Origin of the sequence: Streptomyces sp. NPDC048002, from assembly GCF_040653275.1 — a bacterium.
GTDB lineage: Bacteria > Actinomycetota > Actinomycetes > Streptomycetales > Streptomycetaceae > Streptomyces.
The window spans coordinates 1-50,455 of record NZ_JBEZNL010000053.1; the positions used below are offsets into that span (position 1 = coordinate 1).

45 protein-coding genes and 2 pseudogenes are annotated in these 50,455 nt (G+C 71.8%); 18 read left to right on the top strand and 29 right to left on the bottom strand.

What is annotated here, in order from left to right:
• The 12 genes and pseudogenes from AB0E07_RS36475 to uvrC all read right to left on the bottom strand — a co-directional run.
• A pseudogene (locus AB0E07_RS36475) lies at positions 1-305 on the bottom strand (glucose-6-phosphate isomerase); the annotation flags it as partial.
• A gap of 52 nt (positions 306-357) precedes the next feature.
• On the bottom strand, positions 358-1,626 hold the full coding sequence (locus AB0E07_RS36480; RefSeq protein WP_362261719.1) for an MFS transporter: 1,269 nt from the start codon (positions 1,624-1,626) through the stop codon (positions 358-360).
• Between the two features lie 131 nt (positions 1,627-1,757).
• Positions 1,758-2,045, bottom strand: coding sequence for an RNA polymerase-binding protein RbpA (locus AB0E07_RS36485; protein WP_019885342.1), 288 nt, complete (start codon positions 2,043-2,045; stop codon positions 1,758-1,760).
• A gap of 246 nt (positions 2,046-2,291) precedes the next feature.
• Entirely contained in the window at positions 2,292-2,522 is a 231-nt protein-coding gene (gene secG / locus AB0E07_RS36490; RefSeq protein ID WP_105869397.1) for a preprotein translocase subunit SecG, read from the bottom strand.
• Positions 2,523-2,623: 101 nt separating this feature from the next.
• A complete protein-coding gene (gene tpiA, locus AB0E07_RS36495) occupies positions 2,624-3,400 on the bottom strand; it encodes a triose-phosphate isomerase (RefSeq protein WP_362261722.1) in 777 nt (258 codons plus the stop codon).
• Between the two features lie 6 nt (positions 3,401-3,406).
• Complete coding sequence (locus AB0E07_RS36500) at positions 3,407-4,618, bottom strand: phosphoglycerate kinase (protein WP_362261725.1); 1,212 nt, start codon at positions 4,616-4,618, stop codon at positions 3,407-3,409.
• Between the two features lie 131 nt (positions 4,619-4,749).
• On the bottom strand, positions 4,750-5,757 hold the full coding sequence (gene gap, locus AB0E07_RS36505; protein ID WP_362261728.1) for a type I glyceraldehyde-3-phosphate dehydrogenase: 1,008 nt from the start codon (positions 5,755-5,757) through the stop codon (positions 4,750-4,752).
• A 195-nt stretch (positions 5,758-5,952) separates the two neighbouring features.
• Positions 5,953-8,910 (bottom strand): M14 family zinc carboxypeptidase, encoded by a 2,958-nt coding sequence (locus tag AB0E07_RS36510; protein WP_362261730.1) that lies wholly within the window; start codon positions 8,908-8,910, stop codon positions 5,953-5,955.
• Between the two features lie 146 nt (positions 8,911-9,056).
• A complete protein-coding gene (gene whiA, locus AB0E07_RS36515) occupies positions 9,057-10,046 on the bottom strand; it encodes a DNA-binding protein WhiA (RefSeq protein WP_362261733.1) in 990 nt (329 codons plus the stop codon).
• Positions 10,037-11,104: a uridine diphosphate-N-acetylglucosamine-binding protein YvcK gene (yvcK, locus tag AB0E07_RS36520; RefSeq protein WP_362261736.1), complete on the bottom strand. Its 1,068-nt coding sequence runs from the start codon at positions 11,102-11,104 to the stop codon at positions 10,037-10,039. Before yvcK ends, whiA begins: the two co-directional genes overlap by 10 nt.
• On the bottom strand, positions 11,101-12,141 hold the full coding sequence (gene rapZ / locus AB0E07_RS36525; protein WP_362261739.1) for an RNase adapter RapZ: 1,041 nt from the start codon (positions 12,139-12,141) through the stop codon (positions 11,101-11,103). The genes yvcK and rapZ overlap by 4 nt, the downstream gene beginning before the upstream one ends.
• Complete coding sequence (gene uvrC, locus AB0E07_RS36530; protein WP_362261741.1) at positions 12,138-14,348, bottom strand: excinuclease ABC subunit UvrC; 2,211 nt, start codon at positions 14,346-14,348, stop codon at positions 12,138-12,140. The genes rapZ and uvrC overlap by 4 nt, the downstream gene beginning before the upstream one ends.
• A 197-nt stretch (positions 14,349-14,545) precedes the next feature.
• Here uvrC and AB0E07_RS36535 point away from each other — a divergent pair, with 197 nt between their 5' ends.
• The gene (locus AB0E07_RS36535; protein WP_362261744.1) at positions 14,546-15,538 is read left to right on the top strand and encodes a hypothetical protein; all 993 of its coding nucleotides are present in this window, start codon (positions 14,546-14,548) and stop codon (positions 15,536-15,538) included.
• An 80-nt stretch (positions 15,539-15,618) separates the two neighbouring features.
• Here AB0E07_RS36535 and AB0E07_RS36540 read toward each other — a convergent pair whose 3' ends face one another.
• Positions 15,619-16,047: a Rieske 2Fe-2S domain-containing protein gene (locus AB0E07_RS36540; protein ID WP_362261747.1), complete on the bottom strand. Its 429-nt coding sequence runs from the start codon at positions 16,045-16,047 to the stop codon at positions 15,619-15,621.
• A gap of 197 nt (positions 16,048-16,244) precedes the next feature.
• Between AB0E07_RS36540 and AB0E07_RS36545 the strand changes: the two genes are divergently transcribed.
• Both AB0E07_RS36545 and AB0E07_RS36550 read left to right on the top strand, forming a co-directional pair.
• Entirely contained in the window at positions 16,245-17,288 is a 1,044-nt protein-coding gene (locus AB0E07_RS36545; protein WP_362261749.1) for a LacI family DNA-binding transcriptional regulator, read from the top strand.
• Complete coding sequence (locus AB0E07_RS36550; RefSeq protein ID WP_362261752.1) at positions 17,285-18,208, top strand: carbohydrate kinase; 924 nt, start codon at positions 17,285-17,287, stop codon at positions 18,206-18,208. The genes AB0E07_RS36545 and AB0E07_RS36550 overlap by 4 nt, the downstream gene beginning before the upstream one ends.
• Positions 18,209-18,336: 128 nt before the next feature.
• Here AB0E07_RS36550 and uvrA read toward each other — a convergent pair whose 3' ends face one another.
• On the bottom strand, positions 18,337-21,462 hold the full coding sequence (uvrA, locus tag AB0E07_RS36555) for an excinuclease ABC subunit UvrA (RefSeq protein ID WP_362261754.1): 3,126 nt from the start codon (positions 21,460-21,462) through the stop codon (positions 18,337-18,339).
• Between the two features lie 223 nt (positions 21,463-21,685).
• On the opposite strand from uvrA, the gene AB0E07_RS36560 reads away from it, so the two are divergent.
• Together AB0E07_RS36560 and AB0E07_RS36565 are read left to right on the top strand one after the other, a co-directional pair.
• The gene (locus tag AB0E07_RS36560) at positions 21,686-22,372 is read left to right on the top strand and encodes a maleylpyruvate isomerase family mycothiol-dependent enzyme (RefSeq protein ID WP_362261757.1); all 687 of its coding nucleotides are present in this window, start codon (positions 21,686-21,688) and stop codon (positions 22,370-22,372) included.
• A 9-nt stretch (positions 22,373-22,381) separates the two neighbouring features.
• A complete protein-coding gene (locus AB0E07_RS36565; RefSeq protein ID WP_362261759.1) occupies positions 22,382-23,038 on the top strand; it encodes an MBL fold metallo-hydrolase in 657 nt (218 codons plus the stop codon).
• A gap of 80 nt (positions 23,039-23,118) precedes the next feature.
• Here AB0E07_RS36565 and aroQ read toward each other — a convergent pair whose 3' ends face one another.
• Positions 23,119-23,592: a type II 3-dehydroquinate dehydratase gene (gene aroQ / locus AB0E07_RS36570; RefSeq protein ID WP_362261762.1), complete on the bottom strand. Its 474-nt coding sequence runs from the start codon at positions 23,590-23,592 to the stop codon at positions 23,119-23,121.
• 104 nt (positions 23,593-23,696) lie between these two features.
• On the opposite strand from aroQ, the gene AB0E07_RS36575 reads away from it, so the two are divergent.
• The gene (locus AB0E07_RS36575; protein ID WP_362261765.1) at positions 23,697-24,743 is read left to right on the top strand and encodes a S66 peptidase family protein; all 1,047 of its coding nucleotides are present in this window, start codon (positions 23,697-23,699) and stop codon (positions 24,741-24,743) included.
• A gap of 99 nt (positions 24,744-24,842) precedes the next feature.
• Positions 24,843-26,114 carry an MFS transporter gene (locus AB0E07_RS36580; protein WP_362261833.1) on the top strand — a complete coding sequence of 424 codons (1,272 nt, stop codon included), beginning with the start codon at positions 24,843-24,845 and terminating at the stop codon, positions 26,112-26,114.
• Here the strand turns inward: AB0E07_RS36580 and AB0E07_RS36585 are convergent.
• From AB0E07_RS36585 to AB0E07_RS36610, 6 genes are all read right to left on the bottom strand, one after another.
• Positions 26,104-27,204 (bottom strand): ionic transporter y4hA, encoded by a 1,101-nt coding sequence (locus tag AB0E07_RS36585; protein ID WP_362261768.1) that lies wholly within the window; start codon positions 27,202-27,204, stop codon positions 26,104-26,106. The two genes, AB0E07_RS36580 and AB0E07_RS36585, sit on opposite strands and share 11 nt — an antisense overlap.
• A gap of 127 nt (positions 27,205-27,331) precedes the next feature.
• Entirely contained in the window at positions 27,332-28,333 is a 1,002-nt protein-coding gene (locus AB0E07_RS36590) for a TerC/Alx family metal homeostasis membrane protein (protein ID WP_362261771.1), read from the bottom strand.
• Between the two features lie 254 nt (positions 28,334-28,587).
• Complete coding sequence (locus AB0E07_RS36595) at positions 28,588-30,600, bottom strand: TerD family protein (RefSeq protein ID WP_362261773.1); 2,013 nt, start codon at positions 30,598-30,600, stop codon at positions 28,588-28,590.
• Between the two features lie 61 nt (positions 30,601-30,661).
• Entirely contained in the window at positions 30,662-31,240 is a 579-nt protein-coding gene (locus tag AB0E07_RS36600; RefSeq protein ID WP_362261776.1) for a TerD family protein, read from the bottom strand.
• Positions 31,241-31,392: 152 nt separating this feature from the next.
• The gene (gene uvrB / locus AB0E07_RS36605) at positions 31,393-33,549 is read right to left on the bottom strand and encodes an excinuclease ABC subunit UvrB (protein ID WP_362261779.1); all 2,157 of its coding nucleotides are present in this window, start codon (positions 33,547-33,549) and stop codon (positions 31,393-31,395) included.
• Positions 33,550-33,588: 39 nt separating this feature from the next.
• On the bottom strand, positions 33,589-34,449 hold the full coding sequence (locus AB0E07_RS36610; protein WP_362261781.1) for an MHYT domain-containing protein: 861 nt from the start codon (positions 34,447-34,449) through the stop codon (positions 33,589-33,591).
• Between the two features lie 278 nt (positions 34,450-34,727).
• Between AB0E07_RS36610 and AB0E07_RS36615 the strand changes: the two genes are divergently transcribed.
• Together AB0E07_RS36615 and AB0E07_RS36620 are read left to right on the top strand one after the other, a co-directional pair.
• Positions 34,728-35,600 carry a glycerophosphodiester phosphodiesterase family protein gene (locus AB0E07_RS36615; RefSeq protein WP_362261784.1) on the top strand — a complete coding sequence of 291 codons (873 nt, stop codon included), beginning with the start codon at positions 34,728-34,730 and terminating at the stop codon, positions 35,598-35,600.
• A 92-nt stretch (positions 35,601-35,692) separates the two neighbouring features.
• The gene (locus AB0E07_RS36620) at positions 35,693-36,247 is read left to right on the top strand and encodes a methylated-DNA--[protein]-cysteine S-methyltransferase (RefSeq protein WP_362261786.1); all 555 of its coding nucleotides are present in this window, start codon (positions 35,693-35,695) and stop codon (positions 36,245-36,247) included.
• 28 nt (positions 36,248-36,275) lie between these two features.
• Here the strand turns inward: AB0E07_RS36620 and AB0E07_RS36625 are convergent, their stop codons facing one another.
• Positions 36,276-36,707, bottom strand: coding sequence for a VOC family protein (locus AB0E07_RS36625; protein WP_362261789.1), 432 nt, complete (start codon positions 36,705-36,707; stop codon positions 36,276-36,278).
• A 100-nt stretch (positions 36,708-36,807) separates the two neighbouring features.
• Here AB0E07_RS36625 and AB0E07_RS36630 point away from each other — a divergent pair, with 100 nt between their 5' ends.
• Both AB0E07_RS36630 and AB0E07_RS36635 read left to right on the top strand, forming a co-directional pair.
• The gene (locus AB0E07_RS36630; RefSeq protein WP_362261792.1) at positions 36,808-37,716 is read left to right on the top strand and encodes a pseudouridine-5'-phosphate glycosidase; all 909 of its coding nucleotides are present in this window, start codon (positions 36,808-36,810) and stop codon (positions 37,714-37,716) included.
• Positions 37,713-38,663: a sugar kinase gene (locus AB0E07_RS36635; RefSeq protein WP_362261794.1), complete on the top strand. Its 951-nt coding sequence runs from the start codon at positions 37,713-37,715 to the stop codon at positions 38,661-38,663. Before AB0E07_RS36630 ends, AB0E07_RS36635 begins: the two co-directional genes overlap by 4 nt.
• A gap of 240 nt (positions 38,664-38,903) precedes the next feature.
• Here AB0E07_RS36635 and AB0E07_RS36640 read toward each other — a convergent pair whose 3' ends face one another.
• Entirely contained in the window at positions 38,904-39,698 is a 795-nt protein-coding gene (locus AB0E07_RS36640) for a methyltransferase domain-containing protein (RefSeq protein WP_362261797.1), read from the bottom strand.
• A 211-nt stretch (positions 39,699-39,909) separates the two neighbouring features.
• Between AB0E07_RS36640 and AB0E07_RS36645 the strand changes: the two genes are divergently transcribed.
• Entirely contained in the window at positions 39,910-41,040 is a 1,131-nt protein-coding gene (locus tag AB0E07_RS36645) for a magnesium and cobalt transport protein CorA (protein WP_362261800.1), read from the top strand.
• A gap of 91 nt (positions 41,041-41,131) precedes the next feature.
• Here AB0E07_RS36645 and AB0E07_RS36650 read toward each other — a convergent pair whose 3' ends face one another.
• From AB0E07_RS36650 to AB0E07_RS36660, 3 genes are all read right to left on the bottom strand, one after another.
• Complete coding sequence (locus AB0E07_RS36650) at positions 41,132-41,560, bottom strand: CBS domain-containing protein (RefSeq protein ID WP_362261804.1); 429 nt, start codon at positions 41,558-41,560, stop codon at positions 41,132-41,134.
• A 122-nt stretch (positions 41,561-41,682) separates the two neighbouring features.
• Entirely contained in the window at positions 41,683-42,099 is a 417-nt protein-coding gene (locus AB0E07_RS36655; RefSeq protein WP_362261806.1) for a PPOX class F420-dependent oxidoreductase, read from the bottom strand.
• A 70-nt stretch (positions 42,100-42,169) separates the two neighbouring features.
• Positions 42,170-42,811 carry a uridine kinase gene (locus tag AB0E07_RS36660; protein ID WP_362261809.1) on the bottom strand — a complete coding sequence of 214 codons (642 nt, stop codon included), beginning with the start codon at positions 42,809-42,811 and terminating at the stop codon, positions 42,170-42,172.
• Positions 42,812-42,871: 60 nt separating this feature from the next.
• Here AB0E07_RS36660 and AB0E07_RS36665 point away from each other — a divergent pair.
• From AB0E07_RS36665 to AB0E07_RS36675, 3 genes and pseudogenes are all read left to right on the top strand, one after another.
• A pseudogene (locus tag AB0E07_RS36665) lies at positions 42,872-43,543 on the top strand (DUF2293 domain-containing protein); the annotation flags it as partial.
• A 258-nt stretch (positions 43,544-43,801) separates the two neighbouring features.
• Positions 43,802-44,281: an anthrone oxygenase family protein gene (locus AB0E07_RS36670; protein ID WP_362261812.1), complete on the top strand. Its 480-nt coding sequence runs from the start codon at positions 43,802-43,804 to the stop codon at positions 44,279-44,281.
• 92 nt (positions 44,282-44,373) lie between these two features.
• The gene (locus AB0E07_RS36675; protein ID WP_362261814.1) at positions 44,374-45,861 is read left to right on the top strand and encodes a glutamate synthase subunit beta; all 1,488 of its coding nucleotides are present in this window, start codon (positions 44,374-44,376) and stop codon (positions 45,859-45,861) included.
• 6 nt (positions 45,862-45,867) lie between these two features.
• Here the strand turns inward: AB0E07_RS36675 and AB0E07_RS36680 are convergent, their stop codons facing one another.
• Entirely contained in the window at positions 45,868-46,356 is a 489-nt protein-coding gene (locus AB0E07_RS36680; protein ID WP_362261817.1) for a carboxymuconolactone decarboxylase family protein, read from the bottom strand.
• A gap of 47 nt (positions 46,357-46,403) precedes the next feature.
• Here AB0E07_RS36680 and AB0E07_RS36685 point away from each other — a divergent pair, with 47 nt between their 5' ends.
• Complete coding sequence (locus AB0E07_RS36685) at positions 46,404-47,819, top strand: PLP-dependent aminotransferase family protein (RefSeq protein WP_362261820.1); 1,416 nt, start codon at positions 46,404-46,406, stop codon at positions 47,817-47,819.
• Positions 47,820-47,973: 154 nt separating this feature from the next.
• Here the strand turns inward: AB0E07_RS36685 and AB0E07_RS36690 are convergent, their stop codons facing one another.
• A complete protein-coding gene (locus AB0E07_RS36690; protein ID WP_362261823.1) occupies positions 47,974-48,228 on the bottom strand; it encodes a DUF397 domain-containing protein in 255 nt (84 codons plus the stop codon).
• The gene (locus AB0E07_RS36695) at positions 48,229-49,089 is read right to left on the bottom strand and encodes a helix-turn-helix transcriptional regulator (RefSeq protein ID WP_362261826.1); all 861 of its coding nucleotides are present in this window, start codon (positions 49,087-49,089) and stop codon (positions 48,229-48,231) included.
• Between the two features lie 201 nt (positions 49,090-49,290).
• Here AB0E07_RS36695 and AB0E07_RS36700 point away from each other — a divergent pair, with 201 nt between their 5' ends.
• Positions 49,291-49,887: an ATP-binding protein gene (locus AB0E07_RS36700; protein ID WP_362261828.1), complete on the top strand. Its 597-nt coding sequence runs from the start codon at positions 49,291-49,293 to the stop codon at positions 49,885-49,887.
• A complete protein-coding gene (locus tag AB0E07_RS36705; protein WP_362261830.1) occupies positions 49,884-50,312 on the top strand; it encodes a hypothetical protein in 429 nt (142 codons plus the stop codon). Before AB0E07_RS36700 ends, AB0E07_RS36705 begins: the two co-directional genes overlap by 4 nt.
• The last annotated feature ends 143 nt before the right edge of the window (positions 50,313-50,455 follow it).

Sequence of the window (50,455 nt, forward strand, 5' to 3'; positions counted from 1 at the left end):
GCGGTGTGCAGCACCGCCCGGTCCTCGGTGAGGTTGATCCGCTCACCCCGGAACATCGCGTCCCGCAGCCCGAACACATCGGTGGCGACGGCCAGCTCGCGCAGCAGCCGCAGCGTCTCGTCGGTGACGAGGTGCTTGGAGTAGTCGACGTACAGGTCGCCGACCCTGAGCGCGTAGCCGGTGCCGCGGCCGGGGTCGGCGGCGAACAGCTCGCGCAGCGACGCCTCGCCGAGCTCCTCGCGATGCTTGGCCAGTGCGGTCCATTCGGGCGTCTGGTTGAGCCGGGTACGGCCGTCTTGGTTCATCTCGGACTTCAGCCTTCTTTCGTACCTGTCCCCGCTGTTCCAACCTAGTTGATCAGCGGGTGACGTGAGCTGTCGTGCGGTCGTCGTGCGGGGCAACAACAAGTACGTCCAGCTTGAGCACAGGTATCAGCGAGATGACCGACAGGACGAAGAACGCGGCGGCGACGAGGGCCGGACTGTTCAGCCCCCAGGCCGTGGCGGCGGCTCCGCCGAGCAGTGCGCCCAGCGGTGCCCCGGCGACGCAGAGCGTGCGGAACGCCGAGCTGACCCGGCCGAGCAGATCGGCGGGGCTGCGCTGCTGCATCAGGGTCGTGGCGTTGACGTTCCAGACCATGCCCATGCACCCGAAGACCGCCAGGGCCGCGACCGCCGCGTCCAGTCGGTTCACCGAGCCCAGTACGACCAGCGCGCAGGTCTGCGCGATCCCGGCGCACAGCACCGCTCGTACCCGTCCCGTCCGGGCCACCAGCGCGCCCCCGGCGACCCCTCCGAGCAGGCTGCCCACCGTGTACGCCGTCGTGGCGAGCACATAGCCGGACTCCCCCGCGCCCAGCCGGCCCGTGACGAGCAGCACGAGCGTGGCGATCAGGGCGCCCACGCCGATGTTGCAGAGCGCGGTGGCGGCGCACAGTCCGCGCAACGCCCGGTCCCGCCAGAGGGCACGCAGTCCTTGGGCGATCTCCCGGCGCAGGGTGCTGCCCGTCGGCCGCGACGCGCGCTCGGGCGGCGCGGTACGCAGCGAGGCGACCAGGGCCGCGGCGAGCAGATAGGTGACCGCGTCGGCGGCGAACGGCACCGCCGCCCCGGCGACGAGCAGCAGGGGCACGACGGGGGCGCCGAGCAGACCGCCCGCGATCCGCTGCCCGGTCATCAACCGGGCGTTGGCGCCGCCCAGTTCGGCCCGGTCGACCAGGGAGGGAAGCAGGGCAGTGGCGGCGTTGTCGAAGAGGGTCTGAAGCGTGGTCAGGACGAACGCCAGCGCGATCAGCAGACCGATCGAGGCGTGTCCGAGCGCGACGGCCACCGCGAAGGCGGCGACGAGCAGGCCGCGCAGGGCGTCGACCGTCCACATCGCGCGGCGCTGGTCCACCCGGTCCGCGACGGCGCCGCCCAGCAGTCCGAAGACGATCCAGGGCAGGAAGCCGCAGGCGGTGACGGCGGCGATCAGCAGCGGCCGGTCGGTGAGCGCCGCGGCGAGCAGCGGCAGGGCGGTCGTCCGCAGGCCGTCACCGAAGGAGGAGAGCACGGACGCGCTCCACAGCCGTCCGAATCCCCCGCGCCACGCCGGTGCGCGCGTCTGCTCCGCCTCGACCGCCGCCACGTCTCCCCCTCACGGTCCGCTCGATGCACAAACCGTAGAGGGCGGCACTGACAATCGGCCTGGGTACTGGACGGCGGGCCGTGGGACAGCTCCGGCCGGGCACCCGATGAGGCGCCGGCCGGTGTCAACTCCTAGATCTCGCCGCGCAGTTTGGCGAGCGCCTCGGCGAGGATCGCCTCGCCGTCCGCGTCGCTGCGGCGCTCCCGCACGTACGCCAGGTGCGTCTTGTAGGGCTCGGTGCGCGGAGGGGCGGGCGGGTTGTCCCGGTCCTGGCCGGCGGGGAAGCCGCAGCGCGGGCAGTCCCAGGTGTCGGGAACCTGCGCGTCGCTGGCGAAGCTGGGCTGGGTCTCGTGCCCGTTGGAGCACCAGAAGGAGATGCGCAGCCGGGGCGCGGACTCGCCGCGCTCGGCCTCGCCCATCGGCCCCGCCCCGACCCGGCTTCCTCGGATCGCGTTGCCACTTGCCACGGTGTAACTCCCTGCGTGATGGTGCCGCGAAGCGAGTCGGCGTTTCGCTTCGTTGCGAGCGCCTCAGTCTACGTAAGGCCCAACGCGCGTCCAGTGATTGGAGTTACAGCCCCCACATCTAGACGCAAGCCCCATGATAGGCCGCGCTCAGCTGCGCGTACCGAACATGGGGCCTTACGTGCGGATTGTGCGTGCCGGTCAGTTGTTCACCTTCATCAGAAGGGCGAGCACGACAATGCACGCGAACCAGAGCAGACCGACCACGACGGTGATCCGGTCGAGGTTGCGCTCGGCGACCGAGGAGCCGCCGACGGACGACTGCATGCCGCCACCGAACATGTCGGAGAGGCCGCCGCCCTTGCCCTTGTGCATCAGCACCAGCAGCATCAGCAGACCGCTGAACACGATCAGGGCGATCGAGAACCCCATAACCACGGCTGGACCAACTTCCTCGGATCTGGATGGACGACAGGGGCACGGCGCCGGGCCGTGCCCCCGCAAGGGTACGACGGATCGCCCCTAAGGCATACTCACTGGTCGCGGAAGCGGACGATCTTGACGAACTCGTCGGCGTCCAGCGACGCACCGCCCACCAGCGCGCCGTCGATGTCGGCCTGCGCCATGATCTCGGCGACGTTGCCCGACTTCACCGAGCCGCCGTACTGGATGCGGACCTTGTCGGCCAGCTCCTGGGAGTACAGCTCGGCGAGCTTGCCGCGGATGGCCGCGCAGACCTCCTGCGCATCCTCGGCGCCGCAGACCTTGCCGGTGCCGATGGCCCACACGGGCTCGTAGGCGATCACGACGGACTCGGCCTGCTCGGCCGGGAGGTCCTTCAGACCGCCCTCGACCTGGGCGAGGGTGTGGGAGACGTGGTTGCCCGCCTCGCGGACCTCCAGCTCCTCGCCGACGCACAGGATCGGGGTCAGGCCGTGCTTGTAGGCGGCCTTGACCTTGGCGTTGACGATCTCGTCGGTCTCGTTGTGGTACTGACGGCGCTCGGAGTGGCCGACGGCCACGTACGTGCACTTCAGCTTGGCGAGCATCGCACCGGAGATCTCGCCGGTGTAGGCGCCGGAGTCCTGCGCGGAGATGTCCTGGGCGCCGTACTTGATCTTCAGCTTGTCGCCGTCGACCAGGGTCTGCACGGAGCGCAGGTCGGTGAAGGGCGGCAGGACGGCGACCTCGACGGCCTCGTAGTCCTTGTCGGCCAGGGCGAAGGCGAGCTTCTGGACGTGGGCGATGGCCTCGAGGTGGTTGAGGTTCATCTTCCAGTTGCCCGCCATGAGCGGCGTACGGGTGGTCATGCTGGGTCAGTCCTCCAGTGCGGCGAGGCCGGGGAGCGTCTTGCCCTCGAGGTATTCGAGGGAGGCGCCGCCGCCGGTCGAGATGTGGCCGAACGCGGTCTCGTCGAAACCGAGCGTGCGCACGGCAGCGGCGGAGTCTCCGCCGCCGACGACGGTGAACCCGTCGGAGTCGATGAGGGCCTGGGCGACCGCCTTGGTGCCCTCGGCGTAGTCGGGGTGCTCGAAGACGCCCATGGGACCGTTCCAGAAGACGGTCGCGGCGTCGGTGAGCTTGCCGGCGTACAGCTCGCCGGTCCTGGGGCCGATGTCCAGACCGAGCTGCCCCTCGGGCATCTTGTCCGCGTCGACGGCCGTGTGCTCGGTGGGTGCCTTGGCCTTCAGGTCCGGGAAGCCCGGGGAGACCACGACGTCGACCGGGAGCACCAGCTCGACGCCCAGCTTCTCGGCGCGCTCCAGGTACTCGGTGACGGCCGGGATCTGGTCCTCCTGGAGCAGCGAGGTGCCGACCTCGTAGCCCTTGGCCTTGAGGAAGGTGAAGGCCATGCCGCCGCCGATGAGGATGCGGTCGGCCTTGCCGAGCAGCTGGTCGATGACGGCCAGCTTGTCGGAGACCTTGGAGCCGCCGAGGGCCACGGCGTAGGGCCGCTTGACGTCGTCGGTGAGCTTCCTCAGCACGCCGACCTCGGTGGCGATGAGGTAGCCCGCGTAGTGCGGCAGCCGGCCCGGCAGGTCGTAGACGGAGGCGTGCTTGCGGTGCACGGCGCCGAAGCCGTCACCGACGTACACGTCGGCGAGGGCGGCGAGCTGCCCGGCGAAGGCGGCGCGCTCGGCGTCGTCCTTGCTGGTCTCGCCGGCGTTGAAGCGCAGGTTCTCGATGACCGCGACGCCGCCGTCGGCGAGGCCGGCGACCGTGGCGGTGGCGGACTCCCCGACCGTGTCGGTCGCGAAGGCCACCTCGGCGCCGAGGAGTTCACCGAGCCGCGCGGCGGCGGGGGCGAGCGAGAAGGCGGGGTCCGGGGCGCCCTTGGGGCGGCCCAGGTGGGAGGCGACGACCACGCGGGCGCCCGCCTCGGCGAGTGCCTTGACGGTGGGCAGGACGGCGCGGATGCGGCCGTCGTCGGTGATCGTGGTGCCGTCCAGCGGCACGTTCAGGTCGGCGCGGACGAAGACCCGCTTGCCTGCGACGCCTTCGGCGAGAAGTTCGTCGATCGTCTTCATTGAGAGGGCTCCCGAGAGGACTGGTGGTGCTCGTGATCCTAGGTGGGGTGGTCTGCACGCGAGTCAGGGCCCGGGCGGCGCGTCCCTGCGCCGCCCGAGCCCTGCTCACATCAACGTGCCTGCTCCGTGGATCAGAGCTGGTTGCCGACGAACACCGTCAGGTCGACGAGACGGTTGGAGTAGCCCCACTCGTTGTCGTACCAGCCGAGGATCTTCACCGACTTGCCCTCCTGGACCATGGTCAGGGAGGAGTCGAAGGTGCAGGAGGCCGGGTCGCCGACGATGTCGGAGGAGACGATCGCGTCCTCCGTGTACGACAGGTAGCCCTGGAGCTCGCCCTCGGCGGCCTTCTTGAACGCGGCGTTGACCTCGTCCTTGGTCACCTCGCGCTCCAGCTCCACGACCAGGTCGGTGGCGGAACCGGTGGGGACCGGGACGCGCATGGCGATGCCGTCCAGCTTGCCCTTGAGCTGCGGGAGGACCAGCGCGGTGGCCTTGGCGGCACCCGTGGTGGTCGGGATGATGTTCTCGGCGGCGGCGCGGGCGCGACGCAGGTCCTTGTGCGGGAAGTCAAGGATGCGCTGGTCGTTGGTGTACGCGTGCACCGTCGTCATCAGACCCTTGACGATGCCGAAGTTCTCGTCGAGGACCTTGGCCATCGGCGCCACACAGTTGGTGGTGCAGGAGGCGTTGGAGATGACGTGGTGCTTCGCCGGGTCGTAGTTCTCCTGGTTGACACCCATCACGATGGTGATGTCCTCGTCGGAGGCCGGAGCCGAGATGAGGACCTTCTTGGCGCCGCCGGCGATGTGCTTCGCGGCGTCGGCCTTCTTCGTGAAGATGCCGGTCGACTCGATGACGATGTCGACGCCCAGCTCGCCCCACGGGATGTCGGCGGGGTTGCGCTCGGAGAGAACCTTGATGGTGTGACCGTCGACCGTGATCGTGTCGGCGGTGTGGGTGACCTCTGCCTTGAGGCGGCCCAGGATCGTGTCGTACTTCAGCAGGTGAGCAGTGGTCGCGGTGTCACCCAGGTCGTTGACAGCCACGATCTCGATGTCAGCACCCTGCTCCAGGAGCGCGCGGAAGTAGTTACGACCGATACGGCCGAAGCCGTTGATGCCTACGCGGATCGTCACGAACCGATCTCCTCGTTGGTACGCCGGCCATGCGGTGCCGGCGAGCTGTATTTGGGATGTCCCCGACCGCCTACGACCCTACCTCCCTGAGGCCCCCGAGGTGACATTGAGTTGTCCCATACACGGGCAGGCGGTCCGTACCGGCCAGTAGGGGTACGGACCGCCCTTTCGATTCACCTCTCCGTCACGCGCCGGTCACAGGGAGTCCAGCGCCCTGCCGATCAGGTCCGCGCGGTCGGCCGGGTCGGCGACGTGCTCCAGGCCGAAGCCCAGCAGCACGGTGTCGTCCGTGGTGACCGCGGCGTACGTCTGGAACAGGCGGCCCGTGCGGGACCAGTCCTTGACCACCGCGGGGCTGCCCGGGGGCGGGCCGGGGGTGGTCCAGGCGCCCAGCGAGGTCTCGAAGCCCTCGGTCTCCACCGCGCCGCCGCCGGTCACGACGGAGGCGTTGTCGAGGAGGACTCCACGCCCGCCGGAGCCGGGGTCGGTGATGTAGCCGAGCGAGAGCTCCACGGTCCGGCCGGCCCAGGCGGACAGGTCGAAGGAGACCTCCTGCCAGCCCGCGGAGGCCCCGGTGAAGCTGTTCCAGCTGCCGCTGGTGCCGCTCGGCGTGCAGGCGTCACCGGCGAGCGTCAGGTACCTCTTGAGCGCGGGGTGGGCCTGGATGAAGTACCCGGCCGAGCACTCCTCGGGCACCGCGGTGCCGGTCGCACCGCCCAGTTCCGGCAGCGTGGTCCAGTCGTCGCCGCCCGCGGTACGGGCCTCCAGCACCGCGTGGTCGTAGCCCGGTTCGGTGCTCCACAGCATGCGGGCGCTCAGCTTCGGCGCCTGTGCCGCGGTGACCGAGGTGAGGTCGACGGTGCGGGTGAGGCGGTTCCAGGCGTAGTCACTGTGGGTGACGGCCGCCATGTACGCGCCCGCGAACGGCCCGTACGGGTTGACGGTCCCGGGGTAGCTGCCCGCTCCGGCGCTCGTGAACTGCGGGAACCGGTCGGCGGGCAGGGTCTCGGAGGTGGCCGTGTAGGAGCCGGCCGCGTTGAGCGGGTTGCCCGGCGCTCCGGCCAGCGCCCCCTCGGCGCCGGCGAGTGCGCCCGCGCCCTCGAAGGCGGTGGCCCCGGCCAGCGAGGTACGGCTGTAGGCGCCGAGGTAGTACTGGCTGAAGTCGTTGGAGAGGTTGCCGCCGCCGAGGTCCACATTGCCGCCGGCCAGTTCGCCGGCCTCGATCAGCTTGCCGCCCTCGTTGAGGTGGGCGCGCAGCCGCAGCTGGGTGGCGTTGCCGGGGGTCGCGGCACCGGTGTAGTGGACGACGGTGTCGAAGTGGCTCAGCACTCCGAGCGCGTCGGGAGCGCCCTGGGTGGCGACGTCCCACACCACCGCCCGGTGCCCGTTGGCCTTGAGCGCGTCGACGTAGGTCTGCGCCTGGGTGGCGGGCGCGCCCTCCTCGGCCACGACGAGGACGTCCGCGCGGGCCCGTTCGGCGACGGTGTAGGTGAAGCGTTCGCTGGAGACGCGCTTGCCGCCGCGGGTCTCTCCGGTGAACCAGACCTCCACCTCGTCGCCGGGCTCGCCGTCGGCGACCTTGGCGCGGTACTCGTCGAAGTAGAGGTTGTCCTCGCCGCCGAAGGTCTCGCCGCCCTTCCAGGGCCGCAGCGCCATGTCGTGCGTACGGCCGCCGTTGACGCGGTACTTCAGCTCCTTGTCGCGCAGCGCCTTGCGCGCGACGACGGAGACCGGCTGGTCGGCGCCGCGGGACCAGGACGTGGCGAAGGGCGCCGGGGTGAAGTCGGCGGCCTTCAGGCCGACCGAGGAGGACGGCCGGTCCGGGGTCGCGGCGGACTCGGCGACGGAGAGCGCGAACGGGACGTTCTTGGCGAACTCCTGCTGGATCAGCTTCTCGTCGTCCGGGAAGTTGAAGACGGACCGGCAGTCGCCGGGGAGCCAGGCGTCGTTCGGGTCCACGTTGGACGCGGTCTGGCAGGTCGACATCTCGGGCGTGAACATCGCCAGGCCGTTGACGTTGGCGGCATGGCCGTCGGCCTCGCCGTTGGTGGTGTACAGCTCCGAGGAGACCTGCGGGTGGTAGCCCGGGATCGCGGAGTTGTCGGGGGTGCCGGCGAGCGCCTCGTAGAGGACGTCGTCCGGGGTCTCGGTGGCCACCTGCCAGCCGACTCCGTAGAGGAGGAGTTCGGCGGCCGAGTGGTAGTTGATGCCCAGCGAGAAGCCGATGCGCTTCTGGAAGGCGTCGATCGCCTTGGTCTCCGGTTCGGAGCCGGGGGCGTCACCGCGGTAGGTCTGGCTGGTGGGGCTGGGGGACGAACCCTCGTCGTCGTAGCCCCACTTGTAGGGGAAGTTGCGGTTGAGGTCGACGCCGTCGCCGGTGCCGATGGCGCCGTCGCCGTTGACGTCCCGCAGGTTCTTGCGCCAGAGGCGGTCGCCGTCCTCCGCGAAGGTGTGGTCGTAACCGTCGGGGTTGGCCGAGATCACGAACCACAGTTCGGTGCTGTCGACGATCTTCTTGACGCGCCGGTCCGTGCGGTAGTTGTCCAGGTAGTGGTGCATCAGCCGGCGGGTCATCTCCGGGGTGATCCACTCACGCGCGTGCTGGTTGGACATGTACAGCACGGCGGGCTTCGCGCCGTCCTTGGACTTCTTCGCGTTCTTGGTGAGCTTCAGCGCGAGGATGTCCTGGCCGTTCACGGTCCTGCCGATGGAGACGACCTTGGTCAGGCCGGGGTTCTCCTGCCCGGTCCGCAGGATCTCCTCCTTCAGCCCTCCGCTGCCGCTGTACGGGCGGTAGACGCCGTCGGCGGCCGCCTCGACCCGCCGCTCGGCCTTGGCCGAAAGGGTGTGCTCGGTGAGTTCGACGCCCTGCTTCTCCAGCTTCTCGGCCTGCTGGTCGGTGAGGTAGACCTCGATCGTGGCGGTGCCCTGTTCGGGCGCCTGCTCACTGAGTTCGTGGCCGTCCTGACCGGCGGCCAGCAGCAGCGGTACCTGCTTCTTGGTGACCTCGGCGCGGAAGACCTTGACCTCGTCGGCGTCCGGCGTGCTCGTGGCGCCGGAACCGCCGTTCTGTGCCTGGGCGATGGGTGCGATGCCCGCTCCGCCGAGCAGGAGCGCGCCGACAGCGAGGATCGATCTCGCTCTGTGTCTCATGAACCCCCCTGGTGTGGGTTCGCCACGTCAGCGAACAGATGCCAGGCTCATGACACTTCATGATCGAGTCAAGGGCGCCTCAAGGACACCGAAAAGCCGGTGACCATCACCCGATCGGGCGCGGTCACCGGCCTGTTGACGGAGCGTCAGCCGACGAGGTTGTCGGCCATCTCCTCGGTGAGACTGGACTCGGTGCCCGGGATGCCGAGGTCCTGGGCCCGCTTGTCGGCCATCGCCAGCAGGCGGCGGATCCGGCCGGCGACCGCGTCCTTGGTCAGCGGCGGGTCGGCGAGCGCGCCCAGCTCCTCCAGGGACGCCTGCTTGTGGTCCATACGCAGCCGGCCGGCGGCGGCGAGGTGCTCGGGCACCTCCTCACCGAGGATCTCCAGGGCGCGCTGCACCCGGGCGCCGGCGGCGACGGCCGCGCGCGCGGAGCGGCGCAGGTTGGCGTCGTCGAAGTTGGCGAGACGGTTCGCCGTGGCGCGCACCTCGCGGCGCATCCGCCGCTCCTCCCAGGCCAGCACCGACTCATGGGCGCCGAGCCGGGTGAGCAGCGCGCCGATGGCGTCGCCGTCGCGGACGACGACCCGGTCCACACCGCGCACCTCGCGGGCCTTCGCGGCGATGGACAGACGGCGGGCGGCGCCCACGAGGGCGAGCGCGGCCTCGGGGCCCGGGCAGGTCACCTCCAGGGAGGAGGAGCGGCCGGGCTCGGTGAGCGAGCCGTGCGCGAGGAAGGCGCCGCGCCAGGCGGCCTCGGCGTCGCAGGTGGCGCCGGAGACGACCTGCGGGGGCAGACCGCGGATCGGGCGGCCCCGCCCGTCGACCAGTCCGGTCTGCCGGGCCAGCTGGTCACCGCCGGCCACCACGCGCACGACGTAGCGTGAGCCCCGGCGCAGTCCGCCGGGCGCCATCACGATCAGCTCCGAGCTGTGGCCGAAGATCTCCAGGATGTCCCGCTTGAGGCGGCGGGCCGCCATCGCGGTGTCCAGCTCCGCCTCGATCACGATGCGCCCGCTGACCAGATGGAGGCCGCCGGCGAACCGCAGAATGGCGGAGACCTCCGCCTTCCTGCAGCAGGTCCGGGTGACGGGGAGCCGGGAGATCTCGTCCTTCACCGCTGCCGTCATCGCCATGGGCCGATCCTTCCATGCATCCGAAAAATACGGTCGTACGCGGCAGCCAGCAGCTCCGGGTCGTGCCGCGGAGAACCGTCCCTCCGGGCGACCGGAGCCAGCTCGACCGCGGCTCCGAACCCTTTGGCGGCCTCGGTGAGCACCTCGCGGTCGGGCACGGCGGCCTCGTCGGCCAGCACCACGTCCAGGGCGAGTTTAGGGGCGTGTCGTCCCAAAACCTCCAAATGACGCTGCGGGGAGAAGCCTTCGGTTTCTCCGGGCTGCGGGGCGAGGTTCAGCGAGAGTACCCGGCGCGCCTTCGTCTCCGTGAGCGCGTCCAGCAGCTCGGGCACGAGGAGGTGCGGGATGACCGAGGAGAACCAGGATCCGGGTCCCAGCACCACCCAGTCCGCGTCGAGCACCGCCGCCACGGCCTCGGGGACGGCGGGCGGGTCGTGCGGCACCAGGTGCACGGACTGCACCTCGCCGGGGGTGAGGGCGACGGTGGCCTGTCCGCGCACGGTGTCCACCTCCTCGGGCCGCTCCGGGTCGTGGCCCTTGACCAGGGCCTGGAGCTCCAGCGGCACGGCGGACATGGGCAGCACCCGCCCGTGCGCGCCGAGCAGCTTGCCGACCAGGTCCAGGGCCTGGACGTGGTCGCCGAGCTGCTCCCACAGGGCGACGATCAGCAGATTGCCGACCGCGTGGTCGTGCAGGTCGCCCTGGGAGGCGAAGCGGTGCTGGATCACCCGGGACCAGGTCTGGCCCCAGTCGTCGTCGCCGCAGAGCGCGGCCAGCGCCTTGCGCAGGTCGCCGGGCGGCAGGACGCCCAGCTCGTCGCGGAGACGGCCGCTGGAGCCGCCGTCGTCGGCGACGGTGACGACCGCGGTGAGGTCACCGGTGATCCGGCGCAGCGCGGCGAGCGAGGCGGACAGGCCCATGCCGCCGCCGAGGGCGACGACCTTGGGCTGGGTGCCCCGGCGGCGCGGCCGTGCGCCGCGGACCTCGGCGGGCCGGCCGGCCCGTCCGTCCCGCACCACCCGGCCGACCCTGATCAGCCGCGGAGTACGTCCCGTCATTCGCGTCCCATGTCCCGGTGGACGACCACCGTCTCCACACCCTGCGCGGCGAGCCGTGCGGCGAGCTTCTCCGAGGTGGCCACCGAGCGGTGCTTGCCGCCGGTGCAGCCGACCGCGATGGTCACGTAGCGCTTGCCCTCGCGGCGGTAGCCCGCGGCGATGAGCTGGAGCAGCTCGGTGTACCGGTCGAGGAACTCCTTGGCGCCGGGCTGGTTGAAGACGTACGCCGACACCTCCTCGTTCAGGCCGGTGTACGGGCGCAGCTCCGGGACCCAGTGCGGGTTGGGCAGGAAGCGCATGTCGACGACGAGGTCGGCGTCGACGGGCAGGCCGTACTTGAAGCCGAAGGACATCACGGTGGCCCGCAGCTCGGGCTCCTCCTCGCCCGCGAACTGGGCGTCCATCTTGGCGCGCAGCTCGTGGACGTTGAGGCTGGAGGTGTCGATCACCAGGTCGGCGTCGCCGCGCAGCTCGCGCAGCAGCTCCCGCTCTGCGTCGATGCCGTCGACGATGCGGCCGTCGCCCTGGAGGGGGTGCGGGCGGCGCACCGACTCGAAGCGGCGCACCAGGGCGTCGTCGGAGGACTCCAGGAAGACGATCCGCCGGGTGACACCGCGGGTGTCGAGGTCGGCGAGCGACTCCCGGAGGTTGTCGAAGAAGCGGCGGCCGCGGACGTCCACGACGACCGCGATCCGCGCGACGTTCCCCTGGGAGCGGGCGCCCAGCTCCACCATGGTGGGGATCAGCGCGGGCGGCAGGTTGTCGACGACGAACCAGCCGAGGTCCTCCAGACACTTCGCCGCGGTCGAACGACCGGCCCCGGACATCCCGGAGATGATCACCAGCTCGGGGATGGTGGCCTCGCCGGCCCCGGCCGGTTCGCCGGCAGTACTCACCTGTGCTCCGTCTTCCTCCGGGGACTGCGGCCGGTCCTCCGGCCGAGTCTCCTGTTCCGTTTCCTGTCCGGTCCGATCATCGCTCATTTCCATGTGGCTCTGATCTCGCCCGGCTGTGGGCTGCTTGTCCTGCTCGGTCATGACTCCTGCCCCCGTCGTTCGTCCGGGGTGCCCGCGGTCACGGGCTCCCCCGGGGCGCCCTCGGTCGTCCCGGGCTCCCCGTCCTCCATGTCTTCCATGATCTCTCCCGTCGCCGTGTTCACGGCGGGGGCGGCCGGAACCGCCCGGGCGAGGGTCGCGGCGATGGTCTCGGCCGTTTTACGGCCTATGCCGGGAACCTCGCAGATCTGGTCGATTGTCGCCGATCGCAGCTTCTTCACCGAACCGAAGTGCTTGATCAGCGCCTGCTTGCGGGTCTCGCCCAGGCCCGGCACGTCGTCCAGGGGGCCGGAGCGGAACCGCTTGGCACGCTTGGCGCGCTGGTAGGTGATGGCGAAGCGGTGCGCCTCGTCCCGGACCCGCTGGAGCAGGTAGAGGCCCTCGCTGGTGCGGGGCAGGACCACCGGGTCGTCCTCGCCGGGCAGCCAGACCTCCTCCAGCCGCTTGGCGAGGCCGCACACGGCGATGTCGTCGATGCCCAGCTCGTCCAGGGCCCGCTTGGCGGCGGCGACCTGCGGCTGCCCGCCGTCGACCACGACGAGCTGGGGCGGGTAGGCGAACTTCCGCGGCCTGCCCTCGTCGTCCTTCAGGCCGTTCCCAGAGGTCAGCAGACCGTCCCCGGTGTCCTGGAGGCCGCCTGCCGTGCCCTGAAGGCCGTCCTCGGTGTCCTGCAGGCCGCCTCCGGTGCCCTGAAGGCCGTCCTCGGTGTCCTGAAGGCCGTCGCCCGGGGTCTGCGGGCCGTCCCCGACCAGGTCGGTGGAGTCCTCGTCCACCCACTCGCCGGTCCTCTCCTTCTCGGCGATGTACCGCTTGAAGCGGCGGGAGATCACCTCGTGCATCGAGCGCACGTCGTCCTGGCCCGCGAAGCCCTTGATCTGGAACCGGCGGTACTCGCTCTTGCGCTGGAGGCCGTCCTCGAAGACGACCATCGAGGCGACGACGTCGTCGCCCTGGAGATGCGAGATGTCGTAGCACTCGATGCGCAGCGGGGCGCTGTCCAGGCCGAGCGCGTCGGCGATCTCCTCCAGCGCGCGCGAGCGCGTGGTCAGGTCGGAGGCGCGCCTGGTCTTGTGCAGGACGAGGGACTGCTGGGCGTTGCGCTGCACGGTCTCCATCAGCGCCTTCTTGTCGCCCCGCTGCGGGATGCGCAGGGAGACCTGGGAACCGCGGCGCTCGGTGAGCCACTGCTGGGCCGGCTCCAGCGGCTCGGGCAGGGCGGGGACGAGGACCTCCTTGGGCACGGAGTCGCCCCGCTCCTCGCCGTAGAGCTGCTGGAGGGCGTGCTCGACGAGGGCACCGGTGGTGACGTCCTCGACCTTGTCGGTGACCCAGCCGCGCTGGCCCCGCACCCGTCCGCCGCGGACGTGGAAGATCTGGACGGCCGCCTCCAGCTCGTCCTCCGCGACGGCGATCAGGTCGGCGTCGGTCGCGTCGGCGAGCACGACCGCGTTCTTCTCCATGGCCTTCTTCAGGGCCTCGATGTCGTCGCGCAGGCGAGCGGCCCGCTCGTACTCCATCTCCTCGGCCGCCTCCGTCATCCGCCTCTCCAGCCGGCGCAGGTGGGCGCCCGTGCGGCCGGTCATGAAGTCGCAGAACTCGTCGGCGAGTTCCCGGTGCTCCTCGGGCGAGATCCGGCCGACGCAGGGCGCGGAGCACTTGCCGATGTAGCCCAGCAGACAGGGGCGGTCGGTGCGGGCGGCGTTCTTGAACACACCGGCCGAGCAGGTACGCACCGGGAAGACGCGCAGCAGCAGGTCCACGGTGTCGCGGATCGCCCACGCGTGCGCGTACGGGCCGAAGTAGCGCACACCCTTCTTCTTGTGACCGCGCATCACCTGCACGCGCGGGAACTCCTCGTTCATCGTCACCGCGAGGTAGGGGTAGCTCTTGTCGTCGCGGTACTTGACGTTGAACCGGGGGTCGTACTCCTTGATCCAGGAGTACTCCAGCTGGAGCGCCTCGACCTCCGTGGACACCACCGTCCACTCCACGGACGCCGCCGTGGTGACCATGGTGCGGGTGCGGGGGTGCAGGTTCGCCAGGTCCTGGAAGTAGTTCGCCAGGCGCTGGCGCAGGCTCTTCGCCTTTCCGACGTAGATCACCCGGCGGTGCTCGTCGCGGAACCTGTAGACCCCGGGAGAGTCCGGGATCTGTCCCGGCCGGGGGCGGTAGCTGGAGGGGTCGGCCATGTTTCACACCCTACTGGCGTGCGGTGACAGCGCGTCGCGGCTGTGGACAACGGCGGCGGGCCGCGGAGGACGAGTCCCGCCAGGTGTTGTCGGGGCTTGGTCAACACGCTTCAATGCGGGGGAACTCGGGGCGGGCTCCGCCGCCCGTGCGCACGGTCCGACCCACCGTGGGAACGCCTCACAGAAAGGCCCCCTGCATGCCGCACGCCCCTCACCACGCGGACGCCGCCGCCGTCGCCACCGCGGAGCCGGACGCGGACGGGGGCGCGAGGCCGCACCCGGACCTGGACTCGGTGCTCAGCGGCGGCCCCTTCCACGTCGCGCTGCGGGCCGCCATCGCCGCGCGCGGGCTGCCGCTCCAGCGCGTGCAGCACCATCTGTCGCGCCACGGGGTCAAGGTCGGCGTCACCAGTCTCAGCTACTGGCAGCAGGGCGCCCGCAGGCCCCAGCGCCCCGAGTCGCTGCGCGCGGTACGGGCGCTGGAGGAGATACTCCAGCTGCCGGAGGAGTCGCTGATCCGGCTGCTGGCCGAGGACGAGGACCCGTCGGGCGAGCCACGTCCCGCGGCTCGCTCCTACCGGTCCCTGGTGGCGGCCGACGGCGTCCTGGACGGGCTGCGCGCAGAGCTGAGGGCCCCGGCCGACGGCGGACTGCACACCCTCGGGCTGCACGAACGGGTCCGCGTCGGTGAGCGGCGGGAGCTGGCGGGCCGCGAGTCGCACCACATCGTGCGCGCCCACCGGGACGGCGTCGACCGCTTCCTTGCCGTGTACCACGGCGACCCCGGCTGCTCCCCCGCGCTGATGGGCGTCCGGGCCCTGGAGAACTGCCGCACCGGGCGGGTCCTGGTGGACGAGGAGACCGGAGTCCTCGTAGCGGAGCTGCTCTTCGACACGCGGCTGCGCTCCGGTGAAACCTTCCTCTTCCGGTACGGCGTGCGGGACGGTACGGCGGGCGTGTCCCGGGAGTACGCGCGCGGGTTCGCCCTGCCCGGCGGCCAGTACGCGCTCCAGGTCCGCTTCGACGGGCCCGGTCTGCCGGTGCGCTGCCACCGGTTCGCCCAGCACTCGGCGGCGGCGCCGCGCGGTGGCCGTCAGGACCTCACGGTGAGCGACCGGCACCGTTCGGTCCACTTCGTCGAGCCACGGCTGCGGACGGGGATCGTGGGGATCGGCTGGGACTGGGAGTGAGACCCGGGAAGCGAACCCCCAAGGAGTGAACGCCTGGAGGCGAACCCCGGGGAGTGCCCCTGTGGGGTGACGCCCCGGGATCAGGCGGTCGCGGCCGGGCCCGCCACGATCCGGCCGCCCTTCGCCCGCACCGGCAGCTCCTTCAGCGGCGCCGTGGCCGGCTGCTGGAGGACCTCGCCGCTGGTGGCGTCGAACTCGCTGCCGTGGCAGGGGCAGATCAGCCGGGTCCCCTCCAGCTTGTTGATCGGGCACAACGCGTGCGTGCAGATCGTGCTGTACGCCTTCAGTCCGCCCTCGGCGTCCCGGCTGACGACGACGTTGTGGTCCCGGTAGAGCTTCGCGCTCCCCGGGGCGACCTCGCTCTCCGCGCCCAGGTCGACCGGCGCGGTCGGCTCGGAGTCCACGGTCTCCCCGCCCGGCGCGCACGCGCCGAGGCCGAGCCCGGCGACGGGGGTGAGGGCGGCTCCGCGCAGGACGGTTCGGCGGGACGGGGCGGGTCGGCCGGGCATGCGGATCTCCACAGGTCAAAGGGTGGGCACGGCGACGATACCGGCCGGGGCGGACGCGGCCGGCGTCGGGGGCGCACGGCTCCGAAGCGGACGTAAACGCTTGCGCAAGCGTTTACGTGTGCCGCCGAATGGGATACGTTCCCCGCCGGAACGCCGCGTGCAGCGCGGTCCCGGAACTCACGCGGAGGGAGGACACCATGGCGACCATGGCCGACGTGGCCCGTGCCGCGGGCGTCTCCGTGGCCACCGTCTCGCATGTGCTCAACGGCACCCGCCCGGTGCTCCCGCACACCCGGCAGGCCGTCCTGGACGCCGTCGAGCGGCTCGCCTACACCCCGAACTCCCTCGCCCGGTCCCTGGTCACCGCCCGCACCCGCTCCATCGGCCTGGCGGTGTCGGCGATCAGCAACCCCTACTTCACGGAGATCCTCCAGGGCGTAGAGGCCGCCGCCCTGGAGCACGGCTACAGCCTGCTCATCGCCGATCCGCACGACGACCCCGGGCACGAGCGGAAGGTCGTCCAGCTCCTGCACGAGCGTCGGGTCGACGGCATGATCGTCGCCCCGTCCCCGGACCCGCGGGACCTGCTGTCCTACCTGCGCCGCCACGCCGTACCGGCCGTGTTCCTGGACCGGCTGGTGGACGAGGGCGAGAGCCCCCGCTTCGACCAGGTGTGCGCGGCGGGCGCCGAACCGACGGCCCGGCTGGTCACCCATCTCGCCGGGCTCGGCCACCGCCGGATCGGCCTGGTCGCGGGGCGCCCCGGGCTGAGCACCACGGGTGAGCGGATCGCCGGCTACCGGCACGGACTCGACCGCGTGGGTCTCGCCCACGACGAACAGCTGATCGCGCACGGCGACTCCGAAGCGGCCGGCGCGGAGCGTGCCACCGCCGCCCTGCTTTCCCTCGCCGACCCGCCGACGGCCCTGGTGACCGCCAACAACGCGATGACCATCGGTGCCCTGCGCTCCCTGCGGGCGCACGGGCTGTCCGTGCCCGGCGACATCGCCCTGTGCTGTTTCGACGACTTCGCCTGGGCCGACCTGTTCGAGCCCCGGCTGACCGCGGTGGCCCAGCCCAGCAGGGAGCTGGGCGCCCGCGCCGTCCGGGTGCTGCTGGAACGCCTCGCCGAGCCGGACCGGCCCGCCCGGACCGTGCGGCTCGACTGCGCCTTCGTCCACCGCACCTCGTGCGGCTGTCCCGATCCCCTTCCGTCCGCGAGCAAAGGAACCGACTCGTGATCGTCGTCGCCGGTGAGGCCCTGATCGACCTCGTGCCCGAGGGCACGGGCGCCCTCGCGACCCTGCGGCCGGCGCTCGGCGGCGGCCCCTTCAACACCGCGGTGGCCCTCGGCCGCCTCGGCTCCCCCACCGCCTTCTGCTCCCGGACCTCCTCCGACGCCTTCGGCGAGGCCCTGCTGGAGGGGCTGCGCCGGGACGGGGTGGACGTGTCGGGGGTGCAGCGGGGGCCCGAGCCGACGACCCTGGCGGTCGCCACGCTCGACGGGGACGGCTCGGCGGCCTACTCCTTCTACGTCGAGGGCAGCGCCGACCGGCAGTTCACCGCCCCCGCGGCGCTCCCGGAGGGCACGCGCGCGGTGTCCTTCGGCACCTGTTCGCTGGTGCTGGAGCCGGGGGCGAGCGCCTACGAGGAGCTGATGCGGGCCGCGGCCGCGCGGGGCGTGTTCACGGCGCTCGACCCCAACATCCGCCCCGGGCTCATCCCCGACCCGGACGCCTACCGGGCCCGGTTCCGCGGCTGGCTGCCCTCGGTCACCCTGCTGAAGCTGTCCGCCGAGGACGCCGACTGGCTGGGCGGCACCCCGCGCGAGTGGCTGGCGCGGGGTCCGGCGGCCGTGGTGGTCACCCGGGGCGGCGAAGGGCTCACGGTCTTCACCCGCGACGGGGCCGAGCACTCCGTGCCGGGCGAGCGGGTCGACGTGGTGGACACCATCGGGGCCGGTGACACGGTGAACGCCGCCCTGCTGCACGGGCTGTCCGTCCAGGACGCCCTGTCGGAGGCGGCGGTGGCCCGCCTGGGCGCCGAGGAGTGGACCCGGCTGCTGCGCTTCGCGGCGCGCGCGGCGGCGGTCACCTGCTCGCGCGCGGGAGCGGAACCGCCGTACGCCGCGGAACTGGCCGGGGTCCCGCTCAGCCGCTGACCGCGCGCGGGGCGCCGGGGTGCGGGCCATGGAGTTCATCGAGCCCGCGGGTGCCCGAACCCGGACGTGGCGCGCCCTCACGGAGGGTTCTCCGCGGGGGCGCGCCGCTGTCGTCCGGCGGACGGGGCTCAGGCCTTGCGGGCCCGGGTCGTCTTCTTCGCCGGTGCCGCCTTCTTGGCGGTCCCGGTGGCCTTCTTGGCGGCGGCGGTTCCGGCGGTCTTCTTGGCTGCTGTGGTTCCGGTGGCCTTCTTCGCGGCCGTGGTTCCGGTGGCCTTCTTCGCGGCCGTCGCGCCGGTGGTCCGCGCGCCGGTGGTCCGCGCGGTGGCGGTCTTCTTCGCCGTCGTCTTGGCCGCGACCGTCTTCTTCGCCGCTGCCTTGCGCGGGGCCTTCACCGAGCTGGCGTCGCTGACCCGGTCGGCGCCGAGGATCTCCCGCAGGAACTTGCCGGTGTGGCTGGCGGGGACCGCGGCGATCTCCTCGGGGGTGCCCTCGGCGACCACCAGACCGCCGCCGGCACCGCCTTCGGGGCCCATGTCGACGACCCAGTCGGCCGTCTTGATCACGTCCAGGTTGTGCTCGATGACGATGACCGTGTTGCCCTTGTCGACCAGCCCGGCCAGGACCTTCAGCAGCTTGCTGATGTCCTCGAAGTGCAGACCGGTGGTCGGCTCGTCCAGGACGTAGACCGTGCGGCCGGTGGAGCGCTTCTGCAGTTCGCTGGCGAGCTTGACCCGCTGGGCCTCGCCACCGGACAGGGTGGTGGCGGACTGGCCGAGCCGGACGTAGCCGAGGCCGACGTCGTTCAGCGTCCTGAGGTGGCGGTTGATCGCCGGAACGGCCTCGAAGAAGTCCATGGCCTCCTCGATCGGCATGTTCAGGACCTCGGCGATGGACTTGCCCTTGTAGTGGACCTCCAGGGTCTCCCGGTTGTACCGGGCGCCGTGGCAGACCTCGCACGGGACGTAGACGTCCGGGAGGAAGTTCATCTCGATCTTGATCGTGCCGTCGCCGGCGCAGTTCTCGCAGCGGCCGCCCTTGACGTTGAAGGAGAACCGGCCCGGCAGATAGCCGCGCACCTTCGCCTCGGTGGTCTCCGCGAACAGCTTGCGGACGTGGTCGAAGACGCCGGTGTAGGTCGCCGGGTTGGAGCGCGGGGTGCGGCCGATGGGCGACTGGTCGACGTGCACGACCTTGTCGACGAGGTCGTCGCCGTCCACGCGCGTGTGCCGCCCCGGGACGCTCCGGGCGCCGTTCAGCTCGCGCGCCAGGTGCGTGTACAGGATGTCGTTGACCAGCGTGGACTTGCCGGATCCGGAGACCCCGGTGACGGCGGTGAACACGCCGAGCGGGAACGAGACGTCGATGTCCTGGAGGTTGTTCTCGCGGGCGCCGTGCACCGTGAGCCGCCGGGAGGGGTCCTGCGGGCGCCGGATGTCGGGCAGCGGGATCGACTTCTTGCCGGAGAGGTACTGTCCGGTCTGCGACTCGGCGTTGGCGAGCAGTTCCTTCAGGGAGCCGCTGTGCACGACCTTGCCGCCGTGCTCGCCCGCGCCGGGGCCGATGTCGACGATCCAGTCGGCGACCTTGATGGTGTCCTCGTCGTGCTCGACGACGATGAGCGTGTTGCCCATGTCGCGCAGCCGGACCAGGGTCTCGATCAGCCGGTGGTTGTCGCGCTGGTGCAGGCCGATGGAGGGCTCGTCCAGGACGTACAGGACGCCGACGAGACCGGAGCCGATCTGGGTGGCCAGCCGGATGCGCTGGGCCTCACCGCCGGAGAGGGTGCCGGCGGCGCGGTTCAGCGAGAGGTAGTCCAGGCCGACGTCGACCAGGAACCGCAGCCGCTCGTTGACCTCCTTCAGCACCCGCTCGGCGATCTTCTTGTCGCGGGCGTTGAGCTTCAGCTTGCCGAGGAACTCCGCGCAGTCGCTGATCGACATCGCCGAGACCTCGGCGATCGACTTCTCCATGACCGTGACCGCGAGGACGATCGGCTTGAGCCGGGTGCCCTCGCAGGTGGGGCAGGGCACCTCGCGCATGTAGCCCTCGAAGCGCTCCCGGCTGGCGTCGGACTCGGCCTCGCCGTGCCGCCGCTTGACGAAGGGCACGGCGCCCTCGAAGGGCGTGGTGTAGACCCGCTCGCGGCCGTACCGGTTGCGGTAGCGGACCTCGATCTGCGTCTTGTGGCCGTACAGCAGGGCCTTCCTGGCGCGCTGCGGGAGCCCGGCGAAGGGGATGTCCGTACGGAAGCCCAGCGCGTCCGCGAGGGCGCCGATCAGCCGGCCGAAGTAGTCCTTGGTGTGGCCGTGCGACCAGGGGTGGATGGCGCCCTCGTCGAGGCTCTTGTCCTCGTCGGGGACGATCAGCTCGGGGTCGACCTCCATGCGCGTGCCGATGCCGGAGCACTCGGGGCAGGCACCGAAGGGCGAGTTGAAGGAGAAGGAGCGCGGCTCCAGCTCCTCGAAGGAGAGGTCGTCGTACGGGCAGTACAGGTGCTCCGAGTACATGCGCTCGCGCTCGGGGTCGTCCTCGGGGAGGTCGACGAAGTCCAGCACGACCATGCCGCCGGAGAGGCCCAGTGCGGTCTCGACGGAGTCGGTGAGGCGGCGCTTGGCGGTGTCCTTCACCGTGAGGCGGTCGACGACCACCTCGATGGTGTGCTTCTCCTGCTTCTTCAACGTGGGCGGGCTGGACAGCTGGATCGTCTCGCCGTCCACGCGCGCGCGGGAGTAGCCCTTGGTCTGGAGTTCCGCGAAGAGGTCGACGAACTCGCCCTTGCGCTCGCGGACCAGCGGGGAGAGCACCTGGAAGCGGCTGCCCTCGGGCAGCTCCAGCACCTTGTCGACGATGGCCTGCGGCGACTGCCGCGAGATCGGCCGGCCGCACTCGGGACAGTGCGGCTTGCCGATGCGCGCGAAGAGCAGGCGGAGGTAGTCGTAGACCTCGGTGATGGTGCCGACCGTGGAGCGCGGGTTGCGCGAGGTCGACTTCTGGTCGATGGAGACCGCGGGCGAGAGTCCCTCGATGAAGTCGACGTCCGGCTTGTCCATCTGGCCGAGGAACTGGCGGGCGTACGAGGAGAGCGACTCCACGTAGCGCCGCTGGCCCTCCGCGAAGATGGTGTCGAAGGCCAGCGAGGACTTGCCCGACCCCGACAGGCCCGTGAAGACGATGAGCGAGTCGCGCGGCAGGTCGAGCGAGACATTCTTGAGGTTGTGCTCGCGCGCGCCACGGACGATGAGACGGTCGGCCACGCCGGTCCGCACCTTTCTTGAGAGAAGTGACAGGGGCAGGGCCCCGGTCGTTCCCAGACTAGGGGGAGCCACTGACAACGCCGGTCGGTTCCCCGGATGCGTCAACAATCCCCGGCCATCCAGCATGCCCGACGTCACGCCCGACCATATAGCACGTGCATTCGATTTACGGCGCCGCTTCACCATCTTCACCCCAAGGTGTGGCGGCACTAAGGTCAGCAGCATGATTGATCACGCTCATGACCTGGCGTCGGTACGTGACGCGACCGAACGGCTGCTCACCGCTGCCGCCGCACTGGACAACGCCTCGGTGGCCGAGCCGTCACGGCTCCCGGGCTGGACCCGCGGTCATGTCCTCGCCCACCTCGCCCGCAACGCCGACGCCCTGGTGAACGTGTTCGAGGGGCGACCCATGTACGCCTCCGCCGAGGCCCGGGACGCCGACATCGAGCGGGACGCCCCGCGCCCCCTGCCCGTCCAGATCGCGGACGTGCGCGAGACCGCGGCCGCCTTCGACCGGATCGCGGAGGCGACCGGGGACTGGTCCCGGATCGTGGAGCTGCGCAACGGCGTCACCGACTCCGCGTCCCGGGTCCCGTTCCGGCGCTGGGTCGAGCTGGAGCTGCACCACGTGGACCTCGGGATCGGCTACGAGCTGGAGGACCTGCCGGAGGAGTTCACCCGGCGCGAGTCCGACTTCCTCGCCGAGCGGTTCCTCGGCCACCCCGACGTCCCCGCGCTGGTGATCGAGCCGGCGGGCGGCAAGACCCTGCGCTCCGGGCGCGCCGAGGGCGAGCCGGTCACCGTCGGCGGGTCGGCGGCGGACGTGCTCGGCTGGCTCTGCGGCCGCCGCGACGGCTCGGCGCTGACGACGGCCGGCGGCCCCCTGCCGGCACTCCCCCCGCTATAGGCTGCCGACATGACGTACAGCGGAGAGGTGACGGTCGGGGGCCCGGCGGACGTGCACGAGCTCAAGGACCTGATGATCACCAAGATCGCGGTCGGTCCGATGGACAACAACTGCTATCTGCTGCGCTGCCGGGCGACGGACGAGCAGCTGCTCATCGACGCGGCGAACGACGCGGAGACACTGATCGGCATGATCGGTGACGACGGGATCGCCTCGGTCGTCACGACCCACCAGCACGGTGATCACTGGCAGGCGCTGGCCCGGGTGGTGGAGGCCACCGGCGCCCGCACCTACGCGGGGCGCGAGGACGCCGGGGGGATCCCGGTCCCGACCGACGTCCCGGTCGACGACGGCGACGTGGTCCGGGTGGGGCGGGTGGAGCTGACGGCGCGCCACCTGGTCGGCCACACACCCGGCTCGATCGCCCTCGTCTACGACGACCCGCACGGGCATCCCCATGTGTTCACGGGGGACTGTCTGTTCCCCGGAGGTGTGGGCAACACCCGTAAGGACCCACAGGCGTTCGCAAGCCTGATCGACGACGTCGAGTCGAAGCTGTTCGCCGTGCTCCCGGACGAGACCTGGGTCTACCCGGGCCACGGCAACGACACGACCCTCGGCGCGGAGCGGCCCCAGCTGCCGGAGTGGCGCGCGCGGGGCTGGTGACACCCGGGGTGGACGTCGGGCGTACGGCGCCCGGCGTGCACGCCCTCACCGCGCGCGTGGGGCGCGGCCCGTCGGCCGGCCTACGCCTCGGCCCGCGCCGGACCCGCCAGCGCCGCGACGCGCTCCACGCCGAAGACGTACCCCTGCACCCCGCAGCCGGCGATGACCCCGTCCGCGCGCAGCGAGACGTAGGAGTGGTGGCGGAAGGACTCCCGCTGGTGGATGTTGGAGATGTGGACCTCCAACACCGGCAGGCCGTCGCAGGTGTTGAGCGCGTCCAGGATCGCCACCGAGGTGTGCGAGTAGGCGCCCGGGTTGATCACGATCCCGCAGTGGTTCAGCCGTGCCTCGTGGATCCAGTCGACCAGTTCCCCCTCGTGGTTGGACTGGCGGAAGTCCACCGTCCCGCCGTGCGCGGCCGCCGCCTTGGCGCACAGCGCCTCGACGTCGGCGAGGGTGTCGGAGCCGTAGATCTCGGGCTGACGCTGGCCGAGCAGGTTCAGGTTGGGGCCGTTGAGGATCATGATCGGGGCGTTGGCCAGGGTGCGGGGCACGGTTCCTCCGGTCCGTTCGAGGTGGCACGGCCGCTTCAGGACCGCTGCTCAGACCCGGTTTATCACGGTGCGCGCCCGGCGCGACGGCCCGTACCCTGCCCGGCATGACGACGATCTCGTATCCCCCCAAGCCCTCCCCCGGTGATCGTGTGGCCGTCATCTCACCAGCCAGCGGCCTGCCCGGACTCTTCCCGCGCCCCTACGAACTGGGCCTGGAGCGGCTGCGCGAGGAGTACGGGCTGGTCCCGGTCGAGTACCCGGCCACCCGGAGGATGGGCTCCACACCCCAGGAGCGCGCCGACGACATCCACGCCGCGTTCGCCGACCCGGAGATCAAGGCGGTGTTCGCGTCCATCGGCGGCGACGACCAGATCACCGTGCTACCGCTGCTGGACCGGGAGTTGATCCGCGCCCACCCCAAGCCGTTCTTCGGGACCAGCGACAACACCAACCTGCTCGCCTTCCTCTACAACACCGGCATCGTCGGTAACCACGGTGGTTGCGTCATGGTGGAGCTGGGCCGTCCCGGCGCCATGAACCCGCAGACCGCCGAGTCGCTGCGCGCGGCCCTGTTCACCTCGGGGCCCTACGAACTCAGGCCCGCCGAGCGGTGGAACGACATAGGCCGCGACTGGGCGGACCCCGCCACCTTCGAGACGGAGCCGGAGCTGCGGCCCGGCTCGGGCTGGACCTGGGTGAACGCCGAACGTGCCGTGGAGGGCCGCGCCTGGGGCGGCAACCTGGAGATCCTCGGCTGGCTGCTGATGGCCGACCGCGAGATTCCCCGCGATCCCGCGGAACTCGACGGCGGTGTCCTCTTCCTGGAGACCTCGGAGGAACTGCCGAGCGCGGCCGAGGTGTTCCGCACGCTGCGCAACATGGGCGAGCGGGGGCTGCTGCGGCGCTTCTCGGCGCTGCTGATGGGCCGCGCCAAGACCTGGTCCTTCGAGCAACCCAACGGCCCCGCGGAGGCGGCCCGTTACGCCGAGGAACAGCGCGAGGCGGTCCTGCGCGCGATGCGGGCGTACGCCCCCGGCACCATGATCGTCTTCGATGTCGACCTGGGGCACACCGATCCCCAGCAGGTCGTCCCCTACGGCGGGACGGTCCGGGTCGACGGCCCGGCCCGGCGCATCACGGTCACGTACTGAGCCACCGACGCGCGTCCCACACCCCCGTAACCAGCGGTCACCGTGGGTGGTTGACGCGGCATGCACGACGTACGCTCCGTGAGGGCGCCCGCGCCCTCGATGTTCCGGCTCGCCGCCGCCTCGCTCGCCGGGACGGCCATCGAGTTCTACGACTTCTTCGTCTACGGCACCGCCGCGGCCCTGGTCCTGGGGCCGCTGTTCTTCCCGACGTTCTCGCCGCTGGCGGGGACCCTGGCCGCGTTCGGGACGTTCGCGGTCGGGTTCGTGGCGCGGCCGCTCGGCTCCGTGGTGTTCGGGCACATCGGGGACCGGTACGGGCGGCGCCCGGTCCTCGTCGGCTCCCTGCTGCTGACCGGTGCCTCCACGGTCGCGGTCGGCTGCGTGCCCACGTACGGCACGATCGGGGTGGCCGCCCCCGTGCTCCTGCTCCTGCTGCGGTTTCTGCAGGGCTTCGGGCTCGGCGGGGAGTGGGGCGGAGCGGTCCTGCTCACCGCCGAGCACGCGCCCGCCGAGCGGCGCGGGCTGTGGTCGAGCTTCCCGCAGGTGGGTCCGGCGGTCGGCTTCCTGCTCGCGAACGGGGTGACACTGGCGCTGGCCGCCTCCCTCTCCGAGGCGCAGTTCGCCCAGTGGGGCTGGCGGGTGCCGTTCTGGGCCGCCGGGGTACTGGCCGTAGCCGGGCTGTGGCTGAGGTCGTCGCTCCCGGAGAGTCCGCGGTTCCTGGAGTTGAGGGACCACGCGCGCGTGCCCCTGGTCGAGGTGGTGCGCGACCACGGGCGGCTCGTCCTGCTGACCGCCGGCGCGCTGGCCGTCGGGTACGCGATCTTCTACGCGGTGACGACCTGGTCCCTCGCCTACGGGACGGAACGGCTCGGCGTGAGCCGTGTCGACATGCTGGTCTGCATCATGGGCGCCGTGCTGGTGAAGGGGTCGCTCACCCCGGTGGCGGCGATGCTGGGCGACCGGTACGGGCGCCGGCCCCTGTGTCTGGCCGGGTGCGCGGCGGCCGCGGTGTGGATGTTCCCGATGGTCGCGCTGCTCGCCACGGGCGAGCCGCTGCTGATGTTCGTGGGCTTCCTGGGCGCGCTGCTCGCGTTCGTCACCATGTTCGCGGTCATCGCCGCGTATCTGCCGGAGTTGTACGAGCCCCGGGTGCGCTGCACGGGTGCCGCGGTCGGCTACAACCTGGGCGGGGTGCTGGGCGGCGCGCTCACCCCCATCGCCGCCACCGCGCTGGCCGAGCAGGGCGGGCGGGTGCCGTGGGGTGTGGGCGCCTATCTGACCGGGATCGCGCTGTTCAGCCTGGGCTGCTTCGCCCTGCTGCCGGAGACACGCCCGGTACGCGCGGTGGCGGCGGCGCCGGTCATGGATTGATCGCGAGTTCCAGGTAGGCGGCGAAGATGACCAGGTGCACGCCGCCCTGGAGCGGGGTCGCCCGGCCCGGGACGACGGTCAGGGAGCTGACCACGACGGTCAGGGCGAGCAGGACCATGTGGGTGGCTCCGAGGCCGAGGACGAGCGGGCCGGAGAGCCAGATCATGGCCAGGGCCACCGCCGGGATGGTCAGGCCGATGCTGGCCATCGCCGAGCCGAGTGCCAGGTTGAGGCTGGTCTGCACGCGGTCGCGGCGGGCGGAGCGCAGCGCGGCGATCGTCTCCGGAAGCAGCACCAGCAGGGCGATGATCACACCGACGACGGCGTGTCCGAGGCCCGCGGACTCCACGCCTGACTCGATGGTCGGGGAGACCGCCTTGGCCAGGCCGACCACCCCGATCAGGGCCAGGCCCAGCAGGCTCAGGCTGATCAGCGCGGTGCGCGCGGACGGCGCGTCGGCGTGGTGGTCGGCGGTGATCACCTCGCCCTGCCGGGTGATGGGCAGGAAGTAGTCCCGGTGCCGCACGGTCTGGGTCGCGACGAACAGGCCGTAGAGGATGAGCGAGGACAGGGCCGCGAAGGTGAGCTGGACTCCGGAGAACTCCGGGCCGGGCTTGCTCGTGGTGAAGGTCGGCAGGACCAGGCTGAGCGTGGCGAGGGTGGCGACCGTGGCCAGGGCCGCGCCGGTGCCCTCGGGGTTGAAGACGGCGGTGCCGTGTCTGAGGGACGCGACCAGGAGACTCAGGCCGACGATGCCGTTGCAGGTGATCATCACGGCGGCGAAGACGGTGTCCCGGGCCAGGGTGGCGCTCTTGTCGCCGCCGTCGACCATCAGGGTGACGATCAGGGCCACCTCGATGACGGTGACCGCCACGGCGAGCACCAGGGAGCCGAAGGGTTCGCCCACCCGGTGGGCGACGACCTCGGCATGGTGCACCGCCGCGAGGACGGCTCCGGCCAGCACCACCGTCACCACCGCGACGACGGCGCCGGGCAGGTCCCGGCCCCAGGTGAGGACGAGCAGGACGACCGCCAGTACCGGCACGGTGGCCGTCCACTGGAGGGCGAGCGACCTGAGCCGAGCGATCATGCTGTGATCGTCGCAAAGGGGAACGGGCCCCGCACGTCGGCCGTGCGAGGCCCGTTCCAAGCCGCCGGCCCCTCCCGGTGGGAGGAGCCGGCGGATCGTGCCCGGTCGCTGCGGGGTCCGAGGCTTGTCAGGCCTCGATGGAGTCCTTCGGAGCGCCTTCGCTGTCCTTGCGCGCCGCCTCGGCCGCCTCCTGCTTCTTCGAAGCGCGAAGGCTGGTGATCGTGGTGACGATCAGGACGGAACAGATGACGCCGAGGGAGACCGGAATACCGATCTCCGGGACGTGCACCCCGGACTCGTGCAGGGCGTGCAGCACCAGCTTGACGCCGATGAAGCCGAGGATGATCGACAGGCCGTAGCTCAGGTGGACCAGCTTCTTCAGCAGTCCGCCGATGAGGAAGTACAGCTGCCGCAGACCCATCAGCGCGAAGGCGTTGGCGGTGAACACGATGTACGGGTCCTGCGTCAGACCGAAGATCGCGGGGATGGAGTCCAGGGCGAACAGGACGTCCGTCGTACCGATCGCGAGCATCACGACCAGCATCGGGGTCATGACCCGCTTGCCGTTCTCCTCGATCCACAGCTTGGTGCCGTGGTAGCGGTCGGCGACACCGAAGCGGCGCTCGGCGGCCTTGAGGAGCTTGTTCTCCTCGAACTCCTCGTCCTCCTCGTTGGCACGGGCCTCCTGGATGAGCTTCCAGGCGGTCCAGATGAGGAAGGCGCCGAAGAGGTAGAACACCCACGCGAAGCTGGCGAGGATCGCGGCACCGGCGGCGATGAAGATCGCGCGGAGCACCAGGGCGATCAGCACACCGATGAGCAGCACGCGCTGCTGGTACTGCGAGGGAACGGCGAACTTCGCCATGATCAGCACGAAGACGAAGAGGTTGTCGACGCTCAGCGACTTCTCGGTGATGAAGCCGGCGAAGAACTCACCGGCGGGCTGGCCGCCGCCGAACACCAGCAGGCCGAGGCCGAAGAGCCCGGCCAGGGCGATCCAGACAACCGTCCAGATTCCGGCTTCCTTGATGGACACGTCGTGCGGCTTGCGGCCGATGAAGAAGTCGACCGCGATGAGGGCCGCCAGGCCCACGATCGTCAGGACCCACAGGGTCGCGGAAACATCCACTGCGCCTCCGGCAGTACGTAACGGCAAATGTCAGCGTCGTCGCTGCCGGAGGTCTCTTCCACCCGAGTTCGGGCCGACGCCCCGGGATCTGGTCTGATCCGTATTGACGGGTACGCCGCAGTAGACAGGGAGTACTCCCCTCCGCACGAACGAGAGTACCCAATCACCAAGGAAAGGTAAAGGAGAAGGTAAAAAGAGACCCAAAAGCCCAGGTGGAAGGCGCTTTACGGATGCTTTGTAAAGCTGGGGTCAGGTCATCGGTCCCAGGAGCGGCGGGCCTCGGCGACCTGGGTGAGCACCTGCTGGAGGATGTCGCTGCCGGGCGGCACGAGCGGCGGCTCGTACGTCCAGGCGTGCCCCACCCAGGGGTCGGCGAGGTGATCCTCGGCCACCGGGGTCAGTCGCAGCAGCGAACGCCACAGCGGGTCCAGCAACGGCCCATAGGCGGAGGCTTCCTCGCGGTCGGCGACCATCATCAGGTGCACGCCGACGGAGGGGCCCTCGTCCGCGAGATAGCGGAGCTGGTTCACCGCCCGGTCGTCGAAGCCGTGCGGGAAGTCGTTGACGATCAGCAGCTGCTGGGAGGTGTCGAAGCCCGGCGGCAGCGACTCGGACGCGCCCCCGCGCACGGCCATCTGCACCAGGTCGACGCGCTGGGTGAGCCGGCCGAGAACCTCGGTCACCCCGGCCGCGCCGACGGCGGGCGGAGCGGCGAGGACACCGGTGCGCACCAGCGGGGCGAGCGCCTGGGCGCCGGAACCGGCCGGGTCGATGACCTGGACGGTGAAGTCCCCCGCCGGATAGACCGCGAGCAGCCTGGCCGCGTGCGCCACCGCCGTCTCCATGGCGAGCCGGCGCAGATCGTGCGAGTCGTGGAACACGCCGTCCGAGAAGTTGGACGGGCCGCTGTCGATCCACAGCCCCCGCTCCAGCGGCAGCCGGACCAGCATCGGGATGCGCAGCGGCTCGCTCTCCGGCAGGTGCAGATCACCCAGGCGCAGCGCCATGGGCAGTTCCATGGGCACGCGGTAGGCGTGCCAGACGGGGTTGTCCCAGCGGGCGTACGCGGGCGGCAGCGCGGGCTCGACGACGTCGGACTCCGCGGTCAGCTGAGCGAGGTCCCGGTCCAGGGTGGCCCTGGCCTGGTCGACCAGCTGGGCGTGCTTGGCCTGGGCCGCCTCGCGCGCGGCGTCGCCCTGGCCGCCGATCCGGCTGCGCGGGTCGGAGAGGACCTGGTCGAGTTCCTTCTCCCTGCGCGAGTCGGCGAAGTCGACGGCGCTGCGGTAGGCGGCGGCCGTCCGGGCCAGGTCCTCGAACATGCCCCAGACCTGGTTGTACAGCCGCTCGTCCATGGACCAGCCGGTGGCGTCGCCCGCGACGGGCTGGCCGGGCCGGCCCGGCTGGGCGGGGGCCGCGGGCGGGGCGGGCGGCGGCGAGGCGGTGTTCCGGCGGCCCGGGTGGCTGTAGTTGACGGGCCCGCCCGCGGTGGGCGGGTCGGCGGGCGCGCCCGGGTAGCCCGGCGCGGGTGTGTTCTGCGGCGGCTGCCCGTCGCCGTACGGCGAGGCAGCGGGCGCCGGAGGTACGGGGGTGCCCTGGGTGCTGTAGGGCGATGCGGTGCTCTGGCCGCCCTGGTCGGGGCCGACGGCCGGTGCGGTCTGCGGCCGGGCGCGGTCGGTGTCCGCCGCCACGGGCGGGGGTGCCGGGACCGAGCGGGCCACGCCCTGGGCGACCGCCTCGTTGATGCGGTTCGCCAGGTGTCCGGCCTCGGGCAGGTTCTGGTCGGCGAGCAGCTCGGCGAGGCCGCCCGCGTAGCCCTGGCCGACGGCGCGGACCTTCCAGGCGCCCTGGCGGCGGTAGAGCTCCATGGCCACCACGGCGGACTCGGCGTCCAGACCGGTGATGGTGTAGCTGGCCACCTCGGCGCCGTCGAGGCCGGTGACCGCGACGAAGGGGGCGGCGACCGCGCCGAAGCGGACCGGGCCCCCCACGCCGGTGGGCAGGGCGAGCAGCACGGTGACCCGGTGCACGGCTTCCGGCACGGCGTCCAGGTCCACCGCGAGGCGATGGTCTGCGGCCGCCTGCCGGGAGACCTCCAGGCCCGGCAGGGTGGGCGTGCCCGGATGGGCCACCCACTCCGTGCCCTGGATCCGGCCGTTCTCGTCGCCGAGCGTGGCACCCGCCACGACCGGCGCGCCGGCCGAGACCCGGATCTCCAGGCGGGCCTGGGAGAGCGGGTGGTTCTGTCCCCGCACCAGCTCGGCCGTCATCGCCCTCGTCCCCCTGTGTCGCTGTGTCTCGTGTCGTGGAAGGTGCTGCTCGCCCGGTGGACTACAGGTGCGGCAGGATCGCCGGCATCAGGTCCTGGAAGGTACGGCCGTTGGCCGGCGTACCGAGGGCCGTCATCGTCCAGCCGGGGCCGGTGCGGTGCACCTTCGCCATGATCTGGGCGGTGTAGGCGCCGCCGCCCGCGAGCGTGTAGCGGGCGAGCTCCTGGCCGTTGGTCTCGTCGACCAGACGGCAGAAGGCGTTCTGCACTTCCTGGAAGGTCTGCCCCGTGAAGGAGTTCACGGTGAAGATGATCTGGTCGATGTGGACCGGCACGCGCTGGAGGTCGACGAGGATGGCCTCGTCGTCGCCGCCCTGGCCGACGCCGCCGACCAGGTTGTCACCGGTGTGCCGGACCGAGCCGTCGTCGCTCACGAGGTGGCGGAAGAAGACCACGTCGACGGGCTGCTTGTCGGCGAACAGGACGGCGGAGGCGTCCAGGTCGACCTCACGGGTGCGCGAGCCGAACAGGCCGCGCCGGGGGGCCGCCTGCCAGCCGAGACCCATGCGCACCGCGGTCAGGCTGCCGCCGTCGTTCTTCTGCAGACTGATGGCCTGACCCTTGGTCATGTTGACGGTCACGCGCTGATTCCCCTCTCGAACTGTCCCCTGTTTCCGCGGAGTCCGCGGATGACCTGAACCCTACGCAGCGGCACTGACAGTGCCGTACCCAGGGCCGCACTTTGTGTCGGTCTTGCAACACAGCGCGCCCCCACGCGCTCACCCCGTTCCCGTCAGGCCAGGCCCGCCTCTTTCATCTGCCGCAGTTCCTTCTTCATCTCGGAGACCTCGTCGCGCAGCCGGGCCGCGATCTCGAACTGGAGGTCGGCGGCGGCGGCGCGCATCCGGGCGGTCATCTCCTCGATCTGCTCGGCGAGGTCGGCCGCGGGGCGGTCGGTGGGGACGGGCTTCTTCTCCCCGGACTTCGCACCGGACTTCGCACCGGCACGGGCGCCGCCGCCCGCCGCCTTTCCGCCCAGGGAGGGCACCGGGGCCTTGGCGCCCTTGCCGTCCTTGGTCTTCCGGTAGCCGGAGCCGAGCAGTTCCTCGGTGTCGATGTCCTCGCGGGCGATCTGCGCGACGATGTCGTTGATCTTCTTGCGCAGGGGCTGCGGGTCGATGCCGTTGGCCTGGTTGTACGCGACCTGCTTCTCCCGGCGGCGGTTGGTCTCGTCGATGGCCTTCTCCATCGCCGGGGTGATCCTGTCGGCGTACATGTGAACCTGGCCGGAGACATTGCGCGCCGCGCGGCCGATGGTCTGGATCAGGGAGGTGCCCGAGCGCAGGAAGCCCTCCTTGTCGGCGTCGAGGATGGCCACCAGGGACACCTCGGGCAGGTCGAGTCCCTCGCGCAGGAGGTTGATGCCGACCAGGACGTCGTACTCGCCGGCGCGCAGCTCGCGCAGGAGTTCCACCCGGCGCAGCGTGTCGACGTCGCTGTGCAGGTAGCGGACCTGGATGCCGAGTTCCAGGAAATAGTCGGTGAGGTCCTCGGCCATCTTCTTGGTGAGGGTGGTGACCAGGACCCGCTCGTCCTTCTCCGTGCGCTCGCGGATCTCGTGCACCAGGTCGTCGATCTGGCCCTCGGTGGGCTTGACCACGACCTCCGGGTCCACCAGGCCGGTGGGGCGGATGATCTGCTCGACGGCGCCGTCGGAGCGGGAGAGTTCGTACTGGCCGGGGGTGGCCGACAGATAGACGGTCTGGCCGATGCGCTCCTGGAACTCCTCCCACTTCAGCGGGCGGTTGTCGAGGGCGGACGGCAGCCGGAAGCCGTGGTCGACCAGGGTCCGCTTGCGGGAGGCGTCGCCCTCGTACATGGCGCCGATCTGCGGCACGGTCACGTGCGACTCGTCGATGACGAGCAGGAAGTCGTCCGGGAAGTAGTCGAGCAGGGTGTTCGGCGGGGAGCCGGGCTCGCGGCCGTCGAAGTGCATGGAGTAGTTCTCGACGCCGGAGCAGCTGCCGATCTGGCGGAGCATCTCGATGTCGTACGTGGTCCGCATGCGCAGGCGCTGGGCCTCCAGGAGTTTGCCCTGCTTCTCCAGTTCGGCGAGGCGCTCCCCCAGCTCCTTCTCGATGTCGTTGACCGCGCGCTCCATGCGCTCCGGGCCGGCCACGTAGTGGGAGGCGGGGAAGACGTAGAGCTGCTCGTCGTCGCTGATGATCTCGCCGGTGAGCGGGTGCAGGGTGGACAGCGCCTCGATCTCGTCGCCGAACATCTCGATCCGGACGGCCAGCTCCTCGTAGACCGGGAAGATCTCGATGGTGTCGCCGCGGACCCGGAAGGTGCCCCGGGTGAATGCCAGGTCGTTGCGGGTGTACTGGATGTCGACGAAGCGGCGCAGCAGCTGGTCTCGGTCGATCTCCTCGCCGACCTTCAGGGGGACCATGCGGTCCACGTACTCCTGCGGGGTGCCGAGGCCGTAGATGCAGGAGACGGAGGCGACCACAACGACGTCGCGGCGGGTGAGCAGCGAGTTGGTGGCGGAGTGGCGCAGCCGCTCGACCTCCTCGTTGATCGAGGAGTCCTTCTCGATGTAGGTGTCCGACTGCGGGACGTAGGCCTCGGGCTGGTAGTAGTCGTAGTACGAGACGAAGTACTCGACGGCGTTGTTCGGCAGGAGCTCGCGGAACTCGTTCGCCAGCTGGGCGGCCAGGGTCTTGTTCGGGGCCATCACCAGGGTGGGGCGCTGGAGCTGCTCGATCATCCACGCGGTGGTGGCGGACTTGCCGGTGCCGGTCGCGCCGAGCAGCACGACGTCCTTCTCACCGGCCTTGATGCGCCGGGCGAGGTCGGCGATGGCCTGCGGCTGGTCGCCGCTGGGCTGGTAGGGGCTGACGACCTCGAAGGGCGCCACCGTGCGTTCGATGCTGGAAACGGGCCGCATGGATCCACCGTACGGCCCCCCACTGACAACGCGGTCCGGTCAGCGGTTCTGCGGGGTGCGGGAGCGGTGCTCGACGGTGCTCCGGCGGGGGCGGGGCCGGCGGGCCTGGTGGGCGGTCGTGGCGTGGGCCGGGATGCCGGGCCTGTCGTCGACGCCCGTCAGGTCGGGCTTGCCCATGACCATCAGCGGGTCGAGCATCACGACGACTCCGGCGAGCAGCAGGAAGGCGAGCGGGCCGATCATCATGGGTGCGAGCAGGGACGCGGGCGAGTCGCCGACGATGGTGTCCCGCGTGCTGTGCAGATGGACGCTGAGGGCGGCCATGCCCATGTAGTGCATCCCGCTGACGGCGAGCCCCATGACGAGACTCGCGCCGACGCTCCACAGGAAACCGCGGACCTGTCCGGCGGCCCACAGCGCGGCGGTGGCCGCGACCATCGCTATGACGACGGAGGCGGTGACCGTGAGCGTGTTGTACTCCAGTTTCCCGTTGAGCTGGAGTCCGGCCATGCCCAGGTAGTGCATGGAGGCGATACCCAGACCGGTGATCGTGCCTCCGGTGAACAGGGCCGCGCCGCGCGCACCCCGGTAGCCGACGATGAAGATCCCGATGCCGACCATGACGATGGCGACGGCGAGGCTCGCGAAGGTCATCGGCTTGTCGTAGTGGATCTCGCTCTCCGCGACCGTGAACCCCATCATGGCGACGAAGTGCATGGTCCAGATGCCGGAACCGATGGCGGCCGAGCCGAGGGCGAGCCAGCCGGAGCGCCAGGAGCGGGTGACGAGCATGGCTCTGGTCGTGCAGCGCAGGCCGAGCGCACCGCCGAGGCAGGCCATGACGTAGGCCACCAGCGGTGTGACGAGTCCGTAGCTGAATCCGTCGACCGTGCCCTGCATGCGCGGCTGTCCTTCCGCCCTCTTGCGTCCCGGAATGTGATGATCCTCGCCCCCTCCCAGGACCGCCCGAGCGGTCAGGGCTGAGGCGAAGAGTATGACTCCCACCGGAATGGTCGAACGATTTTCCGGCAAAGAAACACGGCTCTGCCCCAGTTGTGCGGCATCAGTGAACGGACTTGGGCAACCCCGATCAATCCACGGCCGTCCCGCAACCGCTTGCGCTTGACGCTCTGCTGTCACAGTGGAGCTGTCCGTGACCATCGACGCGAGGAGTACGCATGCACGCGCGCGCCGTTGCCGCCATGACCACCGCGCTCCTGGGGACCGCAGCCCTTCTGTCGCCGCCCGCCGTGGCCCGGGCCGACGGCTCGGGCGCGCCGCCGACGGTGATCGCCCACCGGGGCGCCTCGGCCGACGCGCCCGAGAACACCCTCGCCGCCGTCGACAGGGCGGCCGGGCTCGGCATCGCCTGGGTCGAGAACGACGTCCAGCGCACCAGGGACGGTGAACTGGTCGTCGTCCACGACGACAACCTGCGGCGGACCACCGACGTGGAGGAGGTCTTCCCCGGCCGGGCCCCCTGGAAGGTGAAGGACTTCACCACCGCGGAGATCGCCCGCCTCGACGCGGGAAGCTGGTTCGGCCCCGCGTACGCGGGCGCGCGCGTGCCGACGCTGAAGCAGTACCTGGACCGCGTCGAGCGCAACCACCAGAAGCTGCTGCTGGAGATCAAGAACCCCGCCCTGTACCCGGGCATCGAGCGGCAGACGCTCAAGGTGCTCGGCAACGAGGGCTGGCTCGAACCGAGCCACCTGGCCGGCCGGCTCGTCGTGCAGAGCTTCAGCGCCGAGAGCGTACGGACCGTCCACGACCTCAAGCCGGGCGTCAGGACCGGCTTCCTCGGCGCGCCGGACGTGGCGGACCTGCCCGCGTACGCCCGGTTCACCGACCTGATCAATCCCCCGCACGGCGCGCTGTCCACCGGCTATGTCGCCGCCGTGCACGCCTTCCGTGGACCCCACGACAGGCCGCTGGAGATCCTCACCTGGACGGTGGACACCGCGGCCGACGCCCGCCGGGCCGCCGGGTACGGCGTCGACGGCATCATCAGCAACCGGCCCGACGTGGTGCGTGCCGCGGTGGGCGGCTGACGGCCGCGGCCCCGCGAGCCGGGTGCGGGGTCGGTTCCGCGGGGCGTTGTCGGTGGCGGGGCGTTGTCGGTGGCGGGCCGTACGGTGGGCGCATGGACAGCCATGGGCAGAACGAGCAGCGGGTCGTGTGGGCCGTCGTCGCCACCGACATCGGTCCGCTGCTGCTGGCCGCGACCCGCGAGGGCCTGGTCAATGTCGTGTTCCACGCCTCCGACGCGGTGCGCGACAGGGCGGTGGAGCGCCTCGCTTCCCGGCTCGGACACGAGCCGGTCGAAGAACCCGGCTCCCCCCTGCTCGCCGAGGCGATACGCCAGGTGAAGGCGTACTTCTCCGGTGAGCGGCGCGACTTCGAACTGCCCCTGGACTGGTCGCTGATCTCGGGCTTCAACCGACAGGTGCTGCGGGAACTGGCCGAGGGTGTGCCGTTCGGCTCGGTGGTCGGCTACGGCGACCTGGCCGCGCGGGTCGGCCAGCCGGGCGGCGCGCAGGCGGTGGGCATGGCGATGGGCGCCAACCCGCTCCCCGTGGTCGTCCCCTGCCATCGGGTGGTGGAGAGCGACGGCGGCATCGGCGGCTTCGGCGGCGGTGTGGAGACCAAGCGCCGGCTGCTGGCCCTGGAGGGCGTGCTGCCCGAGCCGCTGTTCTGAACCCGCCCGTGTGAACCGTCACCCGGTTCTAGTCGTAGTGCCGGGCCTCGAAGACGTTGCCGTCCGGGTCGCGGAAGTAGAAGCTGCGCTTGGCCGGGCCGCGGGCGCCGAAGGAGCCGTGGGAGATCTCCGAGGCCGGCACCCCGTCCTCCGCGAGGCGGGCGACCAGGGTGTCGAAGGCCTCGGCCGACAGGGCGACGCAGACATGGTTGACCGGGTGCCCGGCGCTCTCGGCGGCCTCGGGGAACAGCTTCCGCATGCCCTCGGCCCTGTCCCGCGCCATCAGGTCGACGATGGTGTCCTCGTTGAGCCGTACCGAGGGGAACGGGGCCTGTCCCGCGATGAACTCGGCCAGCCGTACCGGCTCGGTGCCGAGGGTCCTGAGGTAGAACTCGGCCGAGGCGACGGGGTCGCTCACCCAGAGGACGACATGGTCGAGTCGTGCGGTGCGGTCGGTCATGCGTACCAGGCTGGTGGTGTCCCCCACAGGGCGCAAGTGGTTTGACCGGGTGCCGGTGCTGCCAGGGATGAGGGAGGACCGACGGACAGGAGGCGGGCACGTGGTGCTGGTGGTGTCGGAAGAGGTGCGGGCGGCGGTCGACGCGCGTCAACCCGTGGTGGCGCTGGAGTCCACGATCATCGCGCACGGCCTGCCCCGGCCGCGCAACCTTCAGGTGGCCGTGGAACTGGAGGAGGTCGTGCGGCGGGAGGGCGCGGTGCCCGCGACCATCGCCGTGCTGGACGGGCGGCCCCATGTCGGCCTGGACAAGCAGCAGTTGGAGCGGATCGCCAACGAGGACGGAATCCGCAAGCTCGGCCACCGCGATCTGCCGCTCGCGGTAGCGGCCGGGGCGAGCGGGGCGACCACGGTGTCGGCGACCGCCCTGCTGGCGGCCCGCGCGGGCGTGCGGGTCTTCGCGACGGGCGGGCTCGGCGGGGTGCACCGGGAGTGGACGGTCACCCAGGACGAGTCCGCGGATCTGGGGCTGCTGGCCCGGACCCGGATCACGGTGGTCTGCGCGGGCGTCAAGTCGATCCTGGACGTTCCGGCGACGCTCCAGCGGCTGGAGACGCTGGGCATCGCGGTGGCCGGGTACGGCACCGACCGCTTTCCCGGCTTCTATCTGTCGGACTCCGGTCATCCGGTGGACTGGACGCTGCGGTCCCCGGAGGAGGTCGCGGAGGTGATGCGGGCTCAGGACGGCGTGGACGGGCCCGAGTCGGCGCTGGTCGTCGCCCATCCCGTGGCGGAGTCGGAGCAGTTGGACCCCGACCTGCACGCCCGGGTGCTGGCCGGGGCGCTGCGCGCGTGCGAGGAGGAGGGAGTCACCGGTCAGGCGGTCACGCCGTTCCTGCTCGACCATCTGGTCCGGCACACGGACGGGGCGTCCCTGCGCGCCAACCTGGCGGCCGTGCGCGGGAACGTGGCGCTGGCGGCGCGGATCGCGGCGGCCTGGGCCCGGACGTGACGACCGGGCCGGAGGGTGCCCTGCTGGTCGTCGGCGATGTGGTCACGGACGTGATCGCCCGCCACACGGGACCGCTCGCCCCGGGCACGGACACCGCCGCCGCGATCCGGACCGTGCCGGGCGGCGCCGGTGCCAATGTGGCCTGCTGGGCCGCGTACCGCTCGGACGCGGAGGTGCGGCTGCTCGGCAGGGTGGGTGCGGAGGCCGCGGCCTGGCACGAGCGGGAACTCGTCGCCGCCGGGGTGCGGCCCCGCCTGGTGGTCGATCCGCGGGCGCCGACCGGGACGGTCATCTGCCTGGTCGACTCCGGCGCGGCGGCCGAGCGGACGTTCCTCACCGACAGCGGCGCCTCGCTGCGGCTGGGGACCGGCGACTGGTCGGACGGGCTGCTCGACGGAGTGGCCCGGCTGCATCTGTCGGGGTACCTGCTCTTCTCCGAGCCGAGCCGTGCGCTGGTGGCGGCCGCGCTGGCCTCGGCACGCGCGCGGGGCGTGCCGGTGAGCCTGGATCCGGCCTCGGCCGGCTTCCTGGCGCGGCTCGGGGTGGACCGCTTCCTGACGCTGGTGGAGGGCGTCGACGTCCTGCTGCCGAGCCGTGACGAGGCGTGTCTGCTGACGGGGTTGCCGGACACGGCGGACGCGGCGGCCAAGTTGAGCCGCCATGTTCCGCTGGTGGTCGCCAAGGAAGGCGCGGCGGGGGCGCTGGTCGCGCGGGGCGGTGCGGTGCGCGCCCGGGTGCCGGCGCCCGTGGTGACGGCCGCCGACACGACGGGCGCGGGTGACGCCTTCACCGGCGCCTTCCTCGCCGCCCTGCTCACCGGCGCGGACCCGGAGGAAGCGGCCAGGGAAGGCTGCCGGGCCGGGGCCCTGGCGGTGACCCGGGTGGGCGGCAGACCACCTGAGCGCACCGGACACGGACACGGACCCGCGCCCGGCGACGCGGGCTGAGCAAGCTGAACCGGCTGAGCGGGCTGAACCGGCTGAGCAGGCTGAGCAGGCTGAGCGGCACGCTCCCCGGACCGGACCGGACCGGACCGGACCGAACCGAAACCGGACCCCATCGGCCACCGGACGCGGCGCGCCCGCGCGAGGGCCTCGCGCGGGCGCAGGGCTCGCGCGGGCGGGTGATCCGTCGCCGGACCGGGGCGCTCCGAGGTTTCGAGGTGCCGGGGCCGGGCGGGCGCCGGCTCAGCCCTTGCGTCCCCAGGCCGAGAACATCGGGGCCGTGGCCAGGTCCGTGCTGCCGGCGGCGATGTTGGCGAGGTGCCGGTCGATCTCCTCGTCGGTGGCAAGGTCCGCGGCGACGAGCCGCTTGCGGATCTCGCGGACGGTGGCGGACTCCAGCGCGGCGCAGGCGGCCGAGGCGACCGGGAAGTACGCGTCGGCCTCGACCCGCTGGAGCCCGGCCTCCCGCAGCAGCCGCGGCAGTCGGCGCCCGTAGGAGAGGTCGGCGCCGCGGTCGGCGAGCAGTGTGCGGAAGCCGTTCCTGATCCGGTTCGCCAACTCCTGTTCGGGGCCGTGTTCGTCGGGGCAGGCCAGGGGCTGGAGCGCCGGGTCCGCGTCCTCGACCAGCAGCCGTCCGCCGGGCCGCAGCGCACCGACCATCGAGCGCAACGCCCGCTCCCGGTCCGGGACATGAACCAGTACGAGCCGGGCATGTACCAGGTCGAAGCCCTCCCCCGGCGGCTCCTCGGTCCCGACGTCGTGGACGCGCACCTCGACGGGCGGCCGGGCGGCCGGGGCCACCAGCGAGGTGTCGATGTCGGTCGCCACCACCCGTCCCGTCGGCCCGACCTTCTTGGCCAGCCAGGAGACCACGGAGGTGCCGCCGGCCCCGACCTCCCAGCAGCGCCAACCGGGGCCGACGCCGAGGGCTTCGAAGTGCCGGAAGGTGGTGGGATCGAACAGGGCGGCGAAGGCGTCGAAACGCTCGCCGGCCTCGCTCTGCCGGTTGTCCAGGAGGTACCCGTCGGTTCGCGTCATACGTGGATCATCCCAGTTGCCCGTCTTGTCCACAGTGGTCGACGCGCACCGGGACTCCGTTCGCGGCACGGTCGCGCGACAGTTGTCCACAGCCGGGAACCAAGCGGAACGCCCTGCTCCCACAGGCTTGCCCGCCCGTCGCGCCGGACTGGCAGACTGGCGCGACCAGCGCGGGAGAACGGCGCGAGGAGATCCACCCGGGGAGATCCACATGTCCATGGCAGGAAATCTGCGGAAGGTCACCGGCCTCCGCACGGTCGGCGGGCTGCGCAAGGTGGCGCGGCTGGCCCGGCGCGGCCGCCGACGCGTCGATCTGAGTCACCCGGCGCGCTCCCCGCTGGGCTCCTCCGTGGTGAACTGCGTCAGCTACCGCGACGGCGTCCGGGGCCCCGCCGGCGGCGACCTGGTCGACACCGTGGAACGGGTGCGCAAGCACGGTGACGGTTTCGTCTGGCTCGGTCTGCACGAGCCGACGGACGACGAGTTCGCCGGCATCGCCGAGCTGTTCGAGCTGCATCCGCTGGCCGTCGAGGACGCGATCGAGGCACATCAGCGCCCGAAGCTGGAGCGGTACGACGACACGCTCTTCGCCGTGTTCAAAACGGTCTGCTACGTCGAGCACGAGGAGCGCACGGCGACCAGTGAAGTGGTCGACACCGGCGAGATCATGGTCTTCACCGGCCAGGACTTCGTGATCACCGTGCGGCACGGCCGGCACGGCTCGCTCGGGCCGCTGCGGGAGGAACTGGAGTCCGCGCCCGCGCAGCTCGCCAAGGGCCCGGCGGCGGTGCTCCACGCCATCGCGGACCATGTGGTGGACGACTACCTGAGCGTCACGGACTCGGTGCACACGGACATCGACCAGGTGGAGACGGACGTGTTCGCCGAGGCGGGCGCCCGCGTCGATCCCGGCCGGATCTACCAGCTCAAGCGCGAACTCCTGGAACTGAAGCGGGCGGTGGCACCGCTGGCGCGCCCCCTGGAGGAGCTCGCCACCCGTCCCATACGGGTGATCGACGCCGAGATCCAGGCGTACTTCCGTGACGTCTCCGACCATCTGCTGCGGGCCAGGGAACAGATCGCTTCCTTCGACGAGTTGCTCAACTCCATCCTCCAGGCACACCTGGCGCAGGTCACGGTCGCGCAGAACGAGGACATGCGGAAGATCACGGCGTGGGCCGCGCTGGTCGCCGTGCCGACGATGGTGTGCGGGCTGTACGGGATGAACTTCGACCACATGCCGGAGCTGCACTGGAAGTTCGGCTACCCGCTGGTCATAGGCGTGATCGCGGTGGCGTGCGCGACGCTGTACCGGGGCTTCAGACGCAGCGGCTGGCTCTGAGACCCGCAGGACGGCCGGCCAAGGGGGCACACCGCGCGCCCGCACCGCCGGAGGGCGGCCGGTGGAGCGGGCGCGGGAGCGGCGGCCGGCGTCAGCGCGCGGCGGTCCGGGCGTAGACGCCCTCGACCCAGGAGGCGATCTGGTCGTCCGTCAGGTGCTGGGCCAGGTCCGCCTCGCTGATCATGCCGACCAGGCGCTTGTTCTCGATGACGGGGAGCCTGCGGATCTGGAACTCCTGCATCTCCCGGAGCACATCGCCGACGTCCGCGTCCGCCGCGATCCAGCGCGGGGTGCCCTGGGCCATCTCGCCGGCGGTGACCTTCGCCGGATCGTGCCCCATGGCCACGCAGCCGACGACGATGTCGCGATCGGTGAGGATGCCGCAGAGCCGGTCGTTCGAGTCGCCGATGGGCAGGGCCCCGACGCCGAGGTCACGCATCAGCTGGGCGGCGCGGTCCAGGGTCTCGTGGGCGGGGATCCACTGGGCGCCGCGGTGCATGATGTCTCCGGCAGTGGTCATGAAGTACCTCCCGGTGCCGGACGGCCGGCGCGGCGCAGGACGCACCGCTAGTCCCGGCGCCCTACATTCTCGCCGCGCCGGAGAACGACCGCACCTCAGAGACCGCGGCGCCGGCCCCGAGCTCAGGCCGAGAAGCTCACGACCTTGCGCGGGACGATCCGGACGATCACCCGGACCTCGTCCTCCTTCTCGGCCGGCGGGTCGATGCCGAGGTACTTGTGCGAGAGCTCGCGGGGAAGCCGCTTGTCGTCGTCGGGGAGTATCTCGGCGGTGCCGCGGATCTCGACGGAGGAGTAGGGGTTGGCGAGGTCGAAGACGGAAACGCTGACGCGAGGGTCGCGGCGCAGGTTGCGCACCTTCTGACGGTCGGCCAGAGAGGAGAAGAGCACGGTGTCGCCCTCGCGTTTGAACCAGACCACCGAGTTCTGCGGTGCGCCGTCGGGGCCGAGGGTGGCGATCCCGGCGAAGTTCCTGCCGTCGAGGAGGGCGCGCGTGGAGTCGTCGAAGGAGAGGCCGCCGGTACCGGTCGAAGTCGTCATGCCCCCACCCTAGTTACATGCATGCGCATATAAAAGGGGGTTTCCGTGATCTGCGTGCGAGATTCCGCGATCAGCCGTTCCAGGCCGGGTGGCGGGGGTCGTCGGCGCGGATCAGTACGTCGGCGGTGGCGGCGGGGTCGGTCTCGTCCTCGTAGCGTGCGAAGGCGGGGAGGGTCCAGTGGTCGGCCTCGGGGGTGCGGCGGCGCAGGGCGCCCGCGGAGAGGCGGAGGTGGACGGTCAGGTCGAAGGGGAACCAGTGCCGCAGCAGGAAGGGGCCGTGCAGGAGCAGCACTCCCCCGGGCGGGAGCGGTACGTAGGGGCTGCGGGTGGCCCGGTCGGTGACGGGGTCCCACAGGTCGGGCAGGACGCGGCCGTCGCCGTCGGGGTCGAGGGGGCCGAAGACCTCGCGCCAGAGGGCGCCGGTGTCCAGCCAGTCGTCGTAGTACGCCTCCACGTCCCGGCGGCCGTGCTCCAGGCGGATCGAGGCGGGGCGCAGGAAGCCCTCGGCACCAACGACCAGGCAGGGGCGGCCGCGGGTCCGCAGGGCCTCGGCGACACGTTCGGCGAGATCACCGGGCCGGGCGGCGGGGGCACCGTCGAAGGCGACCCGCGGCCACCGACCCGCGTCGGCGGGCTTCAGGTCGAGCAGCCGCTCGGCCAGGAGGTCTCCGAGCCGTTCCCAGGTGATCGCTTCGAGTCGCACAGGGCCCATGATGCGTCAGGAGCGGGACGGGAGGTGGTGCGGGTGCGCGCCGGAGGGAAGGAACCGCGTATGGCGCAGCCGACGACTCCCCTGTACGGCACCGGACTTGTCGCCGTGCAGCCGCTGCGCCGGCGGTACTGCGCGGAGTGCCGGCGCGGGCCGTTGTCGCTGCTCGTGCCGGCCGACGGGGCGGCCCGCTGTCCGGACTGCGCGGACCTCGGGCATCTGGTGTTCCTGCCGCGCGGGGACACCGCGCTGACCCGCCGGGCCCGGGAGGAGAGCGGTCTGTCGGCGGTGGTGGTGCGCTTCAACCGGCGCAAGGGGCGCTACGAGCGGCAGGGTCTCCTCGTGGAGGAGGCGGGGCTGGCCCGGGCCGAGGCGCGGTGCCTGGCGGACGCCGAGGCCAGGCGGCGCCGGCGGCTGCGGGACGCCCGGCGCCGGGCGGCCCAGGACGCGTGCTTCACGGAGGCGTTCGCGGCGGAGATCCGGCGGCTGTTCCCGGGCTGCCCGCCGGAGCGGGCCGCCGCGACCGCCGCCCATGCGTCGGTGCGGGGCAGCGGCAGGGTGGGCCGCAGCGCGGCGGGCAGGGCGCTGTCCGAGACGGCGGTGACCTCGGCGGTGGTGGCGTCCGTGCGGCATCTGGACACGCCGTACGACCAGTTGCTGATGAGCGGGGTGACACGGAACGAGGCACGGCGGCGGATCGCCGCGGCCGTGGCGGCGGTCCTGGAGGGCTGGCGCGAGGCGCCGGGCGGGCCGACGGACCGGCTGACCGGAGCACCGGCTGACCGGAGCACCGCCACACCCGCCGCGTCCTCCCCACCCTCCCCACCCTCCCCACCCGCGCACCCACCGCACCCACCGCACCCACCGGGGCTGGACGCCCGCTTATGCGGGCGCGCCGCTCGGCCATGGGATCCGGGCGCCGGGGGGAATTGACTTGTGGTGACAGGCGGGGCGGGGCCATGATCCCCGCGGCGATGGGGAGTTGACGTTCTGATGATCGATGGGCCGTACTTCGCACTGACCGTGCTCGGCGTGCTGGGGACCGGACTGGTGGCCGGGGTGTTCTGCGCGTTCTCCACGTTCGTGATGAGGGGACTCGCCGCGCTGCCGCCCGCCCAGGGCGTCGCGGCGATGCAGGCGGTGAACGTGGCCGCGGTGACCCCCGCCTTCATGGCCGTGTTCATGGGCTCGGCGCTGCTGTGCGCGGTGCTCGCCGTGGTGACGTTCGTGCTGTGGCCGGACGAGGGCGCCGTGGAGCTGCTGCTGGGCAGCGCGCTGTATCTGTTCGGTTCGTTCGGGGTGACCGTGGTGGCCAACGTGCCGCGCAACGAGGCGCTGGCGAAGCACGAGCCGGGAACCTCGGAGGCGGCCGCCTCCTGGACGACGTACGTCCGCGAGTGGACGGCCTGGAACCACGTCCGCATGATCGCCTCGGCCGGGGCCGCCGTCTGCTACGCGCTGGCCCTGCACTGAGGGCAGGCGCGAGGGGTTGATGAGACGTATCGTGGCCGGAAGAGTGCCGCCCGATGACGCACGGCCCCGCTGCGTACGCGAGGGAGACGGCCATGGCCGATCCCAAGGGATTCATGACCACACCCCGCCGGGACCGGCCGCGTCGGCCCGTGGAGGAACGGGTCCGGGACTGGGACGAGGTGTACGTGCCCGGGGCGCTGCTGCCGATCGTCGGCGGTCAGGCCGACCGGTGCATGGACTGCGGCATCCCGTTCTGCCACGACGCCTGTCCGCTCGGCAACCTGATCCCCGAGTGGAACGACCTGGTCAGCCGGGACGACTGGCGGGCCGCCGCCGACCGGCTGCACGCCACCAACAACTTCCCCGAGTTCACGGGGCGGCTGTGTCCGGCGCCCTGCGAGGCGGGGTGCGTGCTGGCGATCAACCAGCCCGCCGTGACCATCAAGAACGTCGAGTGCGCGGTCGCCGACCGGGCGTGGGAACTGGGGTTCAGTCCGCCGCGGCCGCCGGACCGGCTGTCCGGGCGGACGGTCGGGGTGATCGGTTCGGGGCCCACCGGCCTCGCGGCGGCACAGCAGCTGACCCGGGCCGGGCACACGGTGGTCGTGTACGAGCGGGACGACCGGGTCGGCGGCCTGATGCGGTACGGCATTCCCGAGTTCAAGATGGAGAAGCGGCATCTGGAGCGGCGTATCGAGCAGATGCGGGCCGAGGGGACGAAGTTCCGTACGTCCGTGACGGTCGGCCGGGACGTCGGCGCGGCGGAACTGCGGTCGCGCCACGACGCCGTGGTCGTCGCGACCGGGGCCACGGCCTGGCGGGAACTGCCCGTGCCGGGGCGCGAGTTGGCCGGGATCGAGCAGGCCATGGCCTACCTTCCGCTGGCCAACCGGGTGTGCGAGGGCGACATCGAGGTGTCACCCCTGTCCGCCGCGGGGAAGCACGTCGTCATCGTGGGCGGCGGTGACACGGGCGCCGACTGTCTGGGCACCGCGGTCCGGCAGGGCGCCGCGTCCGTGACCCAGCTCGACATCTACGCCCAGCCCGGTGCCGCGCGCGACGAGGAGACCGAACCCTGGCCGACGTACCCGAAGATCTACCGGCTCTCGGCGGCGCACGAGGAGGCGCGGGATCTGGAGAGCGCGCCCCTGGCCGACTCGGACGCCCGGCTGTTCGCCGCGTCGACGCTCCGCTTCACCGGGGACGCGGCGGGGCGGGTCCGGTTCCTGCACCTCGTCGAGGTCGACGCGGACCGCCGTCCCCGGCCGGGGACCGGGCGGGCGATTCCGGCGGAGCTGGTGCTGCTCGCGCTCGGCTTCTCGGGGCCGGACCGGGCGGACGGGCTGATCGGGCAGCTGGGGCTGGGCCTGGAACCGCGGGGGACGATCGCGCGGGACTCCGGCTTCGCCACGAACGTGCCCGGTGTGTTCGCCGCCGGGGACGCGGCCCGCGGGCAGTCCCTGGTCGTGTGGGCCATCGCCGAGGGCCGGGCGGTCGCGGCCGCGGTCGACCGTCACCTGACCGGCGCCTCCCGCCTGCCGGCGCCGATCTCCCCGTACGACCGGCCGATGTCCGTCTGACGGACCTCAGACAGCGCTCCGGCGCTCGTCCGTGCCCGCCACCTTGCCGGTGGCCAGCGCCACCCTGTTCCAGGTGTTGATGGTGAGGATCAGGGCCAGGAGCCGGGCCAGTTCCCCCTCGTCGAAGTGCGCGGCCGCCTCCGCGTACACGGCGTCCGGGACCCCGTCCTCGGACACCAGGGTCACGGCCTCGGTCAGGGCCAGGGCCGCCTGTTCCCGGTCCGTGAAGAAGTGCCGGGCCTCGCGCCAGACCGCGACCATGTGCAGCCGGTCCTCGGTCTCACCGGCCTTGCGGGCGTCGTTGGTGTGCATGTGGAGGCAGTACGCGCAGTTGTTGAGGAGCGAGGCACGGATCTGGACGAGCTCGACGAGCGTGGGGTCCAGGCCGTCGCGGGCGGCGGCGTCGAAGGCGATGAGCGCGCGGAACGCCTTCGGGGCGTTCTTCGCGAAGTTCGTCCGGGGGGCCTTGGCCTCGGCCTGCGTGTTCGTCGTCATGCCTCATAACCTACGGGCCCGAAAGACCGCCTGTAGGGTGCATTTTCGTGGTGGATTCATGGGTCAATTCAGCGGAACGGATCGGCGCCGACCTGCACGTGGAGCTGGCGGGGCCGGGCGGCAGACGGGCCGCGCTCATCCGTGCCCTGCGCGGGGCCGTACGCGACGGCCGGCTCGCACCCGGCACCCGGCTGCCGCCGTACCGCTCGCTCGCCGCCGATCTCGGCGTCGCCCGGAACACGGTGGCCGACGCCTACGCGGAACTGGTCGCGGAGGGCTGGCTCACCGCCCGCCAGGGCTCGGGCACCCGGGTCGCCGAGCGCGCCCTGCCGCCGCGCCCCGCCGGAGACCCGCCCGCCCCGGCACCGCCACGCGCGCGTGGCCCGCTGCACGACCTGCGGCAGGGCACGCCCGACGCGTCGGGCTTCCCGCGCGCCGCGTGGCTGGCCTCCTACCGCAGGGCGCTCCAGGGGGCACCGACCGAGGTCTTCGGGCCGGGCGATCCGGCCGGGCGGAGGGAACTGCGCGAGGCGCTGGCCGAGTACCTGGCACGCGCGCGTGGCGTGCGCTGCGATCCGGGCCGGATCGTCGTCTGCTCGGGGTTCGGCCACGCGCTGCGGCTGCTCTTCGAGGGGCGGGTGCTGCGCGGCCCGCTGGCCGTGGAGGCGTACGGGCTGCCCTTCCACCGCGAGCTGCTCACCGGCGCCGGGGTGCGGACCGTACCGCTCGCCCTGGACGGGGACGGCGCCCGGGTCGACGGGCTCACCCGCGAGCGGGGCGTGCTGCTGACCCCCGCGCACCAGTTCCCGACCGGCGGGCCGCTGCACGCCGCCCGCCGGGCCGCGGTGATCGACTGGGCACGCGCGCGTGACGCGGTGATCGTGGAGGACGACTACGACGGCGAGTTCCGCTACGACCGCAGGCCAGTCGGAGCCGTGCAGGGGCTCGACCCCGAGCGGGTGATCCTCGTCGGTTCGGTGAGCAAGAGCCTCTCCCCCGCGGTCCGGCTGGGCTGGATGGTGCTGCCCGAGCGGTACGTCGGGGGCGTGCTCGCGGCCAAGGGCGAGCGGGAGGCGTGGGCGAGCGTCCTGGACCAGCTGTGTCTCGCCGACTTCGTCGCGCGCGGGTCCTACGACCGCCATGTGCGGCGCATGCGGCAGCGGTACCGCGGCCGCCGGGACCGGCTCGTCGCCGCGCTCGCCCGCCGGGCGCCGCACATCGAGGTCACCGGGGTCGCGGCGGGCCTGCACGCGGTGCTGCGGCTGCCGCCGGGCACCGAGGCGGCCACCGTGGAGCGGGCCGGGCGGCTCGGGGTGGCGCTGGACGGACTCGCGGCGTTCCGTCGTCCGCGGGACCCGGGGCCGGCCGCCCCCGACGGCCTGGTCGTCGGGTACGCGACCCCGTCCGAGCACGCGTTCACGGCGGCGCTGGAGGCGCTCTGCGCGGCCCTGCCCGCTGCCTGAGAGGGGCTCCGTCAGCGGGCCGCCCGCCAGGAACGGGGAAGGCCGGCCTCACTCCGAGCGAGGCCGGCCTTGCCGGGTTTCGACTGGTTCGGTAACTCAGTGACGTGGAACGGTCACGCACACAGCAGGATCGTTAAAGCAAGGCTCACAGGTCTCAGGAGAGCAGGAAGTCGGCCGCTCCCGCCTTCGCGCCCTCGATGAAGGCCGTCATCTCGTCGGTGGTGTAGATCAGGGCCGGTCCGTCCGGGTCGGTCGACTGGCGGACCGCGATCCGTCCGTCGGCCAGTTTCATCGCTTCCAGGCAGTTGCCGCCGTTGCCGCCGCTCCACGGCTTGTGCCAGCCCTCGCTGCCCAACTCCCGCGCGGGCATGCCGTTGTAGACGCGAGGACGCGGCTTGATGCGATCCATTCACAGCTCCTTGCGGAGATCCGTCAGGATCTCCTTCGTGCGATGTGCCGTAGCGGCCTGCGCCGCCATGCGGTCCATGACCTCGAGGTAGGTAGCCACCTCGGGGCGCGCGTCGAGATAGACGGCGCCGGTCAGGTACTCGCTGTAGACCATGTCCGGAAGTTCTGACATGGCGAATCGGAACAGCACGAAGGGCCCGTACGTGCCGGGGTGCGGTCCGCTCTCGAACGGAGCGACCTGCAGCGTCACATTGGGCAGCTTCGTCACGTCGAGCAGCCGGTCGATCTGGGCACGCATCACCTCCGGACCGCCGATCGGGCGGCGCAGCACGGTCTCGTCCATCACGACCCACATCCGGGGCGCGTCGGGCCGGGTGAGCAGGCCCTGGCGCTGCATGCGCAGCGCCACATGGCGCTCGATGTCGTCGGGCTTGGTCTGGCCGATGGCGCCGGACCTGAGCACACCGCGCGCGTAGTCCTCGGTCTGCATCAGACCGGGCACGAAGTGGGGCTCGTAGGACCGGATGAGGCTCGCGGCGCCCTCCAGGCTGACGTACATCGAGAACCAGCCCGGCAGGATGTCGTGGAACCGCTGCCACCAGCCGGGCCGGTTGGCCTCCTCGGCCAGCTGCACGAAGGCCTCGGCCTCCTCGTCCCCCACCCCGTACGCCTTCAGCAGCAGCTGGAGGTACGGGATCTTGAGGGAGACCTCGGCCATCTCCATCCGGCGGACGGTGGCGGGGGCGACCCGCAGCACGCGGGCGGCCTCCTCGCGCTTGAGCCCGGCGCGTTCCCGCAGGTCCAGCAGGCGCCGCCCGAGGACGACCTGGCCGACCGTCGGCGCGGACCGCGGCTCGCTCACGCTCCACCTCCACCCATGTTTCCTGACAGCCCTACGGCGCCATTCGAAGACCTATTCGAAGATCCGGACGGATCTTCCTCGATCCCAAGTGGCGCCGTTCGACATGCTGTTGCGAGCAGTGTGCCACGGCCATCCACCCCGTCACACAGCACTCTGCAATTTTCAGAGTGACACTTGCCAAGTGTTCACGGCGGGGAGATAGTGGCAAGCGTGATTCCGTCCGCGCCCTTAGGAACAGACGCCGCAGGCCCCCTCGGTCTCGGCGCTGCCACGGCCGTCGGCCCCCAGCGGGGGCCGGCCGAGCGCCGGTTCCGCTTCGAGCTGGCCGCACATCCGGGTTCCCCCGCACAGGCGAGACGCCTGACGCGGGCCCGGCTGACCGGCTGGTCGATCTGCGAGGACACCTGTGACACGGCGGCCCTCGTGGTCTCCGAACTCGTCACCAACGCCATCGTGCACACCGCGAGCAGGCACATAGTCTGCGAGCTGCACGACGGTGACGAGCTGGTGCGCATAGCCGTGCGCGACCAGGGGTGCGCCCCGGGCGAGCCGCATCCGGCCGGGCAGCGCGGGGACGAGGAGCACGGGAGGGGATTGCTCCTCGTCGACGCCCTCTGCCACGCCTGGGGCGCCCACGAGCACGGGCCCGGACTGCTGGTCTGGGCCGAACTCCCGCGCCGGGCGGACACGCCGCGCGAGGACGCCGGGCCGCGCGACGACCTGGGCTGGGGGGCCCGGCCGAAGCCCGGTCCCGCCGGGGATTCCGACGGCGACGACGAGAACGGGGGGCCGGCGTGAGCGTCGCGACCGGCAGGGCCCAGGTACTGAACCTGGACACACTGGTCCGGCTGCGCCGCGGGACGCGTCCCGAGGACGCCCCGCTGCGGCTGGCCGTACCGGACGGAATGACCGCGCCGCTGGGGTGCGACGCGGTGGCCGTCCCCGCTCATCTCGGATCGCTGATCCTGCCCCGGCTGCCCCACGTCGGCTGTGTGTACGCCGACGAGTCCCGCTGGTGGTGGATCGTTCCCGCCGATTCCGACTACGCCCTGAAGTGGCCCGAGCCGGCCCGCTACGCGACGGGCGCGGTGGTCCCGGACGAGGTACGGCTGATCCACCGGCCGGACGGCGCCGTGCCGTACACCCCGCCGATACCCCTCTACCTGGCGCTGTGCCGACTGACCGGAACGACCCCGTCCTGGTCCCGGCAGGTCAGCGCCTGACGCGGCACTAGGGCGTGTTTCGAAAGTCCCGTCGTCCGCCCGGAGGGCGGGCCCCGCGGCGTCTGGTGCGTGCGATCGCAAGGCGCCGGAGCGCCCTAATAGCGGAGCTATTCGGGCGTTTCGGCAACGCGGCGAGCGTGCGT

Coding starts and splice junctions, on each gene's coding strand:
- AB0E07_RS36485 (WP_019885342.1), bottom strand. CDS start 2,045: ATGGGCGAGGCCGAGCGCGGCGAGTCCGCGCCCCGGCTGCGCATCTCC.
- secG (WP_105869397.1), bottom strand. CDS start 2,522: ATGGGGTTCTCGATCGCCCTGATCGTGTTCAGCGGTCTGCTGATGCTG.
- tpiA (WP_362261722.1), bottom strand. CDS start 3,400: ATGACCACCCGTACGCCGCTCATGGCGGGCAACTGGAAGATGAACCTC.
- AB0E07_RS36500 (WP_362261725.1), bottom strand. CDS start 4,618: ATGAAGACGATCGACGAACTTCTCGCCGAAGGCGTCGCAGGCAAGCGG.
- AB0E07_RS36510 (WP_362261730.1), bottom strand. CDS start 8,910: ATGAGACACAGAGCGAGATCGATCCTCGCTGTCGGCGCGCTCCTGCTC.
- whiA (WP_362261733.1), bottom strand. CDS start 10,046: ATGGCGATGACGGCAGCGGTGAAGGACGAGATCTCCCGGCTCCCCGTC.
- yvcK (WP_362261736.1), bottom strand. CDS start 11,104: ATGACGGGACGTACTCCGCGGCTGATCAGGGTCGGCCGGGTGGTGCGG.
- rapZ (WP_362261739.1), bottom strand. CDS start 12,141: ATGACCGAGCAGGACAAGCAGCCCACAGCCGGGCGAGATCAGAGCCAC.
- uvrC (WP_362261741.1), bottom strand. CDS start 14,348: ATGGCCGACCCCTCCAGCTACCGCCCCCGGCCGGGACAGATCCCGGAC.
- AB0E07_RS36535 (WP_362261744.1), top strand. CDS start 14,546: ATGCCGCACGCCCCTCACCACGCGGACGCCGCCGCCGTCGCCACCGCG.
- AB0E07_RS36540 (WP_362261747.1), bottom strand. CDS start 16,047: ATGCCCGGCCGACCCGCCCCGTCCCGCCGAACCGTCCTGCGCGGAGCC.
- AB0E07_RS36545 (WP_362261749.1), top strand. CDS start 16,245: ATGGCGACCATGGCCGACGTGGCCCGTGCCGCGGGCGTCTCCGTGGCC.
- AB0E07_RS36560 (WP_362261757.1), top strand. CDS start 21,686: ATGATTGATCACGCTCATGACCTGGCGTCGGTACGTGACGCGACCGAA.
- AB0E07_RS36565 (WP_362261759.1), top strand. CDS start 22,382: ATGACGTACAGCGGAGAGGTGACGGTCGGGGGCCCGGCGGACGTGCAC.
- AB0E07_RS36575 (WP_362261765.1), top strand. CDS start 23,697: ATGACGACGATCTCGTATCCCCCCAAGCCCTCCCCCGGTGATCGTGTG.
- AB0E07_RS36580 (WP_362261833.1), top strand. CDS start 24,843: ATGTTCCGGCTCGCCGCCGCCTCGCTCGCCGGGACGGCCATCGAGTTC.
- AB0E07_RS36585 (WP_362261768.1), bottom strand. CDS start 27,204: ATGATCGCTCGGCTCAGGTCGCTCGCCCTCCAGTGGACGGCCACCGTG.
- AB0E07_RS36595 (WP_362261773.1), bottom strand. CDS start 30,600: ATGACGGCCGAGCTGGTGCGGGGACAGAACCACCCGCTCTCCCAGGCC.
- uvrB (WP_362261779.1), bottom strand. CDS start 33,549: ATGCGGCCCGTTTCCAGCATCGAACGCACGGTGGCGCCCTTCGAGGTC.
- AB0E07_RS36610 (WP_362261781.1), bottom strand. CDS start 34,449: ATGCAGGGCACGGTCGACGGATTCAGCTACGGACTCGTCACACCGCTG.
- AB0E07_RS36615 (WP_362261784.1), top strand. CDS start 34,728: ATGCACGCGCGCGCCGTTGCCGCCATGACCACCGCGCTCCTGGGGACC.
- AB0E07_RS36620 (WP_362261786.1), top strand. CDS start 35,693: ATGGACAGCCATGGGCAGAACGAGCAGCGGGTCGTGTGGGCCGTCGTC.
- AB0E07_RS36625 (WP_362261789.1), bottom strand. CDS start 36,707: ATGACCGACCGCACCGCACGACTCGACCATGTCGTCCTCTGGGTGAGC.
- AB0E07_RS36640 (WP_362261797.1), bottom strand. CDS start 39,698: ATGACGCGAACCGACGGGTACCTCCTGGACAACCGGCAGAGCGAGGCC.
- AB0E07_RS36645 (WP_362261800.1), top strand. CDS start 39,910: ATGTCCATGGCAGGAAATCTGCGGAAGGTCACCGGCCTCCGCACGGTC.
- AB0E07_RS36650 (WP_362261804.1), bottom strand. CDS start 41,560: ATGACCACTGCCGGAGACATCATGCACCGCGGCGCCCAGTGGATCCCC.
- AB0E07_RS36655 (WP_362261806.1), bottom strand. CDS start 42,099: ATGACGACTTCGACCGGTACCGGCGGCCTCTCCTTCGACGACTCCACG.
- AB0E07_RS36660 (WP_362261809.1), bottom strand. CDS start 42,811: ATGGGCCCTGTGCGACTCGAAGCGATCACCTGGGAACGGCTCGGAGAC.
- AB0E07_RS36670 (WP_362261812.1), top strand. CDS start 43,802: ATGATCGATGGGCCGTACTTCGCACTGACCGTGCTCGGCGTGCTGGGG.
- AB0E07_RS36675 (WP_362261814.1), top strand. CDS start 44,374: ATGGCCGATCCCAAGGGATTCATGACCACACCCCGCCGGGACCGGCCG.
- AB0E07_RS36680 (WP_362261817.1), bottom strand. CDS start 46,356: ATGACGACGAACACGCAGGCCGAGGCCAAGGCCCCCCGGACGAACTTC.
- AB0E07_RS36690 (WP_362261823.1), bottom strand. CDS start 48,228: ATGGATCGCATCAAGCCGCGTCCTCGCGTCTACAACGGCATGCCCGCG.